Source organism: Streptomyces sp. NPDC101237, assembly GCF_044767465.1.
Classification (GTDB): Bacteria; Actinomycetota; Actinomycetes; order Streptomycetales; family Streptomycetaceae; genus Streptomyces; species Streptomyces gramineus.
In genome coordinates this window covers 1-55,775 of sequence record NZ_JBIWNY010000011.1, presented here as the reverse complement: position 1 = coordinate 55,775, position 55,775 = coordinate 1, and the positions used below count along the sequence as shown (strand labels likewise).

General features: G+C 73.8%; 52 protein-coding genes and 2 pseudogenes (1 of these 54 running past the window's edge). 32 read left to right on the top strand and 22 right to left on the bottom strand.

Annotated elements, in window-relative coordinates:
• Positions 1-233, bottom strand: partial view of an NAD(P)H-dependent oxidoreductase gene (locus ACIRQ9_RS18630; protein ID WP_404174041.1) — the 5' portion only. It extends 325 nt beyond the left edge of the window; 233 of the gene's 558 nt are visible here — the first part of the coding sequence; it begins with the start codon at positions 231-233; its stop codon lies off the left edge, out of view.
• 102 nt (positions 234-335) lie between these two features.
• On the opposite strand from ACIRQ9_RS18630, the gene ACIRQ9_RS18625 reads away from it, so the two are divergent.
• Positions 336-1,016, top strand: coding sequence for a TetR/AcrR family transcriptional regulator (locus ACIRQ9_RS18625; RefSeq protein ID WP_404174038.1), 681 nt, complete (start codon positions 336-338; stop codon positions 1,014-1,016).
• Here ACIRQ9_RS18625 and ACIRQ9_RS18620 read toward each other — a convergent pair.
• Together ACIRQ9_RS18620 and ACIRQ9_RS18615 are read right to left on the bottom strand one after the other, a co-directional pair.
• A complete protein-coding gene (locus ACIRQ9_RS18620) occupies positions 991-2,157 on the bottom strand; it encodes an FAD-dependent oxidoreductase (RefSeq protein ID WP_404174035.1) in 1,167 nt (388 codons plus the stop codon). The genes ACIRQ9_RS18625 and ACIRQ9_RS18620 overlap by 26 nt on opposite strands.
• A 9-nt stretch (positions 2,158-2,166) precedes the next feature.
• Positions 2,167-2,838 carry a TetR/AcrR family transcriptional regulator gene (locus ACIRQ9_RS18615; RefSeq protein ID WP_404174032.1) on the bottom strand — a complete coding sequence of 224 codons (672 nt, stop codon included), beginning with the start codon at positions 2,836-2,838 and terminating at the stop codon, positions 2,167-2,169.
• A 136-nt stretch (positions 2,839-2,974) separates the two neighbouring features.
• On the opposite strand from ACIRQ9_RS18615, the gene ACIRQ9_RS18610 reads away from it, so the two are divergent.
• Together ACIRQ9_RS18610 and ACIRQ9_RS18605 are read left to right on the top strand one after the other, a co-directional pair.
• Positions 2,975-4,021 carry a LacI family DNA-binding transcriptional regulator gene (locus ACIRQ9_RS18610; protein WP_404174030.1) on the top strand — a complete coding sequence of 349 codons (1,047 nt, stop codon included), beginning with the start codon at positions 2,975-2,977 and terminating at the stop codon, positions 4,019-4,021.
• Positions 4,022-4,138: 117 nt separating this feature from the next.
• Positions 4,139-5,575 carry an aldehyde dehydrogenase family protein gene (locus ACIRQ9_RS18605; protein ID WP_404174028.1) on the top strand — a complete coding sequence of 479 codons (1,437 nt, stop codon included), beginning with the start codon at positions 4,139-4,141 and terminating at the stop codon, positions 5,573-5,575.
• A gap of 111 nt (positions 5,576-5,686) precedes the next feature.
• Here the strand turns inward: ACIRQ9_RS18605 and trxA are convergent, their stop codons facing one another.
• Complete coding sequence (gene trxA / locus ACIRQ9_RS18600; RefSeq protein WP_404174025.1) at positions 5,687-6,067, bottom strand: thioredoxin; 381 nt, start codon at positions 6,065-6,067, stop codon at positions 5,687-5,689.
• Positions 6,068-6,201: 134 nt separating this feature from the next.
• Between trxA and ACIRQ9_RS18595 the strand changes: the two genes are divergently transcribed.
• Entirely contained in the window at positions 6,202-7,629 is a 1,428-nt protein-coding gene (locus tag ACIRQ9_RS18595; RefSeq protein WP_404174022.1) for a dihydrolipoyl dehydrogenase family protein, read from the top strand.
• A gap of 363 nt (positions 7,630-7,992) precedes the next feature.
• On the opposite strand, the gene ACIRQ9_RS18590 is transcribed toward ACIRQ9_RS18595, so the two are convergent.
• Positions 7,993-8,637, bottom strand: coding sequence for a peptide deformylase (locus ACIRQ9_RS18590; RefSeq protein ID WP_404174019.1), 645 nt, complete (start codon positions 8,635-8,637; stop codon positions 7,993-7,995).
• Positions 8,638-8,646: 9 nt separating this feature from the next.
• Here ACIRQ9_RS18590 and ACIRQ9_RS18585 point away from each other — a divergent pair, with 9 nt between their 5' ends.
• Genes ACIRQ9_RS18585 through ACIRQ9_RS18575 form a run of 3 tightly spaced genes read left to right on the top strand, consistent with a single transcriptional unit; the run spans position 8,647 to position 10,286 of the window.
• Positions 8,647-8,883, top strand: a complete 237-nt coding sequence (locus ACIRQ9_RS18585; protein WP_404174016.1) for a hypothetical protein — start codon at positions 8,647-8,649, stop codon at positions 8,881-8,883.
• Positions 8,884-8,942: 59 nt separating this feature from the next.
• A complete protein-coding gene (locus ACIRQ9_RS18580) occupies positions 8,943-9,359 on the top strand; it encodes a BlaI/MecI/CopY family transcriptional regulator (protein ID WP_404174013.1) in 417 nt (138 codons plus the stop codon).
• 6 nt (positions 9,360-9,365) lie between these two features.
• On the top strand, positions 9,366-10,286 hold the full coding sequence (locus ACIRQ9_RS18575) for a M56 family metallopeptidase (protein ID WP_404174010.1): 921 nt from the start codon (positions 9,366-9,368) through the stop codon (positions 10,284-10,286).
• A 99-nt stretch (positions 10,287-10,385) separates the two neighbouring features.
• Here the strand turns inward: ACIRQ9_RS18575 and ACIRQ9_RS18570 are convergent, their stop codons facing one another.
• Positions 10,386-10,733, bottom strand: a complete 348-nt coding sequence (locus ACIRQ9_RS18570; protein ID WP_404174007.1) for a tetratricopeptide repeat protein — start codon at positions 10,731-10,733, stop codon at positions 10,386-10,388.
• Positions 10,734-10,946: 213 nt separating this feature from the next.
• Here ACIRQ9_RS18570 and ACIRQ9_RS18565 point away from each other — a divergent pair, with 213 nt between their 5' ends.
• Positions 10,947-11,801 (top strand): chitosanase, encoded by an 855-nt coding sequence (locus ACIRQ9_RS18565; RefSeq protein ID WP_404174004.1) that lies wholly within the window; start codon positions 10,947-10,949, stop codon positions 11,799-11,801.
• A gap of 86 nt (positions 11,802-11,887) precedes the next feature.
• Here ACIRQ9_RS18565 and ACIRQ9_RS18560 read toward each other — a convergent pair whose 3' ends face one another.
• The 3 genes and pseudogenes from ACIRQ9_RS18560 to ACIRQ9_RS18550 all read right to left on the bottom strand — a co-directional run bounded on the left by ACIRQ9_RS18560 (position 11,888) and on the right by ACIRQ9_RS18550 (position 13,857).
• Positions 11,888-12,694 (bottom strand): SAM-dependent methyltransferase, encoded by an 807-nt coding sequence (locus tag ACIRQ9_RS18560; RefSeq protein WP_404174510.1) that lies wholly within the window; start codon positions 12,692-12,694, stop codon positions 11,888-11,890.
• A 75-nt stretch (positions 12,695-12,769) separates the two neighbouring features.
• A pseudogene (locus ACIRQ9_RS18555) lies at positions 12,770-12,943 on the bottom strand (DUF397 domain-containing protein); the annotation flags it as partial.
• A 38-nt stretch (positions 12,944-12,981) separates the two neighbouring features.
• Positions 12,982-13,857, bottom strand: a complete 876-nt coding sequence (locus ACIRQ9_RS18550) for a helix-turn-helix domain-containing protein (RefSeq protein ID WP_404174001.1) — start codon at positions 13,855-13,857, stop codon at positions 12,982-12,984.
• Positions 13,858-14,101: 244 nt separating this feature from the next.
• Here ACIRQ9_RS18550 and ACIRQ9_RS18545 point away from each other — a divergent pair, with 244 nt between their 5' ends.
• The 8 genes from ACIRQ9_RS18545 to sbnA all read left to right on the top strand — a co-directional run bounded on the left by ACIRQ9_RS18545 (position 14,102) and on the right by sbnA (position 25,697).
• Positions 14,102-14,542, top strand: coding sequence for an ATP-binding protein (locus ACIRQ9_RS18545; RefSeq protein ID WP_404173998.1), 441 nt, complete (start codon positions 14,102-14,104; stop codon positions 14,540-14,542).
• A 377-nt stretch (positions 14,543-14,919) separates the two neighbouring features.
• Positions 14,920-15,492, top strand: a complete 573-nt coding sequence (locus ACIRQ9_RS18540; RefSeq protein WP_404173995.1) for a dihydrofolate reductase family protein — start codon at positions 14,920-14,922, stop codon at positions 15,490-15,492.
• Positions 15,493-16,120: 628 nt separating this feature from the next.
• On the top strand, positions 16,121-16,336 hold the full coding sequence (locus ACIRQ9_RS18535; RefSeq protein WP_404173992.1) for a hypothetical protein: 216 nt from the start codon (positions 16,121-16,123) through the stop codon (positions 16,334-16,336).
• A gap of 288 nt (positions 16,337-16,624) precedes the next feature.
• Positions 16,625-19,225, top strand: coding sequence for a Pls/PosA family non-ribosomal peptide synthetase (locus ACIRQ9_RS18530; RefSeq protein WP_404173989.1), 2,601 nt, complete (start codon positions 16,625-16,627; stop codon positions 19,223-19,225).
• A 13-nt stretch (positions 19,226-19,238) separates the two neighbouring features.
• Positions 19,239-22,505 carry an amino acid adenylation domain-containing protein gene (locus ACIRQ9_RS18525; protein ID WP_404173986.1) on the top strand — a complete coding sequence of 1,089 codons (3,267 nt, stop codon included), beginning with the start codon at positions 19,239-19,241 and terminating at the stop codon, positions 22,503-22,505.
• Between the two features lie 40 nt (positions 22,506-22,545).
• Entirely contained in the window at positions 22,546-23,550 is a 1,005-nt protein-coding gene (locus tag ACIRQ9_RS18520; RefSeq protein ID WP_404173983.1) for a TauD/TfdA family dioxygenase, read from the top strand.
• Complete coding sequence (gene sbnB, locus ACIRQ9_RS18515) at positions 23,547-24,617, top strand: 2,3-diaminopropionate biosynthesis protein SbnB (protein WP_404173980.1); 1,071 nt, start codon at positions 23,547-23,549, stop codon at positions 24,615-24,617. Before ACIRQ9_RS18520 ends, sbnB begins: the two co-directional genes overlap by 4 nt.
• A gap of 36 nt (positions 24,618-24,653) precedes the next feature.
• The gene (gene sbnA, locus ACIRQ9_RS18510) at positions 24,654-25,697 is read left to right on the top strand and encodes a 2,3-diaminopropionate biosynthesis protein SbnA (RefSeq protein WP_404173977.1); all 1,044 of its coding nucleotides are present in this window, start codon (positions 24,654-24,656) and stop codon (positions 25,695-25,697) included.
• Positions 25,698-25,726: 29 nt separating this feature from the next.
• Here the strand turns inward: sbnA and ACIRQ9_RS18505 are convergent, their stop codons facing one another.
• From ACIRQ9_RS18505 to ACIRQ9_RS18495, 3 genes are all read right to left on the bottom strand, one after another.
• On the bottom strand, positions 25,727-26,743 hold the full coding sequence (locus ACIRQ9_RS18505; protein ID WP_404173974.1) for a pyridoxal-phosphate dependent enzyme: 1,017 nt from the start codon (positions 26,741-26,743) through the stop codon (positions 25,727-25,729).
• Between the two features lie 189 nt (positions 26,744-26,932).
• Complete coding sequence (locus ACIRQ9_RS18500; protein ID WP_404173971.1) at positions 26,933-27,205, bottom strand: GlsB/YeaQ/YmgE family stress response membrane protein; 273 nt, start codon at positions 27,203-27,205, stop codon at positions 26,933-26,935.
• Between the two features lie 90 nt (positions 27,206-27,295).
• Positions 27,296-27,526: a DUF5133 domain-containing protein gene (locus ACIRQ9_RS18495; RefSeq protein ID WP_404173968.1), complete on the bottom strand. Its 231-nt coding sequence runs from the start codon at positions 27,524-27,526 to the stop codon at positions 27,296-27,298.
• Between the two features lie 399 nt (positions 27,527-27,925).
• Between ACIRQ9_RS18495 and ACIRQ9_RS18490 the strand changes: the two genes are divergently transcribed.
• On the top strand, positions 27,926-28,717 hold the full coding sequence (locus ACIRQ9_RS18490; protein ID WP_404173965.1) for a hypothetical protein: 792 nt from the start codon (positions 27,926-27,928) through the stop codon (positions 28,715-28,717).
• Between the two features lie 28 nt (positions 28,718-28,745).
• Here the strand turns inward: ACIRQ9_RS18490 and ACIRQ9_RS18485 are convergent, their stop codons facing one another.
• Genes ACIRQ9_RS18485 through ACIRQ9_RS18465 form a run of 5 tightly spaced genes read right to left on the bottom strand, consistent with a single transcriptional unit; the run spans position 28,746 to position 32,793 of the window.
• Positions 28,746-30,125 (bottom strand): ATP-binding protein, encoded by a 1,380-nt coding sequence (locus tag ACIRQ9_RS18485; RefSeq protein ID WP_404173962.1) that lies wholly within the window; start codon positions 30,123-30,125, stop codon positions 28,746-28,748.
• On the bottom strand, positions 30,122-30,784 hold the full coding sequence (locus ACIRQ9_RS18480) for a response regulator transcription factor (RefSeq protein ID WP_404173959.1): 663 nt from the start codon (positions 30,782-30,784) through the stop codon (positions 30,122-30,124). Before ACIRQ9_RS18480 ends, ACIRQ9_RS18485 begins: the two co-directional genes overlap by 4 nt.
• Positions 30,738-31,526: a phosphatase PAP2 family protein gene (locus ACIRQ9_RS18475; RefSeq protein WP_404173956.1), complete on the bottom strand. Its 789-nt coding sequence runs from the start codon at positions 31,524-31,526 to the stop codon at positions 30,738-30,740. Before ACIRQ9_RS18475 ends, ACIRQ9_RS18480 begins: the two co-directional genes overlap by 47 nt.
• On the bottom strand, positions 31,523-32,128 hold the full coding sequence (locus ACIRQ9_RS18470) for a phosphatase PAP2 family protein (RefSeq protein WP_404173953.1): 606 nt from the start codon (positions 32,126-32,128) through the stop codon (positions 31,523-31,525). The genes ACIRQ9_RS18475 and ACIRQ9_RS18470 overlap by 4 nt, the downstream gene beginning before the upstream one ends.
• Entirely contained in the window at positions 32,125-32,793 is a 669-nt protein-coding gene (locus ACIRQ9_RS18465; RefSeq protein WP_404173950.1) for a DedA family protein, read from the bottom strand. Before ACIRQ9_RS18465 ends, ACIRQ9_RS18470 begins: the two co-directional genes overlap by 4 nt.
• Positions 32,794-33,355: 562 nt before the next feature.
• On the opposite strand from ACIRQ9_RS18465, the gene ACIRQ9_RS18460 reads away from it, so the two are divergent.
• From ACIRQ9_RS18460 to ACIRQ9_RS18430, 7 genes are all read left to right on the top strand, one after another.
• The gene (locus ACIRQ9_RS18460) at positions 33,356-34,321 is read left to right on the top strand and encodes an ABC transporter ATP-binding protein (protein ID WP_404173947.1); all 966 of its coding nucleotides are present in this window, start codon (positions 33,356-33,358) and stop codon (positions 34,319-34,321) included.
• Positions 34,318-35,157, top strand: a complete 840-nt coding sequence (locus tag ACIRQ9_RS18455; protein WP_404173944.1) for an ABC transporter permease — start codon at positions 34,318-34,320, stop codon at positions 35,155-35,157. Before ACIRQ9_RS18460 ends, ACIRQ9_RS18455 begins: the two co-directional genes overlap by 4 nt.
• 28 nt (positions 35,158-35,185) lie before the next feature.
• Entirely contained in the window at positions 35,186-36,487 is a 1,302-nt protein-coding gene (locus tag ACIRQ9_RS18450; protein WP_404174507.1) for a sensor histidine kinase, read from the top strand.
• Positions 36,484-37,152, top strand: coding sequence for a response regulator (locus tag ACIRQ9_RS18445; RefSeq protein WP_404173941.1), 669 nt, complete (start codon positions 36,484-36,486; stop codon positions 37,150-37,152). Before ACIRQ9_RS18450 ends, ACIRQ9_RS18445 begins: the two co-directional genes overlap by 4 nt.
• 126 nt (positions 37,153-37,278) lie before the next feature.
• Positions 37,279-37,725, top strand: a complete 447-nt coding sequence (locus ACIRQ9_RS18440) for a hypothetical protein (protein ID WP_404173938.1) — start codon at positions 37,279-37,281, stop codon at positions 37,723-37,725.
• The gene (locus ACIRQ9_RS18435) at positions 37,722-38,660 is read left to right on the top strand and encodes a YbhN family protein (protein WP_404173935.1); all 939 of its coding nucleotides are present in this window, start codon (positions 37,722-37,724) and stop codon (positions 38,658-38,660) included. Before ACIRQ9_RS18440 ends, ACIRQ9_RS18435 begins: the two co-directional genes overlap by 4 nt.
• Before the next feature lie 571 nt (positions 38,661-39,231).
• On the top strand, positions 39,232-39,837 hold the full coding sequence (locus tag ACIRQ9_RS18430) for a hypothetical protein (protein ID WP_404173932.1): 606 nt from the start codon (positions 39,232-39,234) through the stop codon (positions 39,835-39,837).
• A 136-nt stretch (positions 39,838-39,973) separates the two neighbouring features.
• On the opposite strand, the gene ACIRQ9_RS18425 is transcribed toward ACIRQ9_RS18430, so the two are convergent.
• Positions 39,974-41,002 (bottom strand): M56 family metallopeptidase, encoded by a 1,029-nt coding sequence (locus ACIRQ9_RS18425; protein WP_404173929.1) that lies wholly within the window; start codon positions 41,000-41,002, stop codon positions 39,974-39,976.
• The gene (locus tag ACIRQ9_RS18420; protein ID WP_404173926.1) at positions 40,999-41,382 is read right to left on the bottom strand and encodes a BlaI/MecI/CopY family transcriptional regulator; all 384 of its coding nucleotides are present in this window, start codon (positions 41,380-41,382) and stop codon (positions 40,999-41,001) included. Before ACIRQ9_RS18420 ends, ACIRQ9_RS18425 begins: the two co-directional genes overlap by 4 nt.
• Positions 41,383-41,504: 122 nt before the next feature.
• On the opposite strand from ACIRQ9_RS18420, the gene ACIRQ9_RS18415 reads away from it, so the two are divergent.
• Both ACIRQ9_RS18415 and ACIRQ9_RS18410 read left to right on the top strand, forming a co-directional pair.
• Positions 41,505-42,296: a hypothetical protein gene (locus tag ACIRQ9_RS18415; RefSeq protein ID WP_404173923.1), complete on the top strand. Its 792-nt coding sequence runs from the start codon at positions 41,505-41,507 to the stop codon at positions 42,294-42,296.
• A 278-nt stretch (positions 42,297-42,574) separates the two neighbouring features.
• The gene (locus ACIRQ9_RS18410) at positions 42,575-43,828 is read left to right on the top strand and encodes a hypothetical protein (protein ID WP_404173920.1); all 1,254 of its coding nucleotides are present in this window, start codon (positions 42,575-42,577) and stop codon (positions 43,826-43,828) included.
• Here the strand turns inward: ACIRQ9_RS18410 and ACIRQ9_RS18405 are convergent.
• Positions 43,817-45,388 carry a sensor histidine kinase gene (locus tag ACIRQ9_RS18405; protein WP_404173917.1) on the bottom strand — a complete coding sequence of 524 codons (1,572 nt, stop codon included), beginning with the start codon at positions 45,386-45,388 and terminating at the stop codon, positions 43,817-43,819. The two genes, ACIRQ9_RS18410 and ACIRQ9_RS18405, sit on opposite strands and share 12 nt — an antisense overlap.
• Positions 45,385-46,146: a response regulator transcription factor gene (locus ACIRQ9_RS18400; RefSeq protein ID WP_404173914.1), complete on the bottom strand. Its 762-nt coding sequence runs from the start codon at positions 46,144-46,146 to the stop codon at positions 45,385-45,387. The genes ACIRQ9_RS18405 and ACIRQ9_RS18400 overlap by 4 nt, the downstream gene beginning before the upstream one ends.
• 486 nt (positions 46,147-46,632) lie before the next feature.
• Between ACIRQ9_RS18400 and ACIRQ9_RS18395 the strand changes: the two genes are divergently transcribed.
• The 5 genes from ACIRQ9_RS18395 to ACIRQ9_RS18375 all read left to right on the top strand — a co-directional run bounded on the left by ACIRQ9_RS18395 (position 46,633) and on the right by ACIRQ9_RS18375 (position 54,345).
• Positions 46,633-48,210: an IucA/IucC family protein gene (locus ACIRQ9_RS18395; RefSeq protein WP_404173911.1), complete on the top strand. Its 1,578-nt coding sequence runs from the start codon at positions 46,633-46,635 to the stop codon at positions 48,208-48,210.
• A 35-nt stretch (positions 48,211-48,245) separates the two neighbouring features.
• Positions 48,246-49,940: an IucA/IucC family protein gene (locus tag ACIRQ9_RS18390; protein ID WP_404173908.1), complete on the top strand. Its 1,695-nt coding sequence runs from the start codon at positions 48,246-48,248 to the stop codon at positions 49,938-49,940.
• Positions 49,937-51,265 carry a type III PLP-dependent enzyme gene (locus tag ACIRQ9_RS18385; RefSeq protein ID WP_404173905.1) on the top strand — a complete coding sequence of 443 codons (1,329 nt, stop codon included), beginning with the start codon at positions 49,937-49,939 and terminating at the stop codon, positions 51,263-51,265. The genes ACIRQ9_RS18390 and ACIRQ9_RS18385 overlap by 4 nt, the downstream gene beginning before the upstream one ends.
• Before the next feature lie 5 nt (positions 51,266-51,270).
• Positions 51,271-52,557, top strand: coding sequence for an MFS transporter (locus ACIRQ9_RS18380; protein ID WP_404174503.1), 1,287 nt, complete (start codon positions 51,271-51,273; stop codon positions 52,555-52,557).
• Between the two features lie 168 nt (positions 52,558-52,725).
• The gene (locus tag ACIRQ9_RS18375; RefSeq protein ID WP_404173902.1) at positions 52,726-54,345 is read left to right on the top strand and encodes an FAD-dependent oxidoreductase; all 1,620 of its coding nucleotides are present in this window, start codon (positions 52,726-52,728) and stop codon (positions 54,343-54,345) included.
• A 109-nt stretch (positions 54,346-54,454) separates the two neighbouring features.
• Here ACIRQ9_RS18375 and ACIRQ9_RS18370 read toward each other — a convergent pair whose 3' ends face one another.
• Positions 54,455-55,159 (bottom strand): dienelactone hydrolase family protein, encoded by a 705-nt coding sequence (locus ACIRQ9_RS18370; RefSeq protein ID WP_404173899.1) that lies wholly within the window; start codon positions 55,157-55,159, stop codon positions 54,455-54,457.
• Between the two features lie 410 nt (positions 55,160-55,569).
• Between ACIRQ9_RS18370 and ACIRQ9_RS18365 the strand changes: the two are divergent.
• Positions 55,570-55,775 (top strand): annotated as a pseudogene (locus ACIRQ9_RS18365) (fasciclin domain-containing protein); the annotation flags it as partial.

Genomic DNA, 55,775 nt, shown 5'->3' with positions numbered 1-55,775 from the left:
GAGAAGAGCAGGAACGCGTCGGCGGCCTGGGCGGCGGCGCGCAGCTTCGCGGCGGCGGCCGGGACGGCGCCCTCGACGTCGATGTCCTCGTTGTAGAAGGGGATGTCGGCCAGGCCCTCGAAGACCTCGACCTCGGCACCCTCGGGGGCGAGCTTGACGGCCGCCTCGGCGAGCTGGCGGTTGTGCGAACCGACGCGGAGGCTGCCGACGAGGGCAAGGATGCGGACAGACATGGGGGAACTCCAAGGGGGCTGAAACACTGCCGTTACGAATACGGACCGAGGTCCGCTTAATTTCTAACACCCCAAACGGACCGCGGTCCAGTTCTGTTCCCCATGCTTTACGCTGTCTTCATGTCCAGCGTCCTGCCGCCCTTCCCACAGCCCCAGGAGCCCTTTGACGTACCCGAGTTGCTCGAGGTGGGCCCCGCCCCCGAGGAACAGTGCCTGCGCGCCGACGCCGCCCGCAACCGGGCCCGGCTGCTGGAGGCGGCCGCCCGGCTGATCGCCGAGCACGGTGTGGCCGGCGTCACCATGGAGGCGGTCGCGACGGCCGCCGAGGTCGGCAAGGGCACCGTCTTCCGCCGCTTCGGTGACCGCACCGGGCTGCTGATGGCCCTGCTCGACCACTCCTCGCGCCGGCTCCAGGCGGACTTCCTGGGCGGCCCGCCGCCGCTGGGGCCGGGCGCCCCGCCGGTCGAGCGGCTGCGCGCGTTCGGGGTCGCGGTGCTGTACCGCTCGGCGGAACAGCTCGACCTCCAGCTGGCCGCCCAGCCCGAGGCCACCCGGCGCTACGCCAACCCGCCGATGCAGGCGCTGCGCACGCACGTCACGATGCTGCTGCGGCGCATCGACGCCGAGGCCGACTGCGACCTGCTCGCCCAGACGCTGCTCGGCTACCTCGATCCGGCCCTCGTCCACCATCTGACCCGGCAGTGCGGGATGCCGATGGAGCGGCTGGAGGCCGGCTGGATCGACCTGGTCGCGCGGGTCACGCGGACGGAGCCGCCGCGCTGACGTCCGCGGCGGGCGCGGTGAACATGTCGACCAGGCCCTGCGGGGCGTCGGCCCGGAACAGCATGGCTCCGCTCGCCGCCGACTCCGCGGCGGACCGTTCGGCGCGCGCGAACATCCGTTCCTCGTAGGCGGCCAGCGCGGCCTCGGTGTCGCCGGGGTGCGCGACCAGCGCGAGGCCGAGGTCGGCGCCGTCGATCAGCGCGAGATTGGCGCCCTCGCCGGCGAACGGCGACATCAGGTGCGCCGCGTCGCCGAGCAGCGTGACACCGGGCACCCGGTCCCAGCGGTGGCCGACCGGCAGGGCGTGGATGCGCCGGGGCACCAGGGCGCCCTCGGCGTCCGCGACCAGTGCCCGCAGGCTCTCGTCCCAGCCGTCGAAGTGCTCGAGGACGGCCCGCTTGGCGGCCTCGGTGTCGCTGAAGTCGATCCCGTCCAGCCACTCCTCGGGTGCCTGTACCGCGGTGTACACGTGCAGGCCGCCGTCGCTCTCCCGGTGGGCCAGGAAGCCCCGGCCCGCGCCGAGCGCGAACAGCATGCCGCCGCCGACCACCGTCGCGCTCACCGGGTGCCGTACGTCCGCGTCCGGCAGGTCGGTCTCCACGAACGACACGCCGGTGTACGCCGGTGACGCGTCCGAGAGCAGCGCGCGCACCCGGGACCAGGCGCCGTCCGCGCCGATCAGCAGCGCGGTCGTGAAGGAGGTGCCGTCCGCCAGGGTCACCTCGTGCCGGCCGTCGCCGAGCGGGCGGGCGCCGGTGACCTTCGCGCCCCAGCGGATCACGCCGTCGGCCAGCGAGCCGGTCAGCAGCCGGCGCAGGTCGCCCCGGTCGATCTCGGGCCGGCCGCCGGTGCCGTCGTCGGGCGATTCGAGGCGGACCCGGGCGTCCCGGTCCAGCACCCGGGCGGCCTGGCCGCCGGTGTGCACGTGGGCGAGGAACTCCTCGTACAGCCCGGCGGCGCGCAGCGCCGGCTGGCCGGAGTCGTCGTGGATGTCGAGCATGCCGCCCTGGGTGCGGGCGGCCTCGGAGGCGTCGAGCTCGAAGACGGCCGCCTCGACGCCGTGCACCTGGAGGACCCGGGCCAGGGTGAGTCCGCCGAGTCCGGCGCCGATGATCGCTACGGGGTGGTGGGGAGTCGACATGGTGGTCTCCTACTCGTGGGGTTCGGGTACGGCGGTGTGCTCGATGCCGTTGATCAGGGCCTGGAACGCCCAGGACGCGCGGGCCTCGGGCGCCCCGGACAGCAGCAGCCCGGACGCCGCGGCGATGTGCGGGTGGGCCCGCGCCGACACCTTGCCGAGCGCGTCGCCGAGCGCGTCCCAGTCCTCGCGTGCGTCCCCGCCCGCGTGCTCGGCCGCGGTCGCGGTGGCCCGCTGGAGCAGCAGGTCGACGCCCCACGCGGCCCGCTCCGGCGGTACCCCGCCCTCGGCGAGCAGGCCCAGCAGGTTCTCGATCAGGTCCAGGTAGTGCGGGCCGCTCGGCCACGCGGTCAGCGCGGAGCGCGCGAGGCTCGGGTACTCCAGGAGCATCCGCGAGTACGCGACGAGCACCCCCTCCAGCCGCTCCCGCCAGTCCCCCTCGGCCGGAGGCGGGGCCAGCGTGCCGAGCAGCTCGTCCAGGACCGCCGCGTGCAGCTCGGCGGTGTTGCGGACGTAGACGTACAGGGAGGCCGGTCCCGTGTCGAGCTCCTGCGCGAGGCGCCGCATGGTGACCTTCTGCAGACCCTCGGCGCGCAGGATCCCGACGGCGAGACCGACGATGCCCTCCCGGGTCAGGGCGGGCTTGGCGGGACGCTCCCGGCGGGAGCGGGGGGTGGCTGGCATGCGACCACCCTAACGAACATGTTCGTGGCAAACAAGTTCGGGACGAACATGTTCGACGATGGCCGCGGTGGACCCACTTCGTGCAACCGTGAACCACCTCGCCCCGCCGATTCCGCCGTCCCGGCGTTCTGCCAAGATGCCGTACGTCATGGTGCAGATACCGCATACGCCCCCGGCGGCCTCGCCGACTCCGCGCTCGGTGCCCACGAGCGCCGACGTGGCCCGCCTGGCCGGCGTCTCCCGCGCGACCGTCTCCTACGTCCTCAACAACACCAGTGCCGTACGGATCAGCGAGCCCACCCGCCGCCGGGTCCACGAGGCCGCGAAGGAACTCGGCTACGTCCCGCACGCGGCCGCCCGCAGCCTGCGCGCCGGCCACAGCCGGATGGTGCTGATGCCCGCCCCGGCCATCCCGATGGGCCCGCTGTACGGCCAGTTCATCAACGACCTCCAGTGGGCCCTCAGCCGCCTCGACTACACGGTCGTCCAGTACGGCACCGCGGGCCTGCGCGGCGACGAAGCGGCCCGTGCCTGGGCCGAGTTGAGGCCGGTCGCGGTGCTGGTGCCGAACGCCGGGCTGGGTGCCGAGGGCGTCGCCGTCCTCAAGCGGGCCGGCGCCCGTGCCGTGGTCACCCTCGGCCCCGAACGCGTCGACGGCGCGCACGCCCTGCTGATGGACCACGACGCCGTCGGCCGGTGCGCCGGCGCCCACCTGTACGCCCGCGGCCGGCGCCGCGTCGGCGTGGTCGTCCCCACGGAGACCGGTCTGGAGACCTACTCCCGGCCCCGCCTCGAAGGCGTCCGCCGGGCGCTGTACGGCACCGACGCCTCGGTGACCGAGCTGCCCCTCGGCTACACGGAGCAGTCGGCCGGTGAACTCGCCTCGCGGTGGCGGGAGTCGGGCCTCGACTCGGTGTTCGCCTACAACGACGAGTACGCGATGCTGTTGATGCGCGCCCTCCAGGACGAGGGCCTCCGCGTCCCCGAGGACACCGCCGTGGTCGGCGCCGACGACCTGCTCCTGGGCCGGCTGCTGCGGCCCCGGCTCTCCACGATCCACATCGAGCTGCCCTCCGGCCGTGAGCTCGCCGAACTGGTCGACCGCGTGGTGCGCGACCCGGGCGGCACGCCGGAGACCCACGAGGTGCTCGGCGCCACGGTGGTCCGGCGCGAGTCCAGCTGACGGGTCACCCTGTACGGGGCGGTGCTTTTCCGGCCGGCCCGACTAGGATGTTGCGCGCTCAACGAAACGGTCCGCGGGCAGCGTGGGCCGCGCGACCCCGGCGATCGGAGAGCCGTCATGCCGCTGCTCGACCCGAGGAACTGGCAGGCGAGCGCCCTGTCCGGTGACCCGTACACCGTCACCGAGCCCGCCACCGGCGACGCGCTCGGCACGGTCACCCTGGCCGCCCCCGCCGACGTCTCCCCGGCCGCGGCGGCGGCCCGCGCCGCGCAGCACGCGTGGGCCCGCACCCCGCACTTCGTGCGCGCCCAGGTGCTGCGCCGCGCCGGCGACCTGTTCACCGAGCACGCCGACGAACTGCGCGAGTGGATCGTCCGCGAGTCCGGTTCCATCCCCGGCAAGGCGGACTTCGAACTGCACGTCGCCGCCCAGGAGTGCTACGAGGCGGCGGCCCTCGCCTCCCGTCCCGTGGGCCAGGTGCTGCCCAGCGAGGCGCCCCGGCTGTCGTACACCCGCCGGGTGCCGGTCGGTGTGGCCGGAGTGATCGCACCGTTCAACGCGCCGCTGATCCTGTCCATCCGCTCGGTGGCGCCCGCCCTCGCGCTCGGCAACGCCGTGGTCCTCAAGCCCGATCCGCGCACCGCCGTCTGCGGCGGCCTGTCCTTGGCCGCCGTGTTCGCGGAGGCCGGCCTGCCGGACGGGCAGCTGCACGTGCTGCCCGGCGCCGCCGACGTCGGTGCGGCACTGGTCGACGACCCGCAGGTGCCCGTGATCTCCTTCACCGGTTCGACGGCGGCGGGCCGCGCGGTCGGCGAGGCAGCGGGCCGCCGCCTCAAGCGCGCCCACCTCGAACTCGGCGGCAACTCCGCGCTGATCGTCCTGGAGGACGCCGACCTCGACGCGGTGATCTCCACCGCCGCCTGGGGATCCTTCTTCCACCAGGGCCAGATCTGCATGACCACCGGACGGCACCTGGTCCACAGCTCCCTGGCCGAGGAGTACGTCGAACGCCTCGCCGCCAAGGCCGACTCCCTCGCCGTCGGCGACCCGTACCGCGCGCAGGTCCACCTCGGCCCGATCATCGACGGCGCCCAACTCGCCAAGATCCACGGCCTGGTGGAGGCGAGCACCGCCCAGGGCGCCAAACTCGCCGCCGGCGGCACCCACGAGGACCTCTTCTACCGGCCCACCGTCCTCGCCGGCGCCGACGACCGCACCCCCGCCTACGCCGAGGAGGTCTTCGGGCCGGTCGCGCCCGTGCGCGCCTTCGCCGACGCCGAGGAGGCCGCCGCCCTCGCGGCCGACAGCCCCTGGGGCCTGTCCCTCGGCATCGTCACCCGGGACACGGCACGCGGACTCGACCTCGCCGAACGCATCCCGACCGGCATCGTCCACATCAACGACCAGACGGTGAACGACGAGGCCGTGGCCCCCTTCGGCGGGGTCGCCGCCTCCGGCACCGGGGCGCGGTTCGGCGGCGAGTCCAACCTGGAGGCGTTCACCGACGTGCGGTGGACGACCGTACGCGGTGACGTGGCGCCGTACCCCTTCTGAGGCGCGCCGCACCGCCCGCGCCCCCATGACACGGCACGGCCGCAGCCGGTTCGTCCGGCTGCGGCCGCGGCGAGGTGCCCGGACGGCGCTCGTCACACGGGCGGCAGGCCGTCACTCGCCCTGCGCGCCACTGTCCTGCTGCGCGGCGATGCTCTTGCGCACCTCGTCCATGTCCAGCTTCCGGGCCTGGCCGATGACGTCCGTCAGGGCGGCCTCCGGGAGCGCGCCGGGCTGCGCGAAGACGGCGACCTGGTCACGGACGATCATCAGGGTCGGGATCGACTGGATGTCGAAGGCGGCGGCCAGCTCCGGCTGGGCCTCGGTGTCGACCTTGGCGAAGACGAGGTCCGGGTTGGCCTGCGCCGCCTTCTCGTAGACCGGGGCGAACGAACGGCACGGCCCGCACCACGACGCCCAGAAGTCGATGAGAACGAACTCGTTCTCGCTGACCATCTGGTCGAAGTTCTCCTTGGTGAGTTCCACGGTGCTCATGCGAGTTTCCCTCTTCCTGACGTGGGGGGCGCCCCGCTTCGGGACGAGCCGTCCGCACAACACGTCCGGCCGGGTGGGTATTCCGGCCACCTACCCGTGTGGCCCTGGGGCACACCACCCTGGAGACTGACCCCATGACGGAAACGGAATCCATCGCATACGACGTCGTGGTGCTCGGGGCCGGGCCCGTGGGGGAGAACGTCGCCGGCCGCACCCGTGCGGCCGGCCTCTCCACCGCGGTCGTGGAGAGCGAGCTGGTCGGCGGCGAATGCTCGTACTGGGCGTGCATGCCCAGCAAGGCCCTGCTGCGCCCGGTGATCGTCCAGGCCGACGCCCGCCGCCTGCCCGGTCTCGCCAAGGCTGTCCAGGGCCCGCTCGACACCTCCGCGGTCCTCGCCCGCCGGAACTACTTCACCTCGAACTGGAAGGACGACGGCCAGGTCGGCTGGCTGGACGGCATCGGCGTCGACCTGTACCGCGGCCACGGCCGGCTCGCCGGGCCCCGCACGGTCACCGTGACGGGCGCGGACGGCACCGTCACCACGCTCACCGCCCGGTACGCGGTCGCCGTCGCCACCGGCACCCGCGCCCAGCTGCCCGGCCTCCCAGGGCTCGCCGAGGTCCGGCCGTGGACCAGCCGCGAGGCCACCAGCGCCCAGGAGACCCCGGGCCGGCTGATCGTCGTCGGCGGCGGTGTCGTCGCCGCCGAGATGGCCACCGCCTGGCAGGCCCTGGGCTCCCGGGTCACCCTGCTGGTCCGCGGCAAGGGCCTGCTCAACCGCATGGAGCCGTTCGCAGGCGAGTTCGTCGCCGAGGCGCTCGAGGAGGCGGGCGTCGACGTCCGCACCGGCACCTCCGTCACGTCGGTGAGCCGCGAGGACGGCACGGTCGTCGCCGTGACCGACGCCGGAGACCGCATCGAGGCCGACGAGATCCTCTTCGCCACCGGACGCGTCCCGCACACCGACGACATCGGCCTGGACACCGTGGGCCTCGAACCGGGCTCCTGGCTCACCGCCGACGACACGCTCCTGGTCGAGGGCACCGACTGGCTCTACGCCGTCGGGGACGTCAACCACCGGGCGCTGCTGACCCACGAGGGCAAGTACCAGGCCCGGATCGCGGGCGACGCGATCGCCGCCCGGGCCTCGGACACGCCACTCCTGGACGGCCCCTGGGGCGCCCACGCGGCCACCGCCGACCACCACGCGGTGCCCCAGGTCGTCTTCACCGACCCGGAGGTGGCCGCGGTCGGTCTCTCCCTCGCCGAGGCCGAGCAGGCCGGACACCGGGTGCGGGCCGTCGACGTCGAGTTCTCCTCGGTGGCCGGAGCGGGACTGTACGCCGACGGCTACAAGGGCCGCGCCCGCATGGTCGTGGACCTGGAGGCGGAGATCCTGCGCGGGGTCACGTTCGTGGGTCCGGGCGTGGGCGAACTGATCCACTCGGCGACGATCGCGGTCGTCGGCCAGGTGCCGATCAGCCGCCTGTGGCACGCGGTGCCGTCGTACCCCACGCTGAGCGAGGTGTGGCTGCGGCTGCTGGAGGCGTACCGGGGCTGACGCCCGACGACGGACGCCCGGCGTCCGACGGGGGCGGGCAAACGGGGCGGGGGCCGCACATGGAGGTGCCGCGGGGCGTCCGGCGCGACCCGTTCCCGTCGGCGCGACCCCGTCGGGGCTCGCCCCGTCCCCCGGGGCGCAGTTCGCAGGGGGACGCGGCAGCCGGGCCTCCGACGGGGCCACTTCCCGTCGGCGGGCGGTCGCCGCACGGCTTGGCCGCCCGCCGCGCCCGGACGGGGCTCCGGGCCTCCGACCCGGTGGGGCAGCCCCCGGCGGGGCCCGGTTCTGCCCGCCGTCGGCCGCCGTGCCGTCCTGACCGGCCGGTGGCCCGCCCGGCCCGGCCGCAGTGACACGGCACCGTGGTCACGGCAGGTCGAAGCCCAGTTCCGTCGCCGCCGCCCTCGGGGTCGGGTCCGTCCAGCGGGCCGCGGCCGTCTCGTTCGAGGACAGGGAGCGCAGTTCCGCGCGGTCCAGGTAGAGCGTGCCGTCGAGGTGGTCGGTCTCGTGCTGGACGATCCGGGCCGGCCACCCCGTGAACACCTCGTCGACCGCGACGCCGTGCTCGTCCTGGCCGCGCAGCCGTACCTGAGCGTGCCGGGCCACCACCGCCTGGTAGCCCGGCACGCTCAGGCAGCCCTCGAAGAAGGCCGCGCGGGCCCCGCCGACGGGCTCGTAGACCGGGTTGACCAGGATGCGGAACGGCTGCGGGACCCGGCCCCGGGCGACGGCGACCTCCTCGGGCACCGGCGCCGGGTCCTCGATCACCGCGATCCGCAGCGCGACGCCGACCTGGGGCGCGGCCAGGCCCACGCCCGGTGCCGCGTGCATGGTGTCCCGCAGCGCCCGGACGAACCGGGCGAGCAGAGCGGGGCCCAACTGACCGTCGTACCGCTCGGTTCCGCGGCGCAGGACCGGGTCGCCTGCCGCGACGATGGGCAACGGGCCGCCTTCGGCGAGGAGTTCCTCGACGCGCTCGGCAAGGGAGGCGCGATCACTGGGAGATGCCATCGCGCCAGCATGCCACGGACGGCGACCGTGACGCGGGTCGCCTCACCCGCCGCGAACCCCGTCCCGCGCCCCTTCGACCACCGGACCTCCACGGACACGCCCCCTCGTCCTGCGGCCGCGGCGTTCGTGTTCGTCCCGTCGCCCTGGATCCCGCTCGCCGCGTTCGTCGTCGTGGACGCCGTGCTCGGCGAGATCGCCCACCGCCGCGGAAGGCGGACGTACGGGGTCGGGGGCGGCGTGAAGTAGCGTGGTCGGACACCGCGGCACGCCTGTCGCGCACGCCGACGCCGGAGGGAGACGGGACTATGGCGCGGGCCCGGCGCGGGCAGGGGGAGCTGGAGGGCCAGGTGCTCGGCGCGCTGCGCGAGGCCGGTGGTCCCGTCACCGCCGCCTGGGTGCAGGAGCGGCTCGGCGGCGACCTCGCCTACACCACCGTGGTGACGATCCTGACCCGGCTGCTCGCCAAGGACGTCGTCGCCCGTGAACGGCAGGGCCGTGCCTTCCTGTGGACGCCGACCGCCGACGTGGCCCGGCTCGCCGCGCTGCGCATGCGGCGGCTCCTGGACGGCGAACGGGACCGCGAGGCCGTGCTGGCGAGCTTCGTCACCGCGCTGCCGCCCGGCGACGAGCAGGTACTGCGGGCCCTCCTGGAGGCCGCTGGACCGGGCCGGGTGAACCGTCGGAGCACCGGGCCCGCCGACCCCGGCGGTACGGAAGACTGACCGTCCATGGGGGTCTTCGTCTTCCTGCCGCTGGTGCTGCCGCTGACCGCGTGGCCGGTCGCCCGGCTGGCCGAGAGCCGGCTGCATCCGCGCGCCGCCACCCGGCTGCTCACCGCGGTGGCCGTGGTGATGGCCGTGTGCAGCACGCTCTGTCTGGCCCTGCTGATGGTGGTCGGCACCGCCCAGCTCCCCGGCAATCCGCTCCCGGACGGCTGGGCCGATCCCGAGGTGCGGGAGGCGGTGCCGCAGGACGGCATCGCGGGCCGCGCCGCCATCCCGGCGCTCGGGACGGTCGCCGTGCTGTGCGGGCGCACCCTGCACCGGCACCGCCGGGTCACCCGGCTCGCCCGGCGGGCACTGGCCGCACTGCCGGGCCGTGAGGTGGCCGTCCTGCCCGACCGCACGCCCTACGCCTACGCCCTGCCCGACCGGATCGTCGCCACCACCGCCCTCCTGGACGGACTGGCCCCCGGCGAGCGCCGGGCCCTGTTCGCCCACGAACGCGCCCACGTCGCCGCCCGGCACCACCGCCATCTGCTCGCCGTGCACCTGGCGGCCCGCGCCAACCCGTTCCTGCGGCCCCTGCGCACCGCGGTCGCCTACACCGCCGAACGCTGGGCGGACGAGGCGGCGGCCGGCGCGGTGGGGGACCGGCGCACGGTCGCCCGGGCCATCGGCAGGGCGGCACTGCTCGCGCCCGGCACACCCGTTCCGACCCTGGCCGCGCTGGCCGCCACCGGTCCGGTGCCGCGCCGGGTCGCCGCGCTGCTCGGTCCCGCCCCGTCGGCGCGCGGCTGGCCGCCGGCGTTCACCGCGGCCGGCCTCGCGGTCTGGGGCGCGGCCGCCGGCACGGCCGCGTCGGCGATGTCGTCGGCGAACTCGGCGGTCACCCTCTTCCTGGTCCTCCAGGCGGCCACGCCCCTGTGACGGCGGCCGCGGCGCGCGGCGGCCACGGGGCGGTCGCCTCCGGCGGCCGGGCACGCGAAGGGCCCCGGGAAGACCCGGGGCCCTGAGCGGTGCGGCGTCTCACTCGGCGGGGAAGTCGCCCGCCAGTGCCGAGGCGAGACGCAGATGCGGCTCCGCCTCCTCGTGCCGGGCCTGCCGCTGGAGCGTGCGGCCCAGCATCAGCCGGGCGTAGTGCTCCACCGGGTCACGCTCGACGATCTCGCGCAACTCGGCCTCGGCGCGGCGCAGTTGGGCCGAGTGGTAGTAGGCGCGGGCCAGCAGCAGCCGCGGTCCGGTCTGCTCCGGCACCTCCTCGACCACCCCGGCGAGCACGCGCGCGGCGCCCGCGTAGTCCTTGGCGTCGAAGAACAGCCGGGCGCGGTCCCAGCGCTCGGTGAGAGTCCCCTGGTCGTAGTACGTGGTGTCCACTCGTGACCTCCTTCGGGACCGTCAACCGGCCGCGTTGGTTGAATATTCCACCAATCCGGTGCCCCGGAGCGTTCGGCGGTGCCGTGGTCCGGACCTGTCTTGTTCGACCCTACGAAGTTTGCGCGTGACGGGTACACATCACCGTCAGGCTCTGATAGGAAACCTTCCTAATAGTGGATCCCCGTCCATCCCCCACCACCTCCTGGAGCCCACGTGAGGCAGCCCAACACCCCCGCGACGACCCCTGCCCTGACCTCCCGGCGCACCCTGCTCGCCCTGCTCGGCGCGTCCGCCGCCGGCGCCGTACTGCTGCGTCCCGACCACGCCTCGGCCGCCGCCTCCGCCACGGCCGCGAGCTGTGTGGGCCTCGACGACTCGGCGAAGAAGGAGATCGCCATGAAGCTGGTGTCGAGCGCGGAGAACTCCTCGCTCGACTGGAAGGCGCAGTACAAGTACATCGAGGACATCGGCGACGGCCGCGGCTACACCGCCGGGATCATCGGATTCTGCTCCGGCACCGGTGACATGCTCGACCTCGTCCAGCTCTACACCGACCGCAAGCCCGGCAACGTCCTCGCCAAGTACCTCCCGGCGCTGCGGCGGGTCAATGGCACCGACTCGCACTCCGGCCTCGACCCGAACTTCCCCGCCGACTGGCGCAAGGCCGCCCAGGACACCGCCTTCCAGCAGGCGCAGAACGACGAGCGCGACCGCGTCTACTTCAACCCGGCCGTACAGCAGGGCAAGACGGACGGGCTGGGCACGCTGGGGCAGTTCGCCTACTACGACGCCATCGTCATGCACGGCGACGGCGACGACTCCACCAGCTTCCGCAACATCCGCAAGCGGGCCCTCACCAAGGCCAAGCCGCCGGCCCAGGGCGGCAACGAGACGACGTACCTCAACGCCTTCCTCGACGCCCGCGTCTGGGCCATGAAGCAGGAGGAGGCGCACAGCGACACCACCCGGGTCGACACCGAGCAGCGGGTCTTCCTGAACAAGGGCAACCTGTGTCTGAACACCCCGCTCGACTGGAAGGTGTACGGGGACAGCTACCACATCGGCTGACCCGTTCCCGGCCCGGTTCCGGGCCGTAGGGGCTGTCGGGGCTGCCGTACCGCCGGGTCACCGTGCGGTACGGCAGCCCGTCCGCGTCACGGCTTGATGCCCACTCCGGTCCACAGGCTGACCTCCGCGTCGACGGCGGTCGGTTCGGCGTCGGGACGCCAGCGGTGCGCCAGCGAGATGCCGGGGTCGAGCAGGTCGAGCCCGTCGAAGAACCGCTTCACCTCGTCACGCGTGCGGAACCGGACCGGGGTGCCGCCGTTCTCGTAGATCTCCGCGACCTTCTCCCAGGAGTCCGGGTCGAAGTCGGGGGTGACGTGGCTCAGGGCGAGCGCGCTGCCCGACGGCAGTACGGCCAGCAGCCTGGTGACGATGCCGTAGGGGTCCTGGTCGTCCGTCACGAAGTGCATGAGGGCGTTGAGCGACAGCGCCACCGGCTTGCCGAGGTCGAGGATCTCGGTCAGCTCGGGGGCGTCGATGAGCGCCTGCGGGTCGTTGACGTCGGCCTCGATGTAGGTGGTGCGGCCCTCGGGGCTGCTGCGCATCAGGCGCTCGGCGTACTTGAGCACCAGCGGGTCGTTGTCGGCGTACACCACCCGCGCGTCGGGCACCACGGACTGGGCCACCTGGTGCAGGTTCGGCTCCGTGGGGATGCCGGTACCGATGTCCAGCCACTGCCGGATGCCGTGCTCCCGGGCCAGGACGCGGGTGGCCCGGTGCATGAAGCCCCGGTTCTCGTGAGCGGCGACGAAGACACCGGGATAGGCGGACGCGACGCTCTCGCCCACCTGCTTGTCTATCTCGAAGTGGTCCTTGCCACCGAGGTAGTAGTCGTACATCCGGGCGGAGTGGGGCCTGCTGGTGTCGATGTCCCGCGCCGCGTGCGAGTTGGTCATCCTGAACCCTTCCGAGGGGGTGCGTGGGGAGGTCAGCCTGGTCAGGTGGTCGGCGAGGCCCCGTTTGACCCCGGCCACGAACGCCGTGATCTCTTCCGGGGTGTAGATCAGCGCGGGGCCGGCCGGATCGGTCGACTGACGCAACGCGACCCGCCCGTCGGCGAGTTGCTTGGTCTGCACGCACTGGCCTCCGTTGGGGCCGCTCCAGGGCGACTCCCAGCCCTGCTCGCCGAGGTCGGAGGCGGGCATGCCGTTGTACACGTCGTGGGCACTGCCGTCGATGATGGTCATGCGTACTCCTTGCGCATGCGGTTCAGGAGCGCCCTGCTCTGCGCGTCGGAGGTCAGCAGGGACATGCGGTTGTGCGCCTCCAGGTGCGCGACGACGTCGGACCGCTGGTCCAGGTACATCGCGCCGGAGAGGATCTCGCTGTAGACGACGTCCGGAAGCTCGGGCTCCTCGAAGCGGAAGTAGGTGAACGGGGCGCACGCGCCGACGTGGGCGCCGGCGGTGAACGGCACGACGTCCACGCTGACGTGGTCGAGCTCCGAGACCTCCAGGAGCCGTTCGATCTGGCCCCGCATCACCTGCGGGCCGCCGACGACCCGGTGCAGGACGGCCTCCTCCATGACCACCCACAGGGTGGGTGCCTCGGCCCGCTCCAGCAGGGCCTGACGGCGCAGCCGGAGGTTCACGCGCCGTTCGAGGTCGTCGTCGTGGTCGTTGGGGAAGCCGCCGCTGAGCACCGAGCGGGCGTACTCGGGGGTCTGCAGCAGTCCGGTGGCGTAGTGGGGCTCGTAGGTGCGCAGGGTCTTCGCGCCGGTCTCCAGGCTCACGTAGGCGCTGAACCAGGTCGGCAGCACGTCACGGTAGGTGTGCCACCAGCCGGGCGCGTTGGCCCGCTCGGCGAAGGCGACGAACTCCTCGGTCTCCTGCCGGTCCGCGCCGTAGGTCTCCAGGAGTTTCTCGACGTAGAGCGGCTTGAGCGCCACCTCCGCCTTCTCCAGGCGGCGGATGGTCAGGGGAGCGACTCGCAGGGCCCGCGCCGCCTCGTCCAGTGAGACGCCCGCTTCCAGGCGCCGCTCCTGGAGCCTGCGGCCCAGGATCATGCGCAGCACGGTGGGCGCGCTGGAACTGCTCGCGTTCGAACGGCCTTCGCTCACGCCCTACCTCCTGATGGAACATCACCGGTGCAAGTTTGTCAGGCACTTGGCGAAGCGACCACACCGACACCGGCAGGCTGAAATTATCAGGGAGTCGGTTGCAGGTTGAACCCCGCTGCGCGCATAGTTACTTGGGTAAATCGCGGTCACGCTCACGGGTAACGCTCGTCTCCCGTGCGGACGTTGCTCAGTACTGCCTGCACTGCCTGCTCCCCGCCGCAGCCGCCTCACGGAAGGCAACCACGTGTCCCCCCACGCGACCTCCCCGCTCGATCTGTTAGACGTCGTCGACCCCGACCAGTCGCACTGGATCGAGCTTCCCGCGCACCGCTCCAGCGTCAGAGTCGCCCGCCGCTCCATGAGAGAGCGGCTGGTCGGATGGGGGATGCCCGCCGAGCTGTGCGAGGACGCGGTGCTGCTCGTCTCCGAGCTGGTCACCAACGCCATCCGTCACACGTTCAGCGTCCGCATCCTGTGTGGCATGGGCATGATGACCGAAGGGTGCCTGAGGCTGGAGGTGCACGACCACGACTACTCGCGGCGGGGTCTGCTCCGGCGTGAGCCCGGCCCCGACGACGAGGGCGGCCGGGGACTGCTGCTCGTCGAAGAACTCGCCGACTCCTGGGGCGTCGACAGGTCCCGGCTCACCAGCGGCCACGCCGTGTGGGCCACACTGACGCCCTGACGCAGGCGCCGGGCACCCAGGACTCAGGGGGACGGTCCAGGGGTGCCGGACGGGTGAGGGGGGACTCGCCCGGTCCTGCTCCGCGGTAACACCGCGGAGCCGGCGCCCGGCCCCGGTGAGCACGCTCGCCCCGCTTGGGGGAGGGCGACCGTGCTCACCGGGGCCCTTTTGCCACCTGGGTGCCTTCCGTCATCCGCACCCGGCGCACCGGACACCGGTCCCGCAGGTCACCGACCTGCGGGACCGGTGTTTTGTGCTGCCCGCCCACGGGGGAGGTCGACCGACAAGTCGAGTTTCCTTGACAAAATTATTTGTCGGTCGGATGCTGGAAGCCGGCTCCCGGACGGCCCGGACCTCCCGACGGCAGGAAAACCCAGATGCGCACTCTGATCAGCACCGCCTTCGTCTCGCTCGACGGCGTCGTCGAGGCCCCCGGCGGCGAACCCGGCTACCGCAACGCCGGATGGACGTTCAAGGGGATCGAGTTCGTCCCCGAGGCGTTCGAGATCAAGGGGCGGGAGCAGGAGGAGTCGGCCGCGGTCCTGATGGGCCGTACCAGCTACGAGGCGTTCAGCCCGGTCTGGCCCGACATGCCGGAGTTCGCGCGCTACCGGACCCTGCCGAAGTACGTCGTCTCCACCACGCTCGACGCCGGCGACCTGGTCGCGAACTGGGGCGACACCACGATCCTGCGCTCGCTCGACGAGGTGGCCGCCCTCAAGGAGACCGAGGGCGGACCGGTCATCGTGCACGGCAGCGCCACGCTGAACCACGCGCTGTCCGACGCCGGCCTCGTCGACCGCTACCACCTGCTCGTGTACCCGCTGCTGCTCGGCGCCGGAAAGCGACTGTTCAGCACGTCGGACAAGGACACGCGGCACCTGCGGCTGGTGGAGCAGGAGACCTACTCCAACGGCGTGCAGAAGGCCGTCTACGACGTCGTGCGCTGACCGGCCCACGCGTGGCCGCCCCGGAACCGCGCCGCACCGACGGCTCCGGCCTCCCGGTCCCGGCGACGGACCGGTTCCGGCGGAGCGGCGCGGAGGACGCCTTCCGTCCGCGGCGGGAGACGTCTTCAGTCCGGCGCGGAGCCCCGCGCTGGCCCCCGGCGCTGGACCGTGCCCCGGCCACCCCGGCGAAGGCGCCCGCACGCGCCGTACCGGCGCTCACCCGGACGGCCCCCGGCCGGTCCTCGTGTTCCGTGGCCGGCGCACCGGATCCTGCGGGAGTCCGGGAGTCCGGGAGTCCGGGAGTCCGGGAGTCCGGGTGGCCGCCAGGCCGGGTGCCGGGCTGGCCGCCAGGTGGGGTGCCGGGCCGGCCGCCAGGTGGGGTGCCGGGCCGGCCGCCAGGTGGGGCGTCGGGCGTCATCGGTGCGTAGCGGACGGCGGACGCGGGTGTACGCCGGATGCGTCGAACCCCATCCACTCTTTTTCGGTCCGCCGCTCCCGCTCGGCCCGGCGATTTCCGGCCTCAGGGCGCCCCGCGCCGCCGGTCCCTCGCGCCCGACGGCGGCTCCGTCACCCGCATCGGCGGGTGACCTCCCGCATGACCGGGCTCGTCAGGGGGAATCCGGGAGTCATGAAAGACGCCCCTGTGGTGGTGCAGCCGCCGGGCACCGACGGTGGCAGGAAGGTGACCATCCGCGGAGAGTACGTCGGCACCGCGTATCACCTGCTCGACGTCGTCGAGTTCCTGCGCCGGGCCGGGCTGCCCGAGGCCAACACGACGGTCGACGACCCGGACCTCATCGACTGGCGCGGTCCGGGCCCGAAGGCCTGGACGGCCGCCGGCTGATCCGCCGCGACCGACCGCCGGGCGAGGCCCCCGCCGGGCCGGGACCCGGCCCTTCCCCATGCCCGCCCGGCCCACCGCGGTGACCACGGCCCGCGTCATCGGTTGGGGGACCGCCATGTGAGTGAACCCCGTCCTCCCCGACCCGCCTGAATCCCTGGGGATACGGCCCGGCGTGTCGTTCTTCCCCCGCCGCCGGGGCCAGGACAGAAGTGGCAGACGTAGATCTCTCTGGACAAACTGAATCCGCCGGTTCGTGATCAGGAACATCCACGTTCTCCAGGAGATCGCATGGTGGAACAGTCCTCCGAGGTCGTTTCGGAGCCGGATGAGTCCCTTGAGTCCGTCGTCGCGCTGAGCGGCGCCGGACAGCGAGGGGAGGAGACCGAGCTGCGGCTCGCGCAGGCGCTCGCCGATCTCCTGGGCACCGAGAGTGTTCCGGCCGACGGCCACTTCTTCACCGACCTCGGTGCCAACTCCCTGGTCATGGCCCAGTTCTGCGCACGAATACGCAAGGCCCCGGATCTGCCCAGTCCTTCCATGAAGGACATCTATCAGCACCCCACGATCCGGAGTCTGGCCGCCGCGCTCGGGACCTCCACGGCCGCCGTCCCGGCGGACGCGCCGTCCCCGGCGGCGCCCGCACCGCCCGCCGCGCCCCCGCGGCCCGGGCCGGGACCCTTCGTGAAGCGGATCGTCCATCTGCTCTGCGGAACCGCCCAGTTGCTGGTCTTCCTCGGCTACTCACTGGCTTACGGATTCACAACCGCGGCCGGATACGAATGGATCGCCTCCGGTTCGGGCCTGGCCGACATCTACCTGCGGTCGGTCCTGTTCGGAGGCACCGCCTTCGTGGCCCTGTGCGCCTTCCCGATCGCCGCGAAATGGCTGCTCGTCGGCCGCTGGCAACCATGCGAGTTCCGCGTCTGGGGCCTTCGGTACCTGCGCTTCTGGCTGGTCAAGGTCCTGATCCACGCCAACCCGATGATCCTGCTCGCCGGAACACCGCTGTACGTGCTGTACCTGCGGGCCCTCGGCGCACGGATCGGCAAGGGCGTCACGATCCTCTCGCGCTCCGTCCCGGCCTGCACCGACCTCCTGACGGTCGGCGCCGACACGGTCATCCGCAAGGACGCGTTCCTCCTGTGCTACCGGGCCCACGCCGGCCACATCCAGACCGGCCGGGTCACCCTCGGCGCGGACGTGTTCGTCGGCGAGAAGACCGTCCTGGACATCGACACCGCCATGGGGGACGGCGCCCAGCTCGGGCACTCCTCCGCCCTCCACCGCGGTCAGTCGGTCCCGGCCGGCGAACACTGGCACGGATCCCCGGCGGAACCCACCCGCGTCGACTACGCCAGGGTCCCGCCGGCCCGCTGCGGCACCCTGCGCCGGGCCTGGTTCGGCGCGGGCACCCTCATCCAGCTGTTCTTCCTCTACATCCCGCTGCTCGTCGGCGGTGTGTACATGGTCTTCACCGAGGTCCCGGCGATCGGCAGGCGGCTCGACCCGCAGACGGCCGTCAGCCCCTCCGAACTGGTTCCCGACGCCCTGGTGCTCTCCGGCGTCCTGTTCTTCGGCTTCGTGATCCTCGGTCTGCTCGTCCTGTGCACCGTGCCGCGGCTGGTGGGCCTGGTCCTGAGGCCCGACCGGATCTATCCGCTCTACGGGTTCCACTACGTGCTGCAGCGCGCCACGGCCCGCATGACGAACATCAAGTTCTTCACGTGGCTCTTCGGCGACAGCTCGTACATCGTCCCCTACCTGCGCGGCATCGGATACAACCTCTCGCGCGTCGAGCAGACCGGCTCGAACTTCGGCACCGAGCTGCAGCACGAGTCACCGCTGCTGGTGACCGTCGGCAGCGGGACGATGATCGCCGACGGCCTGTCCGTCCTCAACGCCGACTTCTCCAGCACCTCCTTCCGGCTGTCCCGGGTGGAGATCGGGCCGCACAACTTCCTCGGCAACAACATCGCCTACCCGGCGGGCGGCAGGACGGGCGCCAACTGCCTGCTGGCCACCAAGGTGATGGTGCCCATGGACGGCGAGGTCAGGGAAGGCGTCGGCCTCCTCGGGTCACCGTGCTTCGAGATCCCCCGCACGGTGGACCGCGACACCCGGTTCGACCACCTCAGGACCGGCGACACCCTCCGCAGCCGGCTCGCCGAGAAGAACCGCTACAACCTGAACTCCATGGTGGCCATGCTGCTCGTGCGATGGCTGCACACCTTCGCGCTCACCCTGTTCGGACTCGCCTCCGTGGACCTGTACGGCGCGGTCGGAGAGGTCGTGATCGGCGGCTACCTGGCCTTTTCGCTGGTCTTCTCCACCGCGTACTTCATCCTGGTGGAGCGCTGGATCGGATCGTTCCGGTCGCTGCGCCCCCGCCTGTGCTCCATCTACGACCCGTACTTCTGGTGGCACGAGCGGCTCTGGAAGGTCCCGGACGAGTACCTCAACATCTTCAACGGCACGCCGTTCAAGACCCTGGTCTGGCGGCTGCTGGGAGTCCGCATCGGCAGCAGGGTGTTCGACGACGGCGTCTACATGACCGAACGCACGCTCAGCGCCGTCGGCGACGAGTGCACCCTCAACGCCGCCAGCAAGATCCAGTGCCACTCGCAGGAGGACGGCACCTTCAAGTCGGACGTCACCACGCTCGGCGCGGGCTGCACGCTCGGCGTCGGCTCCCACGTGCACTACGGCGTGACCATGGGCGACGGCGCGGTACTGGCGCCCGACTCCTTCCTCATGAAGGGCGAGGAAGTCCCCGCGCACGCACAGTGGGGCGGCAACCCCGCGGTGGAGATGCCGGAGAGCGGCAGTCGGCCCGATGCCGTCGGCCGGACCACGTCAGCAGCCAACGCCACCACGGCGACCGTGAGTTGAGGAAGGCCATTCGATGGGAACGCGCGTGGAATCGGACCGGGAGTACTGGAGCCGGATACTGAGCGCAGGCGGCGCCACCGCCGTGCCGCGCTGGGCTCCGCGACCCGAGCAGGGCACGGCCGAGCACGAGATACCCGTGCCGGACGACACGGCGCATGCGGTGCGGGAACTGGCCGGGCGACACGCCTTGCCGGTCGACGCGCCGATGCTGGCCGCGCACCTCAAGGTGCTTGCCGTGCTCTCCGGCGAACCCGAGGTGGTCACGGGCTGGGTGAGCGGCGCCGAGGCCGGGCCGCTGCCCTGCCGGGTGTCCGTCCCGTCCGGTTCCTGGACCGCCCTGCTCACGGCCGCGCACCGCGCCGAGGCCGAACTGCGGGCCCACCGCGACTTCCCGGTGGCCGACCTGCGGCGCGAACTGGGCCTGACGGAACCGCCGTTCGAGGTCGTGTGCGGACCCGCGGCAGCGGACCACGGTCATGCGGACGAGCTTGCGGGCGACGGCGCCGTCCTGGACGTGCGCTGGTCCGACCGGGACGGACGGATGACGCTGCACCTGCGGCGGCGCGCCGACGTGCTCGACTCCCGCGCCGCCGCCCGGATCGGCGGCTACCACCTGACCGCGCTGCGGCTGATGACCGCCCGGCCCGACGCCGACCACACCCTCCAGAGCCTGCTCTGCGCCGAGGAGGAACGCGAACAGCTGGACGGCCTGGCCGGACCCGAGCGGGAACTGCCCGACCTGCGCGCGCACGAACTCTTCGAGCAGCGGGCCAGGACCCACCCGGAGGCCGTGGCCGCTATCCACGGCGAGCAGCAGTGGACGTACGGCGAACTCGACCGCCGCTCCAACCGGCTGGCGCGCGCCCTGCTCGCCAGGGGCCTGGCCCGCGAGGACGTCGTCGCCGTCGTCACCGAGCGCAACCTCGACTGGCTGGCGGCGGTGCTGGCGGTGTTCAAGGCCGGCGGCGCCTACCTGCCGATCGAACCGCACTTCCCGGCCGGCCGGATCGCGGCGACGCTCTCCCGGGCCCGGTGCCGGCTGGTCCTCACCGAGTCCGCGAGCACCCGCACCCTCGACGAGGCGCTGCGGACCCTGGAGGGCGTCGACACGCTCCTGACGGAGACGGCGTACGCCGAGTCGCACGCCGACGAGAGTCCGGGCGTCGAGGTCGGTCCCGGCCAACTCGCCTACATCTACTTCACGTCCGGCTCCACCGGGGAGCCCAAGGGCGCCATGTGCGAGCAGGCGGGCATGCTCAACCATCTGCACGCCAAGATCGACGACCTGTCGATCGGCGAGGGCACCGTGGTCGCGCAGACCGCGCCGCAGTGCTTCGACATCTCCCTGTGGCAGCTCATGGCCCCGCTGCTGGTGGGCGGCCGGACGCTGCTGGTCGAGCAGGACGTGATCACCGACGTCGAGCGGTTCGTCGGCACCCTGGAACGCGGCCGGGTCGGCGTGGCCCAGCTCGTGCCGTCCTACCTTGAGGTCGTCGTCTCCTACCTGGAGCGGCACCCGCGGATGCTTCCGGACCTGCGCTGCGTGTCCGTGACCGGCGAGGCGCTCAAACGGGAGCTGGTCCAGCGCTGGTTCGCGGTCCAGCCGGGCATCGCGCTGCTCAACGCCTACGGGCTGACGGAGACCTCGGACGACACCAATCACGAGGTCCTGCGGGAGGTGCCCGAACGGGTGCTGCTGGGACGGCCCGTGAACAACGTGCGCGTCCACGTCGTCGACGAACACCTGGCGCTGGTACCGCTCGGCGCCCCCGGCCTGATCGCCTTCTCCGGCGTCTGCGTGGGCCGTGGCTACGTCAACGACCCCGAACGCACCCGCGAGGCGTACCGCACGGACCCGTACCGGCCCGGCGAACGGCTGTACCTGGGCGGGGACTGGGGCCGCTGGCACCCGGACGGCAAGCTGGAGTTCCTCGGCCGCCGCGACAACCAGGTCAAGATCCGCGGCTTCCGGATCGAGATCGGCGAGATCGAGAACTCGCTGCTGAAGGTCGACGGCGTACGGGACGGCGCGGTCGTCGTCGCCGAACGCAACGGAGGCGGCAAGCAGTTGATCGCCTTCTACGCCGGCCGGGAGCACGAACCGGAACTCCTGCGCAAGGCCCTCGGCGCGGCCCTGCCCGGCTACATGGTGCCGTCCGCCTTCCACTGGCGGGAGGCCCTGCCGCTCACCGCCAACGGCAAGATCGACCGCAAGGCCCTGACCGCCGAGGCCGAACAGGCGGCACCGGAGCCGGAGACGGGCGCGGACGCCGCCCCGCTCAGCCCGACCGAACGGCGGCTGGCGGCGGCCTGGGCCGAACTGCTCGGGGTGCCCGAGCGGCGGATCGGCCGCACGGACCACTTCTTCGACGCCGGCGGCACCTCGCTGACCGCGGTCAAGCTGAGCCTGGCCCTGGACCGTGCGGTGTCCCTCAAGGACATCACCCGCCACCCGGTCCTCGCCGACCTGGCCGCCCTCCTCGACGGCACGCCCCGGCAGCGCCCCGAGCTGCTGCTGCCCCTGTCCGGCGCAAGCCGCGCCGCCGAATGCGCCCTGGTCTGCTTCCCCTACGCGGGCGGCAACGCCGTCAACTACCAGCCGATGGCGAGCGCGCTGACGGGCAGCGGCCTGCCGGTCCTGGCCGTGGACCTGCCCGGCCACAACCTGGCCGCGCCCCCGGAACCGTTCGAGACGATCGAGCAGGTCGCCGAACGGACCGTCGCCGAGATCACCTCCCGCGGCCTGACCCGGGTCGTGCTGTGGGGCCACTCCTCGGGAACCGCCGCCGCCGTCGAGACCGCGCTCAGGCTCCAGCAGCGGGGCGTGCACGTCGCCAGGGTCTTCCTGGGCGCCCAACTCCTCGGCACCGCCGCGGACCGGTTCGCCGCGATCGTCGAACTGACCGCCGCCGGTGACGCCGAGATCGTCCAGCGGCTGACCGCCGAGGGCGGCTACGCGGAACTCCTCGAACTCGACGCGCCGCACGCCGAACACATCGCCGCCGCCTACCGGCACGACTGCGTCGCCGCGCACCGCTACTTCCACCAGGCCCTGGAAGCCCCGCCGTCGGTGAGACTGACCGCGCCTGTCTCGGTGGTCGTCGCCGCCGACGACCCGCACACCGCCGGCCACGCCCAGCGCCACCGCGACTGGCGGCTCTTCGCCGACCACGTCGAACTCCATGAACTCGCCGACGGGGGCCACCACTTCCTGCGCACCCGTCCGGCCGAGACGGCACAGGCCGTGCTGAACAGCGTCCTTCCCCTCGCCTCCTCCTGACCTCCGTCACCTCCAGGCGGTCGACCGAAAGGAATCCGAGATGCCGTTCTCCTCCCTGGCATCACCACTCGACGTGGAGCTGCGACCGGACAAGCCGGCGCTGCTGTGCGTCGGTCCCCCCGACGACGCCCCGCGATGGACGGCCGAGCACCGCGAGGCCCTGCGCGCGCAGGTCGCCGAGCACGGCGCGCTGGTCGTCCGCGGCCTCGGACTGCGCGACGCCGCGCAGGCCGGAGCCGTCTTCGCCGGGATGGCCGGCGACCTGATGACGGAGCGGGAGGCCTTCGCGCCCCGCGAGGCCCACGGCCGCGGCGTGTACTCCTCCACCCCCTGGCCGGACCACCAGCCGATGTGCATGCACCACGAGCTGAGCTACCGGCAGGAGGTGCCCGGCCTCATGCTGTTCGCCTGCCTCACCGCGCCCGAGCAGGGCGGGGCGACGGCGGTCGCCGACGCCGAGGAGGTGTTGCGCGCCCTGCCCACCGGGCTCACCGAGCGGTTCGAGCGGGAGGGCTGGATCCTGACCCGCAGCTACAACGACGAGATCGGCGCGAGCCTCGCGGAGTCGTTCGGCACCGCCGACCGCGCCGAGATCGAACAGTACTGCCGCGCGAACGGCATCACGTTCAGCTGGCAGCCCGACGGATCCCTGCGCACCGAGCAGCACCGCGCCGCCGTCGTCCGGCACCCGGTCACCGGCAGGCGCTGCTGGTTCAACCAGATCGCCTTCCTCAACGAGTGGACCCTGGACCCGGAGGTGCGCGAGTACCTGCTGGACGTCTACGGCCCGGACGGACTGCCGTTCAACACCCGCCACGGCGACGGCTCCCCGGTCGCCGAGGACGTCGTACGGACCATCAACAGCGCCTACGAGGCGCACGCCCGGCGCGAGCCCTGGCAGGCCGGCGACCTGCTGCTCGTGGACAACGTGCGCACCGCGCACAGCAGGGAGGCGTTCTCCGGAGAGCGCCAGGTGCTGGTCGGCCTGGGCGAGCCGCTGCGGCCCGCCGACGACTGCCCGGCCCTGGAGGCGAGCGAACGATGACCGACACCCTGTCGACCACCACCCGGTCCGCGGCACCCGGCGCGCCGGCCGTGCCGACCTTCGCGGTGATCAGCGGCGAGGAGGTGCAGCAGGCCCTCAGCGGCCGCGAGAAGCAGCTCGTGGAGCTGGTCGAGACCGTCTACCGGCTGCACGACGCGGGGGACTCGGTCAACCCGCCGTCGTACTTCCTGCGCTTCCAGGACCGCCCGACCTCGCGGATCATCGCGCTGCCGGCCTCGCTCGGCGGTCCGGTCAACGTGGACGGCCTCAAGTGGATCTCCAGCTTCCCGGAGAACGTGAGCGCCGGGCTGCCGCGGGCGTCCGCGGTGCTCATCCTCAACGACCACGACACCGGCTACCCGTTCGCCTGCCTGGAGAGCTCGATCATCAGCGCCACCAGGACGGCGGCCTCCGCCGCGCTGGCCGCCGACTGGCTGAGCCGCAACCGGACGCGCCCCACCCGGGTCGGGTTCTTCGGCACCGGCCTGATCGCCCGGTACATCCACACCTTCCTGGCCGGCACCGGCTGGGACTTCGACGAGGTCGGCGTGCACGACCTGTCCGCCGACAGCGCGGCCGGCTTCTGCGGCTACCTCCGGGAGTCCGCCGGCGCCGCGCGCGTCACCGTCCACGACACCGCCGAGGACCTGATCCGCGCCAGCGACCTGGTGGTCTTCGCCACCATCGCCGGCCGGCCGCACGTGACCGACCAGGCCCTGTTCGCCCACAACCCGCTGGTCCTGCACGTCTCCCTGCGCGACCTCGCCCCGGAGATCCTGCTCGGCTCGGCCAACTTCGTCGACGACGTCGAGCACTGTCTCAAGGCCGACACGTCGCCCCACCTGGCCGAACAGCTCACCGGCAGCCGTGACTTCCTGAACGGCACCCTCGGCGACGTCATGGCCGGACGGGCCGCGCCGCCGACCGACCGACCGGTGATCTTCTCGCCGTTCGGACTCGGCGTCCTGGACCTCGCCGTCGGCAAGCACGTCTACGACGAGGTGTCCCGGGCGGGGGAGCTGCGACTCATCGATGACTTCTTCCACGAACTGCGTCGGTACGGCTGAGGCCGTGGTCCTCGGCCCGGCACCAGGAGGCCCGCCGTGCCCGTCATATCCGCTCCCCACGCCTTCAACGAGGGCGACCTCTTCGTCGATCTCGCGTCGATCTGCGGATACCCGCTCTACCTGAAGTGCGAGGCCTTCAACTTCGCCGGCTCCATCAAGTTGAAGGCCGCGAACGAAATGGTGGAGAGCGCCGAGCGGGACGGAATCCTGACAGCGGATTCCGTCCTCGTGGAGTCCTCCTCCGGAAACCTCGGCGTCGCGCTCAGCATGATCGCAGCAAGCAAGGGCTACCGGTTTCTGTGTGTGACGGACTCCCGGTGCAACCTGTCGACCAGGCTCCTCATGGAGGCGCTCGGCAGCGAGGTGCACATCGTGGCCGACCAGGACGGCAACGGTGGCTTCCTGGGCAAGCGGATCGACTACGTCCGCTCGCTGTGCGCCTCCGACGACCGGTACGTCTGGCTCAGTCAGTACACCAACGCCGGCAACTGGCTGGCCCACTACCGCACGACGGCCCCGGAGATCGCCCGCCGGTTCCCGCAGCTGGACGTGCTGTTCATCGGGGCCGGCACCACCGGCACCCTGATGGGCTGCGCGCGCTACTTCCGCGAGGGGAACCGGCCGGTGCGCATCGTCGCGGTCGACGCCGCGGGCTCGGTGGCGTTCGGCGGCGAGCCGGGCCGCCGGATGATCCCGGGCCTCGGCATGAGCATGCGGCCACCCCTGCTCGACGAGTCCCTCGTCGACGAGGTGATCAGGGTCGAGGAACCGGACACCATCCGGATGTGCCACCGCATGGCCAGGAGCGGTTTCCTGTTCGGCGGTTCCACCGGGACCGTGGTCAGCGGCGCGACGGACTGGCTGTCCCGCAACGAGGGCCGTGACCTCACCGCCGTGGCCGTCGCTCCCGACCTCGGGGAGCGCTACCTCGACACCATCTACCAGACCAACTGGCTCCACGACCTGTACGGCGACGAGGTGCTCGACCCCGATGCCGGGGGCGGCGCCGTACAGACGAACACCCCGGCGCGGGAACCCAAGTCCGCGTCACGAGCCCCGGCCCGCCGTCGCACCACCTGACAGCGGGTTTCCGGAAGGGCCCTCGGACGTCACTCGTGGCGTCCGGGGGCCCTTCGGTCCGCCGGGCCGTCCTCGGGCGCACAGACGGGCAGCGACTCGTCGAGGAGGCCGACGGCCTCGGCGTGGCCGAAGAGCCCGGGCAGGCCGCCGGTGTGCCAGAAGACGGTCGTCCGGCCCGGTGCGACGGTGCCCTCCTCGGCGGCGGCGACCAGTCCGGCCATGGCGCGTCCCGTGTAGACGGGATCCAGCACGATGCCCTCGGTGCGGGCCGCGAGCCGCAGCGCCGCGGCGGTCGGCCCGGTGAGCCGGCCGTAACCGGGCCCGACCTGGTCGGAGCGGATACGGAGCCGGTCGCGCACGTCGGTTCCGGTGAGTTCCCCTGCCATGGCAGCGACGGCCGCGGCGGGCTCGTCCATCGCGCCGGTGTCGACGCCCAGCACCCGGCCGGCGCCCAGCGCGGCGACCAGCCCGGCCATGGTGCCGCCCGAACCCACCGCGACGACGGCCAGATCCAGCGAGGGAACCTGTGCGAGCAGTTCCCTGCCCGCCTGTTCGTAGCCCCGGGCACCCACGGCGTCGGAACCGCCGAACGGGATCAGGTGCGGACGCGCACCCCGGCGGCGCAGCGCGGCCGCGGTCTCCTCCGCGGCCGCGGTGAGCTGGGCCAGGTCCACGTCGCCCGCCCACCGCACCCGGGCCCCGAAGAGGGCGTCCAGGAGCAGGTTCCCCGACCGTGAGGCGCCGGGCCGGCCCGGGAAGACCAGCACCACGTCCAGGCCGAGCCGTGCCCCGGCCGCCGCGGTCAGCCGCGCGTGGTTGGACTGCGGGGCGCCCACGGTGACCAGGGTGTCCGCGCCGGCGGCCAGGGCCGCGCCGACCGTGTACTCGAGCTTGCGGACCTTGTTGCCGCCGGCCCCCAGGCCGATCAGGTCGTCCCGCTTGATCCAGAGGTCGTCCTCCCGCAGGCCGAGCGCGGCGGCCAGCCGCGGCGCCTTCTCCAGCGGCGTCGGCCAACCGGCCAGGGGCGTGGGCGGGACAGCGGGCACGCGGGTTCCTCTCTCACTGCACACCGGTATCGCCGCGCACCGGGTACGCACCGAGGCGACCGAGGGTACTGCCCCGGTGGGGCGGACACGGGGGCCGGGCCTCGTGCGGTGGCCGGACATGCCGACGGCTCCCGTCCTGTCCGCCAGGAGGGAGCCGTTCGGGTGGCGCGTGGGCGGGCCGTCAGCGGGTCACGCGTGCGAGCGACGGTTGCCGGTGACGAGCCGGTAGAGCACGAGCAGTATGAGGGAGCCGACGATCGCCGCGATCCAGGTGGACAGGTCGAAGAACCCGTCGATGGAGTCCACGCCGAAGATCACCTTGCCGAGCCAGCCGCCCAGCAGACCGCCGACGATCCCGATGAGCATGGTGACGATGATGCCGCCCGGGTCCTTGCCCGGCAGCAGGAGCTTGGCGATGGCGCCGGCCAGCAGCCCGATGATGATCCACGCGATGATGCCCATACTGCGTCTCGCTTTCTGAGATAAAGATTGTGTCAGCTCTTCGTGTGCACCGAATCCGCCCGAACAAACGTCCTTCTTGCGGAAGCGATATCAACCCGTGCTCAGCACGGAGTCGTCCTGGGGCCGGGCGCCGGGCAGTTGGTGACGCGCGGCGACGAGCGCGCTGTCGGCGTCGCTGGTGCCGGTCGCCACGCACAGGGTGTAGGCGATGTCGTTCATCCGCCGCCGCGTCGCGAGGCTGCCGTTCTCGGCGTGCAGCGCGCGCAGCGTGTCGTACTGCGCGACCAGGTCCTTCAGCACCGCCGGGTGGGCCATCAGCACCAGAGGTCTCCCTTCACGTGAACCTGCGATCCGCGATCCGCCTACCCCCGGCCGGTGCGGCCATGCGGCGTCCCGAGGACCCGTCCGCGGAACGCGGGAACCGGCTCCGGCCGCAGCGCCCTGCCCGAGGCCCTTTGCTGAGAGGTACCGATCCGCCCGCGTCGCCACTCCGGGATCCGAACTCTTCGTGGACGGCGGCATGGGCCGGGTCTGAGCCGGGCGGGCGGGTCCGGAGCAGGCCTCTATCATCGCGCGTACGCCGCTGAACAGCGCTTTCGTCGTGGCGTTCAGGTTGTGTTCAGGTTCGGGGAGCGCTTGGGAAACCCTGCCACCAGAAGCACCAAAGCTCTGGCAAAAGGGTCTGGGAAACCTGCCGGGTGCCGTGCGATCGTCCCTGCCATGTCGACCGATCACCTCATGCGCAACCGGCCTGCCGGCCACATCCGTCACGCGGCGAGCAAGGTGCCGGAGGTGACCGTCTACTTCTGGATCATCAAGGTCCTGACCACCGGCATGGGCGAGACGGCCTCCGACTTCCTGGCCCACCTGCTCGGCCCCGTGCCCGCCGTCGGCCTCGGCGGCGTCGCCCTGGTGGCGGCCCTTGCGGTGCAGTTCGCCGTCAGGCGGTACGTGGCCTGGATCTACTGGACGGCGATCGTCATGGTCAGCGTGTTCGGCACGATGGCCGCCGACATCCTGCACGTCGGTCTCGGCGTGCCGTACGCGCTCTCCACGCCGTTCTTCATGGTCGCCCTGGCCGTCGTCTTCGCCGTCTGGCACCGGAGCGAGGGCACGCTGTCCATCCACAGCATCCACACCCGGCGCCGGGAGACCTTCTACTGGGCCGCCGTCCTCGCCACGTTCGCGCTGGGCACCGCCGCGGGAGACCTGACCGCCACGATCGGCCTCGGCTATCTGGGGTCCGCCGTCGTGTACGGCCTCGCCATCGCCGTTCCGGCGCTCGCGCACCGCCTGGGCGGCCTGAACGCGGTGGCTGCCTTCTGGGCCGCCTACGTCATCACCCGGCCGCTCGGCGCCTCCGTCGCCGACTGGATGGCCCTGCCCCGGAGCCGGGGCGGGCTCGCGCTCGGCCTGGGACCGGTCACGCTGTCCTGGACGGTGGCCATCCTCGGCTTCGTCGGCTACCTGGCCGTCTCCCGCAAGGACGTCCGGCCCGGCACCGCGGCCTGAGCGGGCACCGCGCCGAGCGGGCCGGCCGTCATCCGGCGGGCAGGCTGACCACGAAGCGGGCCCCGGCCGTGTGCCCGGGGTCGTGGACGACCTCGCCGCCGACGGAGCGGGCCAGCCGCCGCGCCAGCGGCAGCCCGAGGCCCGCTCCGGGGTGCCCGTCGCCGGGATCCGCACGCCGGCCGGGCTCGAAGAGCAGCCCGGCGAACGACGGCGGTACGCCGGGCCCGTCGTCGACGACGTCGACGCGGACGCCGTCGGGCGCGGGGCCGACCCGGACGGCGACACCGGTGCGCGCGTAGCGGCAGGCGTTGGCGAGCAGCGGGCTGACGATGCGTTCGAGGAGCGCGGCCGGGACTCCGGCCACCAGCGCAGCGCCGTCGGCGGTGAGCCGCACGTGTCCTGGCAGGTCCGCGGTCTCGGTGAGGCGGCGCAGCGCGGACAGCACCTCCACGGTGCCCGGTGCGGTGAGCGTGCCGCCGCGCGCGTCCTCCAGGAGCGTGTCGCAGATGGTCCGCATGGACTCGGCGGCGTCCGCGATCACCCGGTGCGTGGCACGGGTCTGTTCGGCGGTGCGGGGACGGGCCTGCCACCAGTCGAGTTCGGCGATGATCCGGCTCAACGGGGTGCGCAGCTCGTGCGAGAGCTCCCCGGTGAGCTGCCGCTCGTGGCGCAGCAGGGTGCGGATGCGGTCCAGGATGGCGTCCAACGACGTACCGAGGCGGGCGAGTTCGGCCGGGTGGCGGATGCTCCCGAAGCGTTCCTCGGAGGTCACGGCGCTCCACTGGGCGGCCTGGTCGGTCATGGTGCGGACGGGGCGCAGCGCGCGGCCGACCGCCAGCCGGGTCAGGGCGTAGGTGCAGGCGAGCATGACGGCGTCCAGGACCAGCGATCCCAGGAGCAGGGTGTCGGCCGAATTCCGGTAGGGGGAGAGGTCCAGGGCGGTGACCACCGTGGCCTCGCTCCGTGCCCCGGGCACCGGCTGGGAGCACAGCCGGAGCGGGCCGTGCACGTCGACGGTGACGCACCGCCGGCCGCCGTGCCCGGCGAGGGCGCCCGCGACGCGGGTCAGCCGCCCGGCGGCCGGCGGGGCTTCGAGCAGGCGCCGGCCGGCGTAGATCCACACGTGCGCGTCGAGCAGGTCGTCGTGCGCGCTCTCCCGCACCCGCACGGCCGTCCCGCCGGTGTCGACGGTGGTGGCGACGGCGGCGGCACGGGCCCGGAGTTCGTCGTCCGCCTGGTGCTGGAGCCGGTGCTGCGCCACGGTGTCGAAGGCGACGGTGAGGACCACCATCAGCAGCGTGGCCGTGACCAGGGCGACCAGGGAGAGCCTGCCGCGGAGCGTGCCGGGCGTCAGGCGGCGGAGCAGGGCGACCGCGGCGGGGCGCGGACGGCGCGGGGGACCGCTCATGACAGGCGGTGGCCTATGCCGCGCGCCGTGCCGATCGTCCGCTCGCTGCCCGCCTCGCGCAGTTTGCGGCGCAGCCTGGTCAGGTACTGGTCGAGGGTGTTGTCGCTGACCCGTGCGCCCTCGGGCCAGGCCGCACGGACCAGTTCACGGCGGCGCACGACGGCACCGGGAGCGGCCATCAGCGCGGCCAGCAGCCGGAACTCGGTCGGTGTCAGGCCGACCCGGGTGTCGCGGACGGCGACCGTGTGCCGGACGGCGTCCAGGACCAGGTCGCCCGCCGTGGCGGCCGGCGGCGGCGCGGCCCGCTTCAGCGCCGCCCGGAGCCGGGCCGCGAGTTCGGCGAGATGGAACGGCTTGGGCAGGTAGTCGTCGCCTCCCGCGGAGAACCCCGACAGCCGGTCGGTCAGCCGGTGATGGGCGGTCAGGAAGATGACGGGGGAGAGGAACCCGTTCGCGCGCATCGCCTGGCACACGTCCCGTCCGTCGGCGTCGGGCAGCCCGATGTCGAGGACGGCCGCGCGGACGTCGTCGGTGGCCAGCCGCAGCGCGGTGGCGCCGTCCGGTGCGGCGACGGTGTCGAAGTCCTCGTCGCGCAGCCCGCGCACCAGCACGTCACGCAGGGCGTGATCGTCCTCGACGACCAGGATCGTCTGCCGCATGGTCCTCCCTCGGTTCTCGTGTCGTGTCCGTCCGGCCGCCCGCCGCGTCCGGCGGCGGATCTCCCGCGGGCACCGGGTCGTCCCGCACGGCGCCGCGCGGCCGCTGCCACGGCGGCCGCAGGGCCACGGCGGCCAGGCACAGGCCCAGCCAGCCGAGGGCGAACAGCCAGCCGCCGAGCACGTCCGTGAACCAGTGCACGCCGAGATAGACGCGGGTCAGTCCGACCGCCGCGCCCCAGCAGCCGACGACCACGGCGAGCAGGGTGCCGCCGCGCCCGCCGCGCGTCAGGACGGCGACGATCAGCAGCCCCGCCGTCAGCGCCGCCGTGGTGGTGTGCCCGGACGGGAAGGCCCAGCCCGAGGCGTGGGTGGCCCAGTCGGCGCGCGGCGGCCGGGGCCGGGAGACGAGCGCCATCACCGTGTACCGCAGCGCCTGGCCCGCCGCGAGGAAGGCCAGGCAGAGCGCGACGGCGAGCGCACGCTCTCGGCGGGTGCGTCCCACGACGAGTCCGGCGAGCGCCGCCAGCAGGTACGGGACGACTCCCGTCCCCGTGGTGGTCAGCGCGTGGGCGAACGTCACCGCGCCGTCCGGACGGTTGTCGAGGGACCAGGCGAGCAGGGCGCGGTCCACGGACAGCGGCCGGCCGTCGTGACCCGCGACGACCATGGTCAGCAGGCCGAAGGCGGCCCAGGCGCCGAGGCCGCAGCCGACGGCCAGGTGGGTGGCGTCGCCGCGCTTCACGACACCGCCAGCAGCGGGCGCAGCCGGGTGGCGGTGAGCCGCCGGGCCAGCGGCCCCGCCCACCGGCGCAGCACGGACATGGCCGCCGTCACGGTGAGCGCGCCCACCACCGCGCCCGCCAGCACGTCGTGCGGGTAGTGCACACCCACCCAGACCCGTGAGGCCGCCATGGCGACGGCGGCGGCCACGGCGACCGCGCCGAGCCGCCGGAACACGAACAGCAGGGCGACGGCCGCCGCGGCGGCGACGGCCGCGTGATTGCTGGGGAAGGACCAGTCGCCGCGCGCCGGGCACGTCTCCAGGACGGTCACCCGCAGGCTCCGGCAGGGCCGGTTCTCGTGCACCAGCGGCTTGAGCGCCGCGTCGACCGCGTAGGCCACCACCACGACGACCGGCACCGCGAGCGCCGTCACCGACGCGGTGGCGCCGACCCGCCGGGCACGCCACCAGGCGATGACCATGAACACGGCGAACACGGCGAGCCCGTACGTCGACCACGCCGACACGGAGTCGTTCAGCCAGTCGGGCGCGTGCTGGGCGAGGCGTACCACGTCGACGTAGGCCGGCCCGTCGACGGCGGGACCGCTCAGGGCGGGGATCATCCCTGGACCTCCTCCGCCTTGGCCTCCCGGCGCGAGCGCAGCAGTTCGGCGGCGAGCGGGATCAGGGACAGGGCGACGATCACCGCGACCATCGGCAGCAGGTACCGGTCCACGTTCGGTACCGAGGAGCCCAGCGCGTACCCCGCCAGCGTGAGCCCCAGGCTCCACAGCAGGCCGCCGGCCGTCTGCCAGACGGTGAAGGTCCGCACCGGCACCCGCAGGGCGCCCGCCATCGGGTTCAGCACCGTCCGCACCACCGGCACGAACCGGGCCAGCACGATCGCCTTCGCGTACCCGTAGCGTTCCAGCAGTTCCTCCGCGCGTCGCGCGCCCTCGTGCAGGCGGGCCGAGCGGCTGCGGGCGAGCAGGGCGCCGCCCGCTCTGCGGCCCAGCAGGTATCCGCACTGCGAGCCCGCGAGCGCCCCCACCGCGGCGGAGACCAGGAGCGGCCCGAGCGAGAGCTTCAGGCCGTGGTCGGCGGAGCCGGTGCACAGCAGGCCCGCCGTGAAGAGCAGCGAGTCGCCCGGCAGGAAGAACCCGATCAGCAGTCCGGTCTCGGCGAACAGCACCACGCCCACGCCCAGCACGCCGAACGCGGCCAGCAGCGAGCGCGCGTCCAGCACGTTGACGGCGAGCTGTGACGAGAGATGCAGGGCCGTGGTCATCGTCGAGGGGTCCCTTCGTAGTACGCCCGGAGCGCCGGGCACGCCGCGGCGGAGGCATCGGGTCGGTGACTACAGTGCAGTAGACGGTCTACTCAACTGTAGACGATCGCGGCGGGGGAGACGTTCCCATGATCGGCCCGCGCGGCGGGAGACGGCCGTCACGGCACGGCCGTGGCCCGGACGGCGTGAGCCCGCCCCCACGCGCGGCCGGGTGCGCCGGTCCGCCGACCGCCCGGTCCGGTGCGCCGCCGACGCCGGTGCGCCGGACCCGGCCCGGCGCCGCGTGCCACGGCCCGGCGCCGCGTGCCACGGCCCGGCGCCGCGTGCCACGGCCCGGCGCCGCGGGCCACGGCACGGCGACGCCCGCGGCGAGCACCGCCGGGCCGCCGCACCCGCGAACCGGCGCGGGTAGCGGGGAGTAGGACCGGGGCGTAGTACCGGGGTACGACGGGGCGGGCCCGGTTCGGGCTCCTGGTACCACGGGACCGGCCGATACGGCTCCTACCGTGGCAGGTGAGGCGTCGGAAGCGACGGACGCCCCGGCCCCCAAGGGAGAACGCGGATGATCGAGGCGCAGCGGCTGACCAAGCGGTACGGCGAGAAAACCGCCGTCGACGGGCTGGACTTCGACGTCAGGCCGGGCAGCGTGACCGGGTTCCTCGGTCCCAACGGCGCCGGGAAGTCCACGACCATGCGCATGATCGTCGGGCTCGACGCCCCGACCGGCGGCTCGGTCACCGTGAACGGACAGCGCTACGCCCGCCACCGGGCACCGCTCCAGGAGGTCGGCGCGCTGCTGGAGGCGAAGTCGATCCACCCGGGCCGCTCCGCCCGCAACCACCTGCTGGCCCTCGCGCTGACCCACGGCATTCCACGCCGCCGGGTCGACGAGGTCATCGAACTCGCGGGACTGGGCAGCGTGGCGGGCAAGCGGGCCGGAGCCTTCTCCCTCGGGATGGGCCAGCGGCTCGGGATCGCGGCGGCGCTGCTCGGCGACCCGCAGACGGTCATGCTGGACGAGCCGGTCAACGGGCTGGACCCGGAGGGCGTGCTCTGGATCCGCAACCTCCTCAAGGCCCTCGCCGACGAGGGCCGGACCGTGTTCGTGTCGTCCCACCTGATGAGCGAGATGGCGCTGGTCGCCGACCACCTGATCATCGTGGGACGCGGGCGGCTGCTGGCCGACACCACCGTGGCGGACCTCGTCCGGGCGGCCGGCGGCGACACCGTGCTGGTGGCCGCCCAGGACCCGGCCCGGCTGCGGGAGGCGCTGGCGGGTCCCGGCGTCACCGTCACCGGACGGTCCGGCTCCGAGGAACTCCAGGTCAGCGGGCTCAGCGCCCGCGAGATCGGCCTGACGGCCGCCGAACACGGCATCGCGCTCTTCGAACTGACGGCCCGCACGGTGTCGTTGGAGGAGGCGTTCATGAACCTGACCAGGGACGCCGTGGAGTACCACGGCTCCACGACCGCCGAGACCGCGCCCGAGGGCGCCGAGACCCCTGAGACCGTCGGGAGCACCGTATGAGCACCCTCACCACGACCGCAGGGACGTCCCCGGCGGCTCCCGCCCGTCCCGCCTACCGGGTCACCGGACGGCGCGTGCTCGCGTCGGAGTGGGCCAAGCTGTGGTCGCTCCGCTCGACCTGGATCACCCTCGGCCTCGGCCTGGTCTTCCTCGTCGCCTTCGGCCTGATCGCCGCCGCCCACTACCGGTCCGGCATCGGCTCCGGCCACCAGGACCGGGACTTCGCCACCGCCACGGCCCTGAGCCTGTCCCTCTTCGGCACCAACTTCGCGCAGCTCGCCCTCGGCGTGCTCGGCGTCCTGGTCACGGCCGGCGAGTACTCCACCGGCACGATCCGCTCCACGCTCGCCGCCGTGCCCCGCCGGCTTCCGGTGCTCTGGTCGAAGGCGGCGGTGTTCGGTCTCGTCGCGCTGGTGGTGGGCACGCTCGGCGTGTTCGTCGCCTTCCTCGCCGGCAGCCGCATCGTGTCCGGCACGCCGGCGGCCATGGGCCTCGCGCACGCGGGCGTCGTCCGGAGTCTGCTGGGCGCCGGGCTCTACCTCGGCCTGGTCGGCGTCATCGGCACCGCCCTCGGCACCCTGCTGCGGTCGGTGGCCGGCGGCATCTCGGTCCTGGTCGGCACCCTCATGCTGGTCCCGGGACTGATCTCCCTGCTGCCCAGCTCCTGGCAGGACCACATCAGCCCCTACCTGCCGTCCGACGCGGGCGAGTCGATGTTCGCCCTCACCCACGACGCCACGGCCCTGTCGCCGGGCGCCGGACTGCTGGTCTTCCTCGGCTGGACGGCGCTCGCCCTGGCGGCCGCCGCGCACCGGCTGGTGCGCAGCGACGTCTGACGACCCGCACCATGGGCAGGTGACCACCTTGACGACGACCACCGCGGCCGGGGACATCATCGCGACCGGCCCGGTGGCCGCCCGGCTCGCCCGGGCCGGCCAGCGGCTGCGGCAGGCGGACCGCGCCCGTCCGTGGGTGCTGGACACCGCCGTGACGGCGCTGGTCTTCCTCATGTTCTGCCTGCCCGACCTGCTGCACCACGGCGGCGCGGGCGACGGGGACGGCGACGCCCCGCACCGCTTCCACTTCGCCTTCACCCGGCTCCCCCTGGCGGCCATGCTGGCCCTGCAGGCCGGGCTGGTGCTCCCGCTGCTGTGGCGCAGGCGACGGCCCATGGCGGCCTTCGTCGCCGTCGCCGTCGTCTTCGTCGTGCAGTGGTCGCTGGGCGCCGCGCTGCGCGCGGACGTCGCCCTGTTCATCGCCCTGTACAGCCTCGCCCTGCACGGCCGGCTGCGCAGGCTGCCGTGGGCGTGCGCGGTGATGGCGGCGGGGATGGTGCTGGTCGCGGTGCGGATCGCGCCCGCCGTGTCGGTCTGGGACGCCCTGTTCTTCCTGCTGAGCACGGCGACCGCGGCGCTGGCCGTCGGCCTGACGGTCCGGGCCCGGCGGGCACAGCTCGCCGGGCTGCGGGAACGGGCGGCGCGGCTGGAGACGGAACGCGACCAGCGCATCAGGCTCGCGACCGCCACCGAACGCGCCCGGGTGGCCCGCGAGATGCACGACATCGTCGGCCACCACCTGGCCGTCATCATCACCCTCGCCGACGCCGGCTCCTACGCCACGGACACCGCGCCCGAACGCGGCAAGGAGGCCCTCCGGCTCATCGGCGACACCGGCCGGACGGCGCTCGGGGAGCTGCGTCGCGTGCTCGGCGTCCTGCGCGAGGCCTCCGACGGCACCCGGCAGGCGCCCGAACTCAGCCCCCAGCCGGGCCTCGCGGACATCGGGGCGCTGTGCGACGGCGTGCGCACCGCCGGGCTGGAGATCGTCTACCGGACCGTCGGCGAGGTCGACGCCCTGGACCGGGGCGTGCAGCTGGCCGTCTACCGCATCGTCCAGGAGGCCCTGACCAACACCCTCAAGCACGCCGGCGCCGGCACCCGGGTGGACCTGGCGGTCGGTGTCCGGGGCGAACGGCTGATCATCAGGGTCCGGGACGACGGCACCGCCGGACGACCCGGACCGGGGAACGAGGAAGGACACGGACTGGTGGGCATGCGCGAACGGGCGGCACTGTACGGAGGGACCGTCACCGCCGGCCCCGCGGCCGACGGCGGCTGGGCCGTGGAGGCCGCCCTCGACCTGGCACCGCAGGGAGGCCCCCGGTGACCACCGTGCTCGTCGTCGACGACCAGGAACTCCAGCGGTACGGCTTCCGCGTGCTGCTCGACTCCATCCCCGGGACGGAGGTGGTCGGCGAGGCCGCGAGCGGCGCGGAGGCCGTCCGCAGGACCGCCGAACTACGCCCGGACGTCGTCCTGATGGACGTGCGGATGCCCGGCATGGACGGCATCGAGGCGACCCGCAGGATCGCCGAGGCCGGCGGGCGGTCCCGGGTCCTCGTGCTGACCACCTTCGACCTCGACGAGTACGTGCACGCCGCCCTGCGGGCCGGTGCCAGCGGCTTCCTGCTCAAGGACGCGCGTCCGGAGGAACTGCTCGCCGGGATCCGCGCGGTCGCCGGGGGAGACGCGGTGATCGCGCCGGCCCTCACCCGCCGCATCCTCGACGAGTACGCGCGGCACGTGCCGGCCCGGAGGGGCGATCCGGGCGAGGATCCGCGTGTGGCCGCTCTCACCGAACGCGAGCGCGAGATCCTCGTGGCCATCGGCAAGGGCTGGACCAACGGGGAGATCGCCGCCCGCTTCGTGGTGACCGAGTCCACCGTGAAGACGCACGTCGGCCGGGTCCTCGCCAAGATCGGCGCCCGTGACCGCATCCAGGCGGTGATCTTCGCCTACGACCTGGGACTCGCCCGCCCCGCCGCCGGCTGACCGCCGGGCGCCGCCGTCCCACCTCTTCTCACCCGCCTCTCACCCTACAAGCCGTAGGGTGGGCTCTCCTCCTGTGAGCTGCAGGAGGAAGCGATCCCCGCGGTGTGCGACGACAAGAGGTGCGAGATGACCGGCGGCTCGAACGCCACGACGACCGGTGTCCCGCACACCCGCCTCCCGACCCGGGCCGTCCGGCCCCGGCGCCCTCGGGGTGTGCCCCGGCTCGCGGTGGTCGCGGCCGCCTTCACCCTCGCCCAGCTCGTCCTCGTACGGCCCGGCCTCGGTCTCGGCCGGGACGAGGGCGTCCACGTCGGCCAGGTCGGCGCGCACGTTCCCGCCGCCTGCTTCAGCGCCCCGCGCGCCCGCGGCATCTCCCTGCTCGCCGCCCCGGTCGCGTCCTGGTCCGACTCCACCGCCCTGCTCCGGATCTACCCGGCCGTCCTCTCCGGCCTCGCCCTCCACCTCGCCCTGCGCGTCCGGCGCGGCCACCTCGGAACCGCCGTCCTGCCCCTGGCCGGCGCCCTGCCTGCCTGCCCGGCGCCCGGTGCCCGGCATGGACGGCGACTGCCGTGACCGCGGCCGGGAACCTGGCGGCCGCCGCGGGCCGGCACCCGTACGTCCGGGTGGGCGTCACCCTGGCGGTGCTCGCCACCGCCGGAGGCGTGGCCGCCGCGCACCGGGACACCCTGGACAGCGGCACCGACCGGCTGGCCGCCGCCGACGGGGAGTGGCTGCTGCTCGCCTGCCTCGCCGCGGTGGGCACCTGGGTGTGCGCGGCCGTCGCCCAGCAGGGGGCGGTGGCCGAGCGGCTGCCCAGAGGGCGGCTGGTGGCGGCGCAGTTCGCGGCCGGCGCGGCCAACCATCTGCTTCCGGCCGGAGCCGGCGCGGCGGTGGTCAACCTGCGGTTCCTGACCCGGTGTGGACTGTCGGTCAGGCGCTCGGCGACCGCGCTGGCCGTGAAGGCGGCCGTCGGCGGGATCGTCCGCTGCGTGCTCGGAGTGCTCCTACTGGCCACCTCGCCCGGTACGGTCCGGCTCTCCGTGCCGGTCCCGCACGCGCCGGTCCTGTGGCCGGCGCTGGCCGGGGCCGTCGTGCTGGCCGTCGCGCTCGGCGCGCGTCTCGGACCCGCGCTCGGCCGGGCCTTCGCGGACGTGCGGGACGTGCACCGGAGCGGGGCGAGGGCCGGGGCGCTGTGGGGCGGGTCCGTCGCGTTCGCCCTGCTGCACGCCGGGGTGGTCCTCGCCGTGGTCCGCGCGATCGGCTTGGGCCTGCCCGTGAGCCGCGTGGTCGTGGCCTACCTGGTGGCCTCCGGCGCGGCGGCGCTGCTGCCCACGCCGGGCGGACTGGGATCGCTGGACGCCGCGCTCGCCCTCGCGCTCACGGCGGCCGGCGCGCCGGGACCTGACGCGGTCGCGGCCGTCCTCGGCTACCGCCTGCTGACCGGCTGGCTGCCGATGCTTCCCGGCCTGCTGGTCCTGGCCCTGCTGGCCCGCCGCAAGGCCGTGTGAACCGCTCGGCCGCCTCGCGCCTCCCGCCCGCCGCGGACACCGTGGTGCCGCCTGGCGCGCGCGGGACGCCGGGGGCGGTCGGCGCGGCCTGGTCGCCGCCGTCGGACGGCGGCCGCGACGTGACACCGGTACGCGCCGGACGACGTCGGGGCCGGGGCGGCCCGCGTGTGGGAGGGCGGCGGTGAGACGATCCGGTCCGTCGAGCGCGGCCGTCGCGGCGGTGGCCGCGCGAGCGGGGATCGGCCCAACTCCCCCCTGCGATCCGGCAGGTCGTGCCGCCGTGCCATGGGGTGTCGTTCGCTCCCCGCCGGGCGGGTTGCCGGCGGAGGCGGCCGCGCGGTCCCCTGGCGTGCGCTGCGGGGGTGACCTTCTCCCACTGTCTACATTTACGTAGACTCGTGGGCGGCCGGGCATTCGCGCGCGCCATCGGCCCACTCGTGCGAATCGAGGCTCCCGTGTCCGCCGGCCCCCGCGCGCTCGCCTCGGCATCGCCACCGGTACCGGCACGGCCTCGGGCACGCGTGACACCGGTGGTCGCCGCCGCGTCCGTCGCTGCCCCGGAAGTGTGCTGATGTTCGAGAGTCACCGGCCCGACGCCGAAGAGATCAGGGACGCCGAGCCGCAGGCCGAACGCGTGCTGGACTGGCTGGCCGGCCGGGGTGCCGTGGAGGAGACGCTGCACGCGTCACTGGGCGGCCTGCCGAGCGAACGGGACGAACGCCTCGCTCGGATGGCCGACGTCCTCCAGGCCACCGCGCAGGGCCTGGGGCCGCAGGCCGCCGCGGTGTGGGCCGGGGTCCCCGAACCCTTGGTGCAGCAATGGCTGGAGAACGACCGGGAGTTCGCCCACGCGGTCCGGGCGGCCGCCGCCCTGGGCGCAGCGCACGGGCGCGAACCCGGTGGGGCGAGGACGCCGGCGATGGTCCGCGTCGTACTCGTGGCTCTCAGCCAGGGAGCGTCGTGGGGGACGGCCGCGGACACGGCGGGTCTCAGCACCTACAAGCTCCGCCGGATGTGGCGGGCCTCGCCGACGCTGGTCGCCCTGGTGGACGCCGCGCGACGCGTCCGGCCGCCGAAGGCGACGGTCTTCGTCCCCTCCTCCTACCGTCCGCGCAGACCCGGGCGCAGGCCGTCCGGCACCGGATACCGCCTCGTACGGCGGGACGGCTCGGAGTGACCGCCCGCCGTACGGATCGGGCCCGACGGCTCGGAGTGACCGCCCGCCGTACGGATGCGGCCCGACGCGGCGCCGCCGGCCATCGGCCCGAGGCCCGCGTGCCCCTCCAGGACGAGCCCGTCGGCCACGCAGCGGGTCAAGCCGACCGGCCCGACCCCAGGGGCCGGGGGATGACCCCGGCGCTCCGGCTCGTCGACGGCCCGTCAGGAGCGCCGTGTTGCCAGGACGCTCCGGTCAACCGGCGTGCCGCGTACTCCACGTACTCGTGCAGCCCGTAGGCCGTCGCGAGGGCCGCCACCGCGGCGAGGACCACCGATCCCGCCAGTGCGACGGCACCGGCTCGTCCGGCACGGCCGCGCGGTGGTGCGGACGCCGGTCGCAGCAGGGCCTCGACACGTCGCGGCACCGGCCCGCTCGTCGCCGACAACAGCGGACAGCCGTCCGAACGGCGCTGCGACGCCCCGGCCAGGGCCGCGCGGGCGATCGCCGCGGCGGCCACCCGACGGTCGCCCACGGCCGCCGCGGCCTCCTCGTCGGCCCACCGCTCCAGGTGGAAGCCCAGCGTCTCGCGCAGACTCCGCAGCGCGGGGTGCACGACGGCGGCCAGGTCGACCACCATCGACAGCAGGTGATGGCGCCCGGCCAGATGAGCCCGCTCGTGCGCCAGCAACACCTCGCGCTCGCCCGGGTTCAGCGACCGCACCATACCGGACGTCACCACGACCCGGCCGCGGCGCCCCCGGTATCCGGGCAGCGCGAAGGCGTCCACGTCCTGACCCGGGACCACCAGCAGGTCGCCGCCGCCGGTGCCCTCGTCCGCCGACAGCCAGGCCCGCCTGAGCAGCGAGCGGTGCCGCAGCACGCGCCGTACCAGCAGCGCCAGTTGCGACAGCAGCACCCCTCCGGCCGCGCACGCGACGGGCACCGCCGCCGGCCACTCCGCCAGCACCCGCGTCAACGGCAGCCGCTCCAGGGAGGCCAGGAACGGGACGTGGAACAGGCCGACCAGCGCCGCGACCGTGCCGCCGGCCAGCAGGACGGCCGCTCCGGTCAGCATCCGGCACGCCCGGCGCGGTGGCAGCCGGCCTGCGAGGGTGTTCGCCATGGCCGCCGCGCCCCAGGGGAGCGCGAGGGTCAGCGCGACCACGACCAGCACGTACGTCACGGGGACTCGTCCCCGGCTTCCAGGAGCAGGCGGCGCAGCGTCTCCTCGTCGTCCGCGGACAACGACGAGACGAACCGCTTCAGCACCAGGTCGCGGCTGAGGTCGCTCTCCAGCTCGCGTCGCATCCGGCTCGCCGCCAGGCCCGCCTCGTCCGCCATCGGCTCGTAGGCGAAGCCACGGGGGACCGGTGTCCGCCGCAGCGTGCCCTTCTCGTACAGGCGGGCCAGGATGGTGGCCGTCGTCGTCCTGGCAAGCCCCTTGTCGAGTACGGCGTTCACCTGTTGCGCGGTCATCGGCTCACCGGCCTCCCACAGCACCGCCAGCACGTCCGCGACGAGTTCGCCGTGCTGACGTCTCTCGTCCCGACGCCCGTTCGCCAAGGCCCCTCCCCGGAGTTTCTAAGGTATGCCTAATCTACCGGTCGGCCGTCGCCGGTCCGGGCCCGAGGCCCGGACCGGCGACGGTCAGGATGCGTTCAGGTGCCCGGTGCCATGGTCGGGCGGTGATCGACGAAGCGTCTGAAGGCCAGGTCGTCGCCGCGCCCGGCCGGGCGTCCGGTTCCCGGGACCGGCCGTACCGCAGCGGGCTGCCCGAGATCTCCGCCTCCTTCTGGATCGCCAACACGCTGTGCACGGCGGTCGGCGGGGCCGCCGCGGACCTGCTCGGCGGGACGGCGGGCCTCGGTGCGGCCTGGGCGTCGGTGCTGCTGTCGGTGCTGCTGGCCGTGGTCCTGGTGGTCCGGTTCCGGTCCCGGCGGCCCGGCGCGTCCTGGCCGGCGGTGGTGCTGGTCGGCGCCGTCACCTCGCTGACCGGCGCCGATCTCACCGAAGCCGGTGTGCCGCGGGCGGCGGGCACCGGGGTCTTCGCGGTGCTCCTCGCGCTCGCGTGCGCCGCCCGGTACCGGCGCGAGCGGACGTGGTCCGTCCGTCACCCCGGCACCGCCGGCCGGGAGCCCCTCTTCTGGACGGCGGTCCTGGCCGCCTCCGCGCTGGGCACCGGGGCAGGTGATCTGATGTCCGCGCACCTCGGCTCCGGCCACGTGCTGTCCGCCGTCCTCCTCACGGTCGTCGTCGCCGCGGTGGCCCTCGCGCATCTCGCGCTGGACCTGGACGCGGTGTGGAGTTTCTGGATCGCCTACGTCCTGACCCGCCCGCTCGGCGTCTGGGCCGGTGACCTCCTCGCCCGGCCCGCCGGCGACGGCGGCGCGGGCACCGGCGTGACCTGCGCCCTACTCCTGGCCGTCGTCCTCGCGGCGGCCGTCCACCGCCGCGTCACCGGCCGGTGCGCACGGTGACAGTCAGGATGCGTTCAGGTTCCCGGTGGCACCGTCGGACGCCATGACCCACCGAACATGACCCACCGAACCTGACCCACCGACCACCGGCCGGTCCCGCACCGGAGCCCCGCCGCACGGCGAGGCCGCGCGGCCCCTGGGGCCCTGGCGCGCGGTCGGCGCCGCACCGCGGCCCCGCGCGTCGCGGACCGAGCCCGGTCACCCGACTCCCGACCATCACCGTCCGCAGACGTGAGGGACGCCCCTCCGTGCTGCCACTCGTTCCAGGCGAGGATCACATGACAACCGCGACGACGCCCGAGAATCTCCGGACGCCCGCCAGGCAGATGCTGAACAAGGTCCCCGAGGTCACGATCTGGTTCTGGATCATCAAGATCCTGTGCACCACGGTCGGCGAGAGCTTCGCCGACTGGATCGACATGAACCTCGGTGTCGGCCTCGTCAACACCGCGCTGATCTTCACCGCGGTGCTGGCGGCCGTCATGACCTGGCAGCTCCGCACCCGACGCTACGTCCCGTTCGTGTACTGGCTCACCGTCGTGGTGGTCAGCGTGACCGGCACCCTCTACACCGACATCCTCACCGACAGCCAGGGCGTGCCCCTCGCGCTGAGCAGCGGTGTCTTCGCCGGTCTCCTGGCCGTCGTCTTCGGCATCTGGTACGCCCGCGAGCGGACCCTGTCGGTCCACACCATCACCACCCGGCCCCGGGAACTCTTCTACTGGCTCGCGGTCCTGGTCACCTTCGCCCTCGGCACCGCGACCGGCGACTGGACGCTGGAACTGACCGGCTGGACCGCCGGTGTGTCCGTGTTCCTGCCTCTCGGCCTGATCGCGGCGATCATCGTCGGATGGCGGCTGGGCGCCGGTGCGGTGCTCTCCTTCTGGCTGGCGTACATCCTCACCCGCCCGCTCGGCGCCAACCTCGGTGACTGGCTCGGTTCGCCCGGCGGCGACGGCGGCCTGGGCCTGGGCACCGCGGTCACCAGCGTGCTCTTCCTGGCGGCGATCCTCGCCACCGTCGTGTACCTCACGATCACCCGCAGCGACGTCATCGAGACCGAGGCGCCCGCCCGCACGCCCCGGCCGGCGAACCCGGCGCGCGAACGGCTCATGCTCGGCTACTACGCCGTCGTGGCGCTCGCGACCGCCACGCTCCTCGTCTGGGCGCACCAGCAGCCGCACGCGGCCCCGGCCGGCGAGGACGCCGCCCCCGCGCCCGTGACCGTCCACCTGACCCCGGCGCAGGCGACGTCACCGTTCCCGCCGGCCGAGATCGCGAAGTTCCGCACCATCACGGCCGACACGCTGGCCAGGCTCAAGGCAGGCGACCAGTCGGCGGCGACCGCCCGCGTGCGCGACCTGGAGACCGCCTGGGACGACGACCAGTCCACCCTCGAGCCCAGGAGCGGCCGGTCCTGGCACTTCCTCGACAGCGAGATCGACCAGGTCCTGACGGCGCTGCGGGCCCCCACCCCCGACCGCGCCACCGAGGTCAAGGCGCTCGACGCGCTGCTCACCTCACTCGGCTGACGAGCCGCCCCGACGGACCGCCCCGACCCGTACCCGGCGCCGGGGCGGCCGGCATTCCGCGCCGCACCCGGCACCCGGCTCGCCCCCCGCGGCCCGCACCGCGTGCGCGCAGGGAGGCCGCGGACACCCCCGGTCGTCCGCGGCGTCGCCGGGCCGCTCCGGGTAGGGGGGCGGCCCGGCGAGCCGGAGCCGGACCACGGCGTCGAGCCCGCCGCCGGCGGCCGGTTCCAGCGTGACCTCGCCGCCCGCGGCGCGGGTGAGCTGCCGCACCATCGGCAGACCCAGGCCGGTGCCGTCGTGGTCGGCGTCGGACGCTCTCCAGAACCGGTCGAAGGCACTGTGCCGTTCGGCCTCGCTCATGCCCGCACCCTGGTCCACGACGTGCAGCTCCGCCAGGTGCGGGGCTCGGCCGCCGTCGCCGGGGGCGACGGCCACGGCCAGCGTGACGGTGGTCCGCGGCGGGGACGCGCGCAGCGCGTTGGAGAGCAGATTGTCGATGATCTGGTCCAGGGCTCCCGGGACCGCCCACACCCGGGCGGCCGTCGTCCCGGAGACGGCGATGCCCACGTGCTGTTCGTCGGCGAAGGCCGCCCAGACGGCCGCGCGTTCGGCGACGACGGCGTCGAGATCGACCGCCTCGGGCCGGATCGCGGAGTTCTCCAGCCTGGCGAGCGCCAGCAGCCCCTGCACCATCCGGCTGAGCCGTTCCAGCTCCGCCAGCGCCGTGTCCAGACTGTCCCGGGCGCACGGAGCGAGGTGCGGCTCGAAGTTCTCCAGGCGCAGCCGCAGCGCGGTGAGCGGGGTCCGCAGCTGGTGGGACACCTCGGAGGCGAACGCCTGCTGGGCCCCCAGCACGTGCTGCAGCCGGATCGCGGTCGTCGTGAACGACGCGGCCAGCCGCCGCAGTTCCGGCGGACCGTGATCGGTGGCGGGCGGATCGGTGAGCCGGCCCTCCGCGAGCTGGGCGGTGGCGTGCTCCAGGGCCCTGACCGGGCGGGTGATCGAGCGGGCGAGCACGAAACCGATCAGCGCGACGGTGGCCAGCACACCGAGCCCCACGGCGGTCAGCGCCAGCCAGGTGGCACGGACCTTCGCCCGGAGCGGTTCCAGCCGGTACACCGTCCGCACCACGCAGGGGACGGCGGCGCCCGAACCGCCGGGCACGGTCACCGCGAGGACGTCGCCCCGCGCGGACGGGTCGCTCCGGGTGCCGGCGACCGGACGGTCGCGCAGGGCGCCGGAGACGTCCGGATCGGAGGACAGGTCCCTGCCCGCCAGGACCCCGGCGGTGTCGGTGAGGACGACACCCCTGCGGTCGGCGACCAGCACACGGCTGCCGGTGCGCCGCCCGTAGGCGCGGGCCAGGGCCGGGAGATCGGCCGCCAGGCCGTGTTCCATCCGCTCCTCGCAGACCGCGGCCAGCGTCATCGCGCCCTGCTGCGCCGTACGGGAGAAACGGGACAGCTCGCTGCGGGCGTAGAAGACGCCGAACGGCACTTCGAGCGCGAGCAGGACGAGCAGTATGAGACTCAGATGGCTGAGCAGGATGCGGCGCGTCACCGGGCCCCTCCGCCGCGCACCGCCGCGGCGGCGGACGCGGCGCCGGTCCAGGGCGGCGGGACCAGGCGGAAGCCGATCCCGCGGATGTTCTCGATCCAGGCGGAGTCGCCGAGTTTGCGGCGCAGCGCGGCGATGTGGACGTCGAGGGTCTTGGTGGGGCCGAACCAGTTCGGCTCCCACGCCGTGTCGAGGATCTGCCGCCGGGAGCAGACCGCACCCGGGTCCTCCGCGAGGCAGGTGAGCAGGTCGAACTCCTTGGGGGCCAGGGCGATCGGCGAGTCGTCCAGGCGCACCTGCCGGGTACGGCGGTCGATGGCCAGCGGGCCGATCAGCTGGACCTGCCGCGCCACGGCCCCGGCCGGATCCGCGGACGGCCGCCGTCCGTCGTCGCCCGTCGCCGGGTTCGCGAGGCGGGTGCGGCGGGTGACGGCCCGGATGCGGGCGACGAGTTCCCGTACGCCGAACGGTTTCGAGACGTAGTCGTCCGCGCCCAGCTCCAGGCCGAGGACCCGGTCCACCTCGTCGTCCCTGGCCGTGATCATGATGATCGGCACCGCGGAACGGGCCCGGAGCGCACGGCAGACGTCGATGCCGTCCATGTCGGGCAGCCCCAGGTCCAGCAGCACCATGGCGGCCTCGGGCGCGGCGAGGCCCGCGGCGCCGCTCCGGGCGTGCTCCACCGTGAACCCGAAACGGTGCAGCCCCTCCGTCAGCGGTCCGGCCACCCGGTCGTCGTCCTCGATCAGCAATACGCGCATGCCGGAAGGCTCACAGACTTCCGGCGGAGCGCGTGGCGCAAACGCCGTAACCTCCCCCGAGGCGGTGACGCGCGGCCGACGGGTTCACCACGGACGGCGCAGTCGCCGGACGCCGGCACGACGACGACATCCAGGACACAGCCGGCCAGGTCCAGCACGCGGCCAGGACCTTCGAACGGCGACCGGCACCCGTTCCGGACGACGACGGACAACTCCGGCGCGGAGCGCGCGAGTTGAAGGCCGTGGCGCACCGCCCCCGGGCGGACCGCCGTCGAACGCCGGTACAGCGTCCGTACAACGGGGACCGGCCGTCCGGGACGCCGACGGCCGCGGGCGGGCGGCCCGCGCGACCCCTCGCACGAATCCGGGATCTCCGCTGCATCCGCGCTGGCCAGGTGCTTGATCGTCGTCCCGTAGCGTCGGTCGCGATTCCGGTGCCGTTCGTCGAGCACCGCGCACCCATCCCCCCGAACCCCCGGGACCCTCATGCCCTTGGACGAACTGCGCCGTATCCGGCCGGACCTGGTGGACCCCTGCACGGCCGCGCTGCCCGGAGCCCGGGCCACCGTGCTCGGCCGGCTGTGGGGGGCCCTCGCCCGCGAACCCGTGCCCGGTGTGACCGGGCGCCGGACGGAGTCCGACCGTCTCGTGATCGATCTGCGACGCGGCGGCTCCCTGTCGGCGGCCCGCTCCTGCGCGCGGCCCTTCGCCGAGGTGCCCGAGGACTTCACCGTGTCCGGACCCGACGGCCCGATCGCGGGACCGGCCGAACTCCTCGCCCGCCTCGGCCTGCGGACCCCGGCGGCTCAGCGGCTGGCCGCCGAACTCGACAACAGCGTGGTCAACCTGGCCCTGGCCAGGGCCGCGCACGCCCGCCGCCCGGCGGCCCCGCCGCACGACTCCGCCGACGCCGAACAGGCGGTCGTCGAGGGCCATCCCCAGCACCCCTGCTGCCGGACGCGGACGGGTATGTCGGTCGCCGACGTGCTCGCCTACGCCCCCGAGCACCGCCCGGTCGTCCGGCTGGCGCTGCTGCGCGTCCCGGCCGAGCGCTGGCAGGGCACCGGCAGCTGGCCCCGCCAACTGCTCGACGGCGACACGGTCCTGGTCCCGCTGCACCCCTGGCAGCGCGACCACGTGCTGGGCCGGCATCCCGGCCTGGCCGTCGCGCGGGAGACGGTCCCGGCCCGGCCCCTGCTGTCCCTGCGCACACTGCTGCCGCTGGACGCCCTGTCCGGATACCACGTCAAGACCGCGCTCGACGTGCAGCTCACCAACTACCGGCGCACCATCTCACCGGCCGAGGTCGCCGACGGACCGGCGCTGTCCGACCTGGTGTGCGCCCTCCTGGACAAGTCCGGCCACGGCGACCGGCTGCGCGTCCTGCGCGAACTGGGCGGCGGCGCGGTACTGGTGGACGGGCGGCCCTCGGCGAGCCTGGCCGCGATGGTCCGGGAGTCCACCGAACGCTGCCTGGACCCCGGCGAGATCGCGGTACCGCTCACCGCCGTCCACGCGACAGGAGCCGCACCGGTCTCGGGAGACCCGGTGCGCTGGCTCGCGGACTTCGCCGGACTCGTCCTGCCGCCCGCGCTGACCCTGCTGTCCATGGGCGTGGCGCTGGAGGCCCACGGCCAGAACACCCTGGTCGTGCTGCGCGACGGGCGACCGGTACGGGTGCTCTACCGGGACCTCGACGGCGTACGGGTGAGCCCCCGGCGCCTGGCCCGGTGCGGCTTCACGCTGCCGCCGCTGCTCGGCACCCGTGCGGGCGACGACCCGGACGCGCTGCACGCCAAGCTCTTCGGCGGCCTGGTCAGCGGCGTCTTCAGCGAGCTGGTCGACGTCCTCGCCCGCACGCGCGGCGCCGATCGACCGGCGCTGTGGGAGGCGGTGGCCGCGGTGGGCCGCCAGGTGTACGCGGGCCTGCCGGACCACGAGGACGCCGCGGCCTTCTTCGGCGACACGATGCCGCTGAAGGCGACCGTCGCCATGCGTCTGTCGGCGAACCCCGGCGCGGCGCAGTGGACGTACCCGCCCAACCCGCTGGCCTCGCGCCGCTGACCACCCCGCCGCACGCCGTCCCCTGGAGCGACCCCATGACCACCGACACCGCACCCCACACCGGGCCCGGCACCGCGCCGGCCGGCGAACCGGTCCCAACGGCCGACGCCGTCACCGCCCACACCCTGCTCAACTGCCTGATCCGCGAGGTCTCCGCCCCCGAACACCAGGTGACCGTGGCCGACGGGCACCTCCTGCTGCGGCTGCCGCGCCGCGACCTCCTGCTCCGCGCCCGGCTGCGACGGACCTCGCTCATCGGGGCCCACCGGTTCCAGGGGCCGGTGCAGCGGCTCACCGACGGCACCTGGACGACGGTCGACTGGCGGCAGCTGGCCGGTTTCGTCGAGGACGAACTGGAACTGCGCACCGGCGTGGCCAACGAGGAGTTCGTCCCCCAGGTCGCGGACAGCAGGGACACGATCCGCGCCGTGCTGGAGCAGCGGGCCGCCACCGCGCCGCACACCGACCCGTACGTGGCCTCCGAGCAGTCTTTGGTGTTCGGACACCGGTTCCACCCGACGCCCAAGGCCCGCACCGGCGACCCCGCGGACTGGCTGGCCTACGGCCCGGAGACCGGCGCCCGCTTCCGTCTGCGCCACCTCGCCGTCAGCCGCCATCTCGTCCGCGAGGAAGGCGAGTTGGAGGAGATGGACGCCCTGTGTCCGCCGTCCGGGCCCCGGTTCGCGATGCTGCCGGTGCACCCCTGGCAGTACCGGCTGCTCCAGGGCGACGCCCGGCTGCGCGAGGCGATGGCCGCCGGTGACGTCGTCGACACCGGCCCGGCCGGCCCGGAACTGGTGCCGACCGCATCGGTGCGCACCCTCTACCACCCCGGAAGCGACGTCTTCCTGAAGTTCAGCCTGAACGTCCGCCTCACCAACTGCGTGCGCAGGCACGCCCGGTACGAACTGGCCGGCGCCGTCGCGCTGGACCGGCTGCTCCGCCCCGTCTTCGCCGGCCTGTCCCGGCGCTTCCCGGGCTGCGCGCTGCTGGCCGAGCCCGGCTACCGCACCCTCGACGCCGGACCCGGCCTCCTCGAAGGACTCGGCGTCATCGTCCGCTCCGGCCTGCGCCGCCACCTCCGGCCCGGGGTCACACCGCTGCTCGCCGCCGCGGTGGCGGACGAGTACCCCACCGGCCCGGCCCACGTCTCCCACCTCCTCGCCCGCGGCGACGGCGACGTCCTGGCCTGGTGGGACACCTACCTGCGACTGCTGCTGCCACCGGTGCTGGCCGCCTACTTCGAGCACGGCGTCGTACTGGAGCCCCACCTGCAGAACGTCGTCGTCGGCGTCCACCCGGACGGCACACCGGCGCAGATGCTCTTCCGCGACCTGGAGGGCACCAAGCTCCTGCCCGGACCGCACCGGCGCAGCCTCGCCGAACTGCCCGACGAGGTCGGCGAATCCCTCTCCTACGACGCCGAACGCGGCTGGAACCGCGTCGCCTACTGCCTCCTGGTCAACCACACGGCCGACATGCTCGGCGCCCTCGCCGACCTCGAACCGGCACGGGAACCCGCCCTCTGGGGCCTGGTCCGCGACCACCTCGCCGACTACGCCCGCACCGCGGGCCGACCACCGCGCCTGCGCGCCCTGCTGTCCGGCGTCCCGCTGCCGGCCAAGGCCAACCTCCTGCTGCGCTGGGCACGCGAGGCCGACCGGCACGCCACCTACGTCCCGCTGCCCAGCCCGCTCGGCGCGGACTTCCCCCGCGAGGCGGCCCGGTGAGGCCCGCCGTCCGCGACCTCGTCGGCACACTGTCCGACGACGACCTGCCCGCCTACGTCTACGACCTCACGGGCCTGCGCGACCACGTGCGGGCGATCCGGTCCGCGCTGCCGGAACGCGTCGAGCTGCTGTACGCGGCCAAGGCCAACCCCGACCCGCGGATCCTGCGGACGCTGGCCGCCCTCGTCGACGGCTTCGAGGTGGCCTCCGGAGGCGAACTCGCCCACGTCCGCGCGCACCTGCCCGCCGCGCCGATCGCCTTCGGAGGACCCGGCAAGACCGAGTCCGAGCTGACCCGCGCGCTCAACTCCGGGACGCAGCGGCTGCACGTCGAGAGCGCACACGAACTGCGCCTGCTCACCACCGTGCTCGGCGACGGGCTCGCCCGGATCCTGCTGCGCGTCAACCCGCCCGTCGGCGTCGGCCCGGCCGCCCTGACCATGGGCGGACGCCCCGGCCCCTTCGGCATGGACCCCGAACACCTCGACGCCTGCCTGGAGGTGATCGCGGCCGACCCGCGCGTCCGGCTGCACGGCCTGCACGTCCACCTCGCCAGCGGACTCGGCGCCCACGACCAACTGGCCCTGGTCGAGCAGGTCCTGACGTGGTCCGAGGAATGGGCCGGACGACGCGGAACCGACCTTGCCGAGATCAACGTCGGAGGCGGGATGGGCGTCGACTACACGGCCCCGGACCAGGTCTTCGACTGGCCCGCGTTCGGTGCCGGCCTGCGCCCGCTCCTGGCCCGCCGTCCCGGCCTCACCCTGCGCATCGAACCCGGCCGCTCGCTCACCGCGTACTGCGGCTGGTACGTCACCCGGGTCCTGGACCTCAAGTTCAGCCGCGGGCAGGCCTTCGCCGTCCTGCGCGGCGGCACCCACCACCTGCGCACCCCGGCGGCGAAACAGCACGACCAGCCCTTCGAGGTGATCCCCGACGACGTGTGGCTCCCGTCCTGGAGCCGCCCCGAGGCCCGGCAGGAGCCGGTGACCCTGGTCGGGCAGCTGTGCACGCCCAAGGACGTCCTGGCACGCGCCGCCACGGTGGACCGGCTGCGTACCGGCGACCGGATCGCGTTCGCCATGGCGGGCGCCTACGCCTGGAACATCTCGCACCACGCCTTCCTCATGCATCCGCACCCGACCTTCCACCACGTGGAGGACGCCGAGACGCCCGTCCGGACCTTCGACCACGCCGAGGACGGCGAGGCACCCGTCCCGGCCTTCCACCACGGCGAGGACGGCGAGGCGCCCGTCCCGGCCTTCCACCACGCCGAGGACGCCGAGGCGCCCGTCCCGGCCGGCCCCGCCCCCGGCACGCCGTGACCGGGATGCTCGCCGCGCTCGCCGTCCGCGGGTTGCGCCGCTACCTGCTCGCCCAGCTCACCTCGAACGTCGGCACCTGGATGCAGCGTGCCGCACAGGACCTGCTCGTCCTCCACCTCACCGGCGACAGCGGCCGCGCGGTGGGCGTGGTCACCGCACTGCAGTTCCTGCCGCAGACCCTGTTCGGCCTGGCCGGAGGCGTCCTCGCCGACCGGTTCCCGAAACGGCGGCTGCTGCTGCTGACCCAGACCGCCATGGCGGCGCAGTCGCTCGTGCTGGGGCTGCTGACCGTCACCGGGGCGGTCGGCCTGCCGTCCGTCTGCGCGCTGGCCTTCGTGCTCGGCACCGCCACCGCCCTGGACGGCCCGGCCCGCGGCGCGTACCTCTCCGAGCTGGTCGCCCGCGAGCACCTGGCCACCGCGGTCGGCCTGAACTCCGCCCAGTTCAACGCGGCCCGCGTCCTGGGCCCCGCCCTCGCCGGCCTGGCCGTCGCCGCCTTCGGCACCGGTCCCGTGTTCCTGGTCAACGCCGTGTCCTACCTGGCCGTCCTGTACGGCCTGATCACCGTCCGAACGGCCGAACCCGTCGATCCAGGCCACCGCGCGCCCGGCCGCCCCCGGCTCTCCGACGCCCTCCGATGCGTCGCGGCCACCCCGGACCTGCTCCTGCCGGTCTGCGTGATCGCCGTCGTCGGCACCTTCGGCCTGAACTTCCAGGTCACCATCTCGCTGGTGGCCGTCACGGTCTTCCACTCGGGCGCCGCCGCCTTCGGCTGCCTGTCCGCCGCCTACGCCCTGGGCAGCCTGGCCGGCGCGATCCACGGGGCGAGCCGCGAGCGGCCGCCCACCCGACGGAGGCTGATCGCCGCCACCGTCGTCTTCGGCACGCTGGAGGCGGCCCTGGGCCTGACGCCGGGCTACGGCACGTTCATGGCGCTGCTGGTCCCGACCGGCTTCGCCGCGGTGACCGTGACCACCACGGCGAGTTCACTGACCCAGCTGCACGCCGAACCGCGGCTGCGCGGCCGGGTTCTCGCCGTCCACCTGCTCGTCCTCCTCGGCGGCACCCCGCTCGGCGCCCCGCTGGCCGGCCTGACGGCGGACGCCCTCGGCGCCCGCACCGGCCTCGTCCTCGCCGGCGCCGTGTCGGCGTCCTCCGCGCTCGCGCTGTCCGCCCTGGTCACGGCACGGACCCGGCGGCTCACCCCGACCACCCCACCGCTCGCCCTCTCCACCGACGCGGTACCGGCCGTCGTCCCGGAGACCCTCCCCGGCCGGGACGGGTCCCGCTGACGGCCCGCCACCCTTCCGCGCGCCCGAAGCGGCATCCGCCGCCGCCCCGATACGGCATCCAGGCGATCACTCGGGCGTGACCGGCCGGGAGACGGCCCAGGATGGGGGAGAGTCCTCCAGGGAGGCGCTGGTACCGCTCGCGCCCCGGACCCTGGAGGAGGCGGTCGTATGGTCGGCAGTGGAGACGGCGACGAACATGTACCCGTGCTGATTGCCGGGGGATCGCTCGTAGGACTGTCCGCATCGTTGTTCCTCGGGCGCCTGGGCATCCGCCACCAGGTCGTCGAGCGCCGCACGACCCTGTCGGGTCACCCGCGCGGCCGGCGCACCAACATGCGGACGATGGAGCTCTTCCGGACCGCGGGCATCGAGCCGGCGATCCGGCGGGCGGCGGGAGCCCTCTCCCACCACCGGGGCATCCTCCGCGTGGACACACTCCACGGCGAACACCGCGAGTGGCTGCAGGCGCCGGTCTCCGGCAGCCCGCCCGAGCACGGTCTGTGCTCGGCGGTCCGCTGCGACTGCCCGCAGAACGACCTCGAACCGGTGCTGCTGCGGGGCACCCGGGACCTCGGCGGGGACGTACGGTTCGCGACCGAACTGGTGTCGTTCACCCAGGACGACGACGGAGTGACGGCCGTCGTGCGCGACACCGCGTCCGGTGCGACCCGCACCCTGCGCTCGGACTACCTGCTCGCCGCCGACGGAGCACGCAGCACGGTGCGCGAACAGCTCGGCATCGGGCAGACCGGACCAGGAGTCCTCTTCCACCGCATCAGCGTCCTCTTCCGCAGCACGATGCTCCGCGACATGGTCGGGGAGGACCACTTCGTCCTGTGCTACATCACCGATCCCGCGGGCCAGGGCGTGCTGCAGCCCGTGGACGACAAGGAGCACTGGGTCTTCCAGCTGCCCTGGCTCCCCGAGAAGGGGCAGACGGCCGAGCAGTTCACCGACGAGGTGTGCGCCGAGCACATCCGCGCGGCGGCCGGAAGGCGCGACCTGGACGTCGAGATCACCAGCAAGGCGCCCTGGTGCGCGGCGGAGCGGCTGGCGGACGTCTACCGGGACGGCAGGGTGTTCCTCGTCGGCGACTCGGCGCACGAGATGCCGCCGACCGGGGCGTTCGGCGCCAACATCGGCATCCAGGACGCCCACAACCTCGCCTGGAAGGTCGCCGCCGTCCTGCGCGGCTGGGCGGACCCGCGGCTGCTCGACACCTACGAGGCCGAACGCCGGCCGCTGGCCAGGACCATCAGCGCACGCTCGACCTCGCAGGCCCGCAGCGACCAGAACTCCGGCTACGCGGCGAGGAAGTCGGCGGGATACTCCGAGGTGCCGATCACGGTGGCGCTCGGCTACCGCTACACGTCCTCGGCGGTGGCGGGCGACGGCGGACCCGTCGTCCCCGACCTGCTGCGCCTGTGCGCCGACCCCGGCTCCCGCGCCCCGCACATGCAGGTCGTGCGGGGCGGCGAGGCCGTCTCCACCATCGACCTGTACGAGGACTCCTTCGTCCTGCTCAGCGGGCGCCCGGAGTGGTCCGAGGCGGCGCGCGGGACGGCAGGACGGCTCGGCGTGCCGATCGAGGCCCGGCTCATCGGCCGGGGCCCGGCGTACGACCTCGACACGGGCGAGGGCCCCGAATGGTGGGAGGTGCACGGGACGACTCCCGACGGCGCGATCCTCGTCCGCCCGGACGGCTTCGTGGCCTGGAAGGCCGACGAGGGGCCGGGACCGGACGGGGACGACCTGGACGGGATCGTCCGCCGGCTGCTCGGCCGCTGAACGCCGGCCCGCCGCCGGTACCTCGCCCCGTCCCGTGAACACCCGGCCGCGGGGCGTCGGCGCCTCGCGGCCGGGTGCGCCGGCCGCCGCACCCCGCCGTTCGCCGTGCCTACAGGAGGATCGGCTCGGGGGACGCGGAGCTCTCGGCGGCCCGGCCCGTGAGCTGCCCGCCCGGGTGCAGGAGGCCGCCGACGAGTTCGGCGACGGTGCGGTGCCAGAGGGAGGAGCGGCGGAGCATGGCGTGGTCGCCCCGGCTGACGAGGATGATGCCGGCGCTGGTCTGCTGTGTCCGTGCCCGGCGGACGTATTCGGCGGACGCCTCGGCACTGGTGATCCGGTCGCTCGTGCCGTGCAGGACGACGGCGCGCTTGCCGCGCAGGTGCCCGGTGGGCTCGCCGGGCGGCAGCCAGGGTGCCAGTGCGACGACGGCCCGGACCCGCGGATGGGACGCGGCTCGCAGCGCCGCCCGGCCACCCATGGAGTGACCGATGAGGAGGGCCGGCACCGGTCCCGCGAGCCGCTCCAGTTCATCGAGCGCCCGGTAGGTGTCCTGGAGCGGATCACCCTGGTTCCACCCCCTGTGGCGGTACCGCACCTGTGCCAGTACGGCGTCGTCCAGGGAGACGGCCGACGCCGCCGAGCGGAGCACGGGGCGCATCCTCAGCGCCGCCAGGTGCCAGGGCCGCGCCTTCTGGTAGCCGTCCGCCCGCCCGCCGTGCAGGGTGATGATCGCCAGCCGCGGCCGTCGCGGACAGTGCCGAACCCGAAGAGCCGACGTGTCCGGCTTTCTGCCGTGACCTCGCAGCATCCGCATGACGCCTCTTTCCCGGAAATCCTTGTTCAGTGATTTCTCACGGTGATGATCCGTGGCTGCCGCCGGAACGGATTGGTGCGTTCTGCTGCCCGAAGCCGTTCCGTGCCCTGGCCGGTGAGGGGGGGGGCGCGCGCGGCCCTTCAGAGCGGAAATCCGGCTGCGGGAACGGAGTTGTCCGCCGCGGCGGATTTCTGTCGGCGCTTTATCCGTAGCAGGTCAGGCCGCGGATTGGTCGAGAAAAAGAATTCATCAGATCGGGCGGACGGCCAATCCGGGGAGTCCGCGGATCCGGATTCCCCACGTGGCCGACGTGGAGATCGACTCCTCCGCTCGGTCCGGCTGATCTGGAACGAGATTTCTCATCCCCGTCCGCAGGCACCACGCGCCGTATGAACAACAGGAGAATCATCATGAACACTCGTATCCGTCGTACCGCGGTCGTCCTTGCCGCCGCCGCCGTGCTGCCGCTGGCCCTGAGTGCCTGCTCCGACAGCAGCGGTGACTCCGCGAAGTCCAGCACCTCGGACAAGGCGTCGGCCTCCGACGGCAGCATGAGCGGCGGCGGTGCGACCACGGCTGACGAGCCGTTCGGTCCGGCCTGTTCCGGTGTGCCGAA

Coding starts and splice junctions, on each gene's coding strand:
- ACIRQ9_RS18625 (WP_404174038.1), top strand. CDS start 336: ATGCTTTACGCTGTCTTCATGTCCAGCGTCCTGCCGCCCTTCCCACAG.
- ACIRQ9_RS18620 (WP_404174035.1), bottom strand. CDS start 2,157: ATGTCGACTCCCCACCACCCCGTAGCGATCATCGGCGCCGGACTCGGC.
- ACIRQ9_RS18615 (WP_404174032.1), bottom strand. CDS start 2,838: ATGCCAGCCACCCCCCGCTCCCGCCGGGAGCGTCCCGCCAAGCCCGCC.
- ACIRQ9_RS18610 (WP_404174030.1), top strand. CDS start 2,975: ATGCCGTACGTCATGGTGCAGATACCGCATACGCCCCCGGCGGCCTCG.
- ACIRQ9_RS18605 (WP_404174028.1), top strand. CDS start 4,139: ATGCCGCTGCTCGACCCGAGGAACTGGCAGGCGAGCGCCCTGTCCGGT.
- trxA (WP_404174025.1), bottom strand. CDS start 6,067: ATGAGCACCGTGGAACTCACCAAGGAGAACTTCGACCAGATGGTCAGC.
- ACIRQ9_RS18595 (WP_404174022.1), top strand. CDS start 6,202: ATGACGGAAACGGAATCCATCGCATACGACGTCGTGGTGCTCGGGGCC.
- ACIRQ9_RS18590 (WP_404174019.1), bottom strand. CDS start 8,637: ATGGCATCTCCCAGTGATCGCGCCTCCCTTGCCGAGCGCGTCGAGGAA.
- ACIRQ9_RS18585 (WP_404174016.1), top strand. CDS start 8,647: ATGCCACGGACGGCGACCGTGACGCGGGTCGCCTCACCCGCCGCGAAC.
- ACIRQ9_RS18580 (WP_404174013.1), top strand. CDS start 8,943: ATGGCGCGGGCCCGGCGCGGGCAGGGGGAGCTGGAGGGCCAGGTGCTC.
- ACIRQ9_RS18575 (WP_404174010.1), top strand. CDS start 9,366: ATGGGGGTCTTCGTCTTCCTGCCGCTGGTGCTGCCGCTGACCGCGTGG.
- ACIRQ9_RS18560 (WP_404174510.1), bottom strand. CDS start 12,694: ATGACCAACTCGCACGCGGCGCGGGACATCGACACCAGCAGGCCCCAC.
- ACIRQ9_RS18540 (WP_404173995.1), top strand. CDS start 14,920: ATGCGCACTCTGATCAGCACCGCCTTCGTCTCGCTCGACGGCGTCGTC.
- ACIRQ9_RS18535 (WP_404173992.1), top strand. CDS start 16,121: ATGAAAGACGCCCCTGTGGTGGTGCAGCCGCCGGGCACCGACGGTGGC.
- ACIRQ9_RS18530 (WP_404173989.1), top strand. CDS start 16,625: ATGGTGGAACAGTCCTCCGAGGTCGTTTCGGAGCCGGATGAGTCCCTT.
- ACIRQ9_RS18525 (WP_404173986.1), top strand. CDS start 19,239: ATGGGAACGCGCGTGGAATCGGACCGGGAGTACTGGAGCCGGATACTG.
- ACIRQ9_RS18520 (WP_404173983.1), top strand. CDS start 22,546: ATGCCGTTCTCCTCCCTGGCATCACCACTCGACGTGGAGCTGCGACCG.
- sbnB (WP_404173980.1), top strand. CDS start 23,547: ATGACCGACACCCTGTCGACCACCACCCGGTCCGCGGCACCCGGCGCG.
- ACIRQ9_RS18500 (WP_404173971.1), bottom strand. CDS start 27,205: ATGGGCATCATCGCGTGGATCATCATCGGGCTGCTGGCCGGCGCCATC.
- ACIRQ9_RS18490 (WP_404173965.1), top strand. CDS start 27,926: ATGTCGACCGATCACCTCATGCGCAACCGGCCTGCCGGCCACATCCGT.
- ACIRQ9_RS18485 (WP_404173962.1), bottom strand. CDS start 30,125: ATGAGCGGTCCCCCGCGCCGTCCGCGCCCCGCCGCGGTCGCCCTGCTC.
- ACIRQ9_RS18480 (WP_404173959.1), bottom strand. CDS start 30,784: ATGCGGCAGACGATCCTGGTCGTCGAGGACGATCACGCCCTGCGTGAC.
- ACIRQ9_RS18470 (WP_404173953.1), bottom strand. CDS start 32,128: ATGATCCCCGCCCTGAGCGGTCCCGCCGTCGACGGGCCGGCCTACGTC.
- ACIRQ9_RS18465 (WP_404173950.1), bottom strand. CDS start 32,793: ATGACCACGGCCCTGCATCTCTCGTCACAGCTCGCCGTCAACGTGCTG.
- ACIRQ9_RS18460 (WP_404173947.1), top strand. CDS start 33,356: ATGATCGAGGCGCAGCGGCTGACCAAGCGGTACGGCGAGAAAACCGCC.
- ACIRQ9_RS18455 (WP_404173944.1), top strand. CDS start 34,318: ATGAGCACCCTCACCACGACCGCAGGGACGTCCCCGGCGGCTCCCGCC.
- ACIRQ9_RS18440 (WP_404173938.1), top strand. CDS start 37,279: ATGACCGGCGGCTCGAACGCCACGACGACCGGTGTCCCGCACACCCGC.
- ACIRQ9_RS18430 (WP_404173932.1), top strand. CDS start 39,232: ATGTTCGAGAGTCACCGGCCCGACGCCGAAGAGATCAGGGACGCCGAG.
- ACIRQ9_RS18410 (WP_404173920.1), top strand. CDS start 42,575: ATGACAACCGCGACGACGCCCGAGAATCTCCGGACGCCCGCCAGGCAG.
- ACIRQ9_RS18400 (WP_404173914.1), bottom strand. CDS start 46,146: ATGCGCGTATTGCTGATCGAGGACGACGACCGGGTGGCCGGACCGCTG.
- ACIRQ9_RS18395 (WP_404173911.1), top strand. CDS start 46,633: ATGCCCTTGGACGAACTGCGCCGTATCCGGCCGGACCTGGTGGACCCC.
- ACIRQ9_RS18390 (WP_404173908.1), top strand. CDS start 48,246: ATGACCACCGACACCGCACCCCACACCGGGCCCGGCACCGCGCCGGCC.
- ACIRQ9_RS18380 (WP_404174503.1), top strand. CDS start 51,271: ATGCTCGCCGCGCTCGCCGTCCGCGGGTTGCGCCGCTACCTGCTCGCC.
- ACIRQ9_RS18375 (WP_404173902.1), top strand. CDS start 52,726: ATGGTCGGCAGTGGAGACGGCGACGAACATGTACCCGTGCTGATTGCC.
- ACIRQ9_RS18370 (WP_404173899.1), bottom strand. CDS start 55,159: ATGCGGATGCTGCGAGGTCACGGCAGAAAGCCGGACACGTCGGCTCTT.